Raw genomic sequence first — 57,671 nt, forward strand, 5'->3', positions numbered from 1 at the left:
GACAGACACTACTCAGACAAAGAATCTGAAAAATCATCGACTAAGATAAATGTCGAGAACCCTAAAAAAGTAATGATCATTGGCGGTATTGCCGTTGTATGCTCATTACTGGCACAAAATGTCAGTGGCTCAATGATCTTAGGTGGCCTTGTTGGCGTGATGATATTTAGTATTTTCGGCATTGTAAAGTGGGAGCAAAGCTCCGATGTCTTTAGCCAAGGTGTTGCTATGATGGCCATGATTGGCTTTATCATGATTTCAGCTCAAGGCTTCGCGTCAGTCATGAAAGCAACAGGTGATGTAACTAGTTTGGTTAACACTACAGCTGATATAGTCTCGGGTAATAAACCCTTAGCTGCAGCGATGATTTTACTAGTCGGTTTATTAATAACCATGGGTATAGGTAGTTCATTTTCTACAGTGCCAATTATCGCCACTTTATTTGTACCACTTTGCCTCACTATTGGTTTTTCTCCAATGGCAACTGCAGCATTGGTTGGCACCGCCGGAGCTCTAGGCGACGCGGGTTCCCCTGCTTCAGATTCAACTTTAGGCCCTACATCAGGGCTCAATGCTGACGGTCAACATGACCATATTAAAGACTCAGTGATCCCAACATTTATCCACTTTAATATTCCATTGCTCATCTTTGGTTGGATTGCAGCCATGGTGCTATAAAGCAAAGCATTGTAATGAAAAAAAGTAATAAGCCGCACTTGCTTCTGATGCGGCTTTTTTATAAATGGTATGAATTAAATCGGCTAGATTAAGCAAGGGAAGATTAAAATAAAACGAGTACTGCTTTATAAGTAATATTTTCAAGAGGGATAAAAAAAGGCCGCTAAACGCGGCCTAAAAACACATCATGGGTAAACATGAGGGATAAGTGTGAAAACAAGATCATTGTAATCATCCCTATGTAAAATAAAACCACATTATAGCGTCTAATAGATTCGAGAAAACCTGATTAAATTGCTGGCGCTATTTCTACTCTATTACGACCATGGGCTTTTGCTAGATATAAAGCCTTGTCGGCAGAAGCAATAAAGTCCTCTAAACTTTGTTTTTGTTTATAAAAAGCAATACCAAAGCTCGCTGTAATATTGCGTATTGCTTTACCGGTCTTCTTTCCTTTAACTGAGAGTTTTTCAATATCTTGACGAATAGCCTGACAGAAATTCAATGCCTCGCTAACACTCTTAAAATCTGCCAAAATACAAAACTCTTCACCACCATATCTATAAGCATTAGCTTTATTTAAACAATGCCTCGAAAGCTTATTAGCAACAACTTTGAGTACATCATCCCCTTTTTGATGACCAAAATCGTCATTAAATTGTTTAAAGTGGTCAATATCTAAAAAGATAAGTGTTTTAGAAATTGGGTTGCTGCTAATAAACTGATTGATATGTACTACAATATCATCGTCGAACTTACCTCGGTTAAGTAAACCAGTAAGCTGATCTGTTACTGCTGCTTCCTGTGTACTTACAAGGGCTTGTTTTAACTCTGTAATTTCACTGTATGCAGCTTGCAATTTTTTTTGAAAAGAAAAAGCCGTTTGTTGCATAACAACAGACTCTTCAGTCAGTTTATCAACATAGCTCAATACATTATCAAAACTAGATATATCATTCTTATCAAGCGCGCTGAGATCTGATCTACACTGCAACAAAACAGAATTAAAGCTTTGGGAACTCGCAAGTGTTGAGTCTATGTCAGTTTGTACAGACTCAAGTGTACCTTGAAAATTATCGGAGATTTGATGAAAAAGAGCTAAATCTTTGTCAGACAAGTATTTATCAAATAAATATCTGGCTGATGAAGCTGGGCAAGTACCATGTTCTGCGAGAATATTATCAAGCTCAATATTCAAAGCTAAATTGCTACCTAGAACATAACAATACCAAATAGCATAATTTATTGGTGTTACCGGTATTTTATATTTGACCAGGAGCGGTATTGCTTGCTTAAGACACTGGGCAGAATGAGATAACGAGGTATTAAAATCCATAGTTGAGAGAACTCATATTGGCATTCACAATCAGTGATGCGCTTTATTTTTATACAATGGTAAGAAAAAACTAACCCTTAAGTGCTAAATTAATGGAAATCCAAAACGATATCAATTTAAATTTAGGGGATTATAAGAGAAAGGGATAAAGATATTAGGGGATGAATAAAAAACTAATACTTTTAACTAGTTAAAAGGAATTTCGTTATACATCCCTATAAAAGGTAAAACCCAAATCGTTGAATAATAATAATTTTATATCAACTCTTGATTTAAGATTATTTTATTTTTTACAAAATTCACCTGCGCTTTCGCGCCATTCACGAGTGTGAAATTAGGAGAAACGTGGCCAATATCTAGGTTTCCGAAAACAGGAATGTTTAGATCAGCAAACACTTCATTCAAAGTCATTTCTTCATTTCCAAGGCATTTATTCGAATACTCGAATTTATTTCTGCCAATTAAAATACAACGACACTTAGAAAAGAAACCTTTAATTTTTAGACTCAAAAGTGCACGCTTATATTGTGTTGTACTTAACTCTGCATTTTCCAGATAAAGTATGATGTCTTTTGAACTCCCCTTGCTTTCTAGAGACAAAAACTCTGATCCCATAGTAAGCTGGAGTGTGTCAATACATCCACCAATTAATGAACCTTTTATGGACTTTTCTTCATGATTATTAATGCTGATTAATACACTCATTGTATCTAAAGAATAAGATGACAACGGCTTACTTTTATAGTCAGGATAATTAAACTCATGATAAGAAGAAGACTTCTGTTCAAACGAATAACCCTCTGCTGCATTAAAGAGTAAATCAAACAGTGATTTAACATAATTACAATTTTCATTTCCTGCAATTTGCATCAAGTTAGCACTATGAACGGTATACCAACCTACTCTACTTGTAATAGTAGTTGTCAAAGTACTAATATCAGAAAAACCAAAAATCCATTTTGGCTTTGATTTTGCAATCCTATCCCAATCAAGCAAAGGCAAAACTTCGATAGCAAAATCTCCGCCCCATGGTGGAATAACCGCATCATACTTATCGTCACATAGATATTTATTTAGTGAATTTGCAATGCACTGTTTTGAAATAGCTTCATCAGATATGACATTTTCATCAACATAAACGTCAAGACCAAATGACTTTAAAGTTTTGATACATTCTTGAAAACGCTTTTCTAAACTAAGAGGTACAGGTGATGAAAAGGTGCAAACTGCTACATTACACCCTTCTTTTAATTTATTCGGGATCTTCATTGTTTTCCTTGTTTAATTACAATATTTATAACATTGTTCTATTAAACACTCAATTAGTATGATGTGTTCTATACATATATCATATAAAGGTAACCTGGAACAACAAAACTAGAGATTAATAATAAACAAGGTTAAGATACTTTAAAATTAATTAAGCCGTAACCCAATGAGCAGCAACTTAAAAGAAGAATTTAGTGCCTATTTTCAAGTAGAAGAAGCAAATCAAGTCAATCTGTTTGCAGTAGAAGAAAGTGAAGTACCACAAACTAAACAAGCACTAGAACTTTCAATCCCTCCACTTTTTAGATTGGCAAATGAAGTCAATGAATTAGACGTAAATGCATTAAGACCACTGAGAAATTTAGGAGATGTTGCCTCTGAGCTTGCTGAATACTTAAAAGCACAGTCTCGAAAAATAGACCTTATAATGAGTCATATTCTCGCAACAGAACAACCCGACGACACCAATCAATATTGTGATAGTTATGGTGGTGGTGGTCTTAAAGTAACGTGTGCTTCCCCCTTTTCTGTTAGTCAAAACTTAAGAACCAAAATATTTTTAAATCATGAAGCCTGTGCCATTTATTGTTATACACGAGTCATTGACGTTGAATATTTGGGTGAAAATCAATACCAGCATACTTTGGCTTTTGTACAAATAAGAGACGATGATCAAGAGTTAATGGTCAGAGCTAGTCTACATGCACAAACACGACAACTAAAAAAGAAGCAAAACAAGTAACGAGCAGACAAAAATACTGACAGTTTGAGTGTAAATGATAAAATAGAGAATTATATTTCTTTTATCTCAATCGCTAATGCAATTTACACTTTTACCAGAGTGGGCCGAGCAAGATGCAGTTATGCTCACTTGGCCTCATTCAGACACTGATTGGTCTGATATTTTAGACAAAGTTGAGCCTGTATACGTCGCTTTATGCCAGCAAATATCACAAGTAGAAGATGTGGTGATTGTTGCCCACAATGAATCACTTAAAGCTCACATTTCAAACTTACTAAATAACCATGAAGTTGACCTTACAAAAGTTCATTTTGTAGTTACCCCATGCAATGATACCTGGGCACGAGATCACGGCCCTATTACAACCCAAAATGCTGAGGGTAAGTTATCCATAAAAGACTTCTCTTTTACAGGCTGGGGCAATAAATTTGCCGCAGAACTAGATAATAAAATCAATAGTGTACTGGTCAATGAACTTGTAGCACCTGAGAATGAATATGATGTCGTCGACATGGTGCTTGAAGGTGGCGGCATTGAAATTAATGAAGCAGGCACATTATTAACAACAAGCGAGTGCTTGTTAAATGATAACCGCAACTCGGAATTATCAAAAGATGACGTTGAGCGAATCTTAAAAGACAAGTTAGGAGCTAAAGATTTCTTATGGGTCGATCACGGTTATTTAGCAGGTGATGACACCGACAGCCACATCGATACCCTAGTGAGATTTGCACCGGGAAATACCTTAGTTTATGTTGGCTGCGATGATGAAAATGATGAACATTATCCTGCTTTAGCTAAAATGGCTGAGCAGTTGCGCTCATTTCGAACGCCTTCAGGTGAGGCTTATAAACTAATTGAGCTACCTTGGCCAAAAGCCATCTTTGATGATGAAGGCTGCCGCCTACCTGCAACTTACGCGAACTATTTAATCATGAATAAAACGGTACTCGTGCCTGTTTATAATGATGAAAAAGATGCACTTGCTCTTAAACAAATTCAGCTAGCTTACCCAGAGCATACCGTGATCAGGGTTGATTGTGTTCCAATCATTCATCAATTTGGTAGCTTACACTGTATTACCATGCAATTGCCGAAAGGCTTTTTAAAGAGGATTTAACATGTCTAACAAATTAAAAGTGGGCATTGTTCAACACAGTAACTCAAGTGACGTTACAGAAAACACCAATAAAACAGTCGCTGAAATTAGAAATGCCGCAGCGCTAGGTGCAAAGCTTATTGTGCTTCAAGAACTTCACAGAAGTCTCTATTTTTGCCAAACAGAAGATACAGAACTGTTCGATTTAGCAGAAACGATCCCTGGACCTTCAACTGAACTTTACGGTGAACTCGCGAAAGAGCTGAATATTGTTATTGTAACCTCTCTATTTGAAAAGCGTGCTACGGGTTTATATCACAATACTGCTGTTGTGCTAGACACCGATGGCAGCATCGCTGGAAAATACAGAAAAATGCACATCCCTGATGATCCAGGTTTTTACGAAAAGTTCTACTTTACGCCTGGTGATTTGGGCTTTGAGCCTATTCAAACATCGGTAGGTAAATTAGGTGTATTAATATGTTGGGATCAATGGTTCCCTGAAGCTGCACGTTTAATGGCAATGGCTGGTGCTGAGTATTTAATTTACCCTACAGCGATTGGTTGGGACCCTCGCGATGATAAAGATGAGCAAATCCGACAACGCGACGCATGGATCATCTCACAACGTGCACATGCAGTTGCAAATGGAGTGCCTGTTATTTCAGTAAACCGTGTAGGTCATGAAGCAGATCCATCAGGTCAAAGTGAAGGCATTCAATTTTGGGGTAACTCCTTTGTAGCAGGTCCGCAAGGTGAAATCTTGCTTCATGCTGATGAGCAACAAGAACAAACCTTAACGGTAGACATCGATCAAGCCCGTAGTGAATCTGTTCGACGAATTTGGCCGTATTTACGTGACCGCCGTATCGACCATTACGGTGACTTACAAAAAATTTATAGAGACTAAACAGGGGGGGGTTAACCACCTCTATACAAATCCTCATAATTAAGCGATCTATTTTGAGGCACGGAAAACTTGTCGATAACGAGGCGGAAATTTTGCAGTTTAGTTGTTCTAAATAAGAAATTTTCAACAAAGTTAGCGTCAGTTTTAGTCCCTCAAAATAATTGAGTATTATTGAGGATTAGTATTAACTCTCAGCATTATTATAAGAAATAGGAGCTTTCATGGCGTCTGCGCATTGGCAATCCATGCCTTGGGTAAAAAATAACAAAGATAAAATTAGTTGGGGACAGTTAACAGGTAGTGGCTTAGCACTCACGATCAGTGCAAACATAGCTGATAAAAAAACCATGACGGTTATTGTCACCCCCGACACCCCTTCTGCTTTGCGCCTTGAAACAGAGTTAGACTATTTATTACAAGAACATAAGGTGATGACTTTCCCTGATTGGGAAACGCTACCTTATGACCACTTCTCGCCGCACCAAGATATTATTTCACAGCGCCTTGAAACGCTGAATGCATTAAAGCAGCAAAGCAAAACTGTTTTAATTATTCCAGTTTCAACACTCATGCTTAGAACAGCTCCGCCAAGTTTTATATATGGTCAGGCACTTAAATTTAAGTGTGGCGATACGGTTGATGCACAGCAGTTAAAAGACTCATTAACAGAGTCGGGGTATCGACATGTTCAACAAGTCATGGAACATGGTGAATTTGCAGTAAGAGGATCTATTGTAGATTTATACCCAATGGGCAGTAAAACGCCCTACCGTATCGATTTTTTTGACGACGAAATAGATTCAATCCGTTTATTTGATATTGAAACCCAGCGCTCGAGTGATACAGTCGAAGAAATAGACCTATTACCAGCCCATGAATTTCCAACTAATCCAGAAGATATAGAAAGGTTCAGAACGGCTTATCGGGCAGAGTTTGGCGCAAGCTCTGAACAAGACTCTATCTATATGCAGGTTAGCAAGGCAAATTGGCCTGCTGGTATAGAGTATTATTTACCCCTATTCTTTGAGTCACTTTCAACCATTTTTGATTATCTCCCGGAAGATGCCGTAGTTATGCATCTTGCAGACATAGAGCATGCTGCAAAAAGTTTTTGGGAAGATGTTGAAAAGCGTTACGAAAACCGACGCGTTGATCCTTTAAGGCCACTATTGTCACCAGAAAAACTCTACTTGCCCGTAGAGTCACTATATCAGCAGTTTAAACAATTCGCTCGAGTCAATTTAAGTCAAGCTAACTTGCCTACTAAAGCGGGCAACACAAATTTAGATGCCGCCTTGATCGATGGCATTCGAATAGACCATAAAAAAGCCGAAACTTACGATACAATTTTAAAGTTTGTTTCTGAGCAAAAGAAACAAAAAGCACGCATTTTATTTAGTGTAGAATCAGACGGTCGTCGGGAATCATTACTTACATTATTAAAAACTACAAATTTAAAGCTTAAGCAATTCGAGCATCTCAATGATTTTATCGCAACCTCTAATGACGTCGGTATTATTGTCAGTCCACTCGAGCAAAGTATTTCACTTTCAGGTAAGCCCAAACTAAATATTATTACTGAGCAAGAATTACTTGGTATTAAGGTTTCGCAACGACGCCGAAGAAAGCATAAATATGAGCAAGGCCAAGATGCTCTAATTCGTAATTTAGCTGAGCTCAAAGAAGGTCAACCGATTGTTCATTTAGATCACGGTGTTGGTAGATACCTAGGCTTACAAACTATCGATGCTGCTGGTGTTGCAACCGAGTTTGTCACCATCACCTATGCGAACGAAGCAAAACTGTACGTACCGGTATCAGCCTTACACATGTTGAGTCGTTATTCTGGTGGTGAAGAAGCTTCTGCGCCACTTCATAAACTAGGTTCAGATGTATGGGAAAAAGCGAAAAGACGCGCTGCTGAAAAAGTCAGAGATGTTGCCGCTGAATTACTTGATATCTATGCGAAACGTCAAAGCAAACCTGGATACAAATTTAAACTTGATGGTCAAGGCTATCGTGATTTTTCAGATAGCTTTCCATTTGAAGAAACCGACGATCAGCGTAACGCCATTGAAGCTGTACTTGCTGATATGCAGTCTAATCAAGCGATGGATAGATTAGTGTGTGGTGACGTAGGCTTTGGTAAAACAGAAGTGGCGATGCGTGGCGCATTTGCCGCTGTTAACGATGGCAAACAAGTTGCTGTGCTTGTACCAACCACACTACTTGCTCAACAACACTTTGAAAACTTCAAAGACCGTTTTGCAGATTTACCCGTTGAAGTCGGTGTGTTATCGCGATTTAACAGCACAAAAGAACAAAAAGAAACCCTAGCTAAGTTAGAAAATGGCACCATAGATATCGTCATCGGCACACATAAACTTATCCAAGACAATATTAAGTTCAGTGATTTAGGCTTACTCATTGTCGACGAAGAGCACCGCTTTGGTGTACGTCAAAAAGAGAAAATTAAACAACTTCGTGCTGATGTTGATATTTTAACGCTTACAGCTACACCAATTCCAAGAACGCTTAATATGGCCATGAGTGGTATGCGCGATCTATCTATTATCGCTACACCTCCGGCAAAACGCCTAGCTGTGAAAACATTTGTTCAAGAACGTAATGATGAACTAATAAGAGAAGCCATTTTGCGTGAAATCAAACGTGGTGGCCAAGTTTATTTCTTACACAACAATGTTGAAACTATTGAGAAAACCGCATTTGACATTTCAGAGCTTGTGCCTGAAGCCAGTGTCGCCATTGCCCATGGTCAAATGCGCGAGCGTGAATTAGAAAACCTGATGAGTGATTTTTATCACCAAAAACATAATGTACTAGTGTGTACAACCATCATCGAAACGGGTATTGATATTCCTTCTGCAAATACCATTATCATGGATAGATCTGACAAACTTGGTCTTGCACAACTTCATCAATTAAGAGGTCGTGTTGGTCGAAGCCACCACCAAGCTTATGCTTATCTGTTAACGAGAAATAGCCAATCTCTCAGTAAAGATGCTGTCAAACGTTTACAAGCCATAGAGTCGCTTGAAGACTTAGGCGCTGGTTTTGCGCTGGCAACACACGACTTAGAAATTCGTGGTGCCGGTGAGCTGTTAGGTGATGATCAAAGTGGTCAAATCCAGTCAGTAGGTTTTACTTTATATATGGAGATGCTTGAACATGCTGTTCAAGCGCTACGTGATGGTAAAGAGCCTACACTTGAGAACTTGTTACAACAGCAAACTGAAGTAGATCTTAAAATTCCTGCGCTACTACCTGATGATTATATTCCAGATGTGAATATTCGACTCAGCATGTATAAACGTATAGCTTCTATTGCAAATGCCGATGAAATAGACGAAATGAAAGTTGAGCTTATTGACCGTTTTGGACTGCTACCAGATGCGACTAAAAACTTGTTTGCCATACAGCAAATCAAACTTCAAGCAAATAAAATTGGGGTGAGTAAAATAGAAGCCAACATCAAAGGTGGTTATTTCGAGTTCAGTTCAGATACAAAAGTTAACCCAACGTTCATCATTGCTTTGATACAAAGTAATCCGTCAGTCTATAGAATGGAAGGGGCAAATAAGTTACGCTTCAATATAGAAGAAAAAAATGGCCAAGAAAGACTAAAATTAATCAGTGCCATGATAAATGATTTTGATAAAAAGGCATCTGCATGAAGCATAAGCTTTTAAAGCTCACAACATTGACGTTTTTAACTGCGTTTGCAGCCAATGCAAACGCAACACGTTGGTTTGAAATTGAACTCATTGCTTTTGAACAAAAACCAACACCTGAATTACGTGAAGATTTCAAACTTGAGCGTAAACCAATTCAGGCTCGAAAAACATTGGATATGATTGAAATAGGGTTAAACAATCAAGGTCAGATCCAATGTTTGGCAGGTGAACAACAATTTGATCCTAGAGAATTGAGTCAGCAAATTGTGGCAACATCTAGCTCTTGGCAATGTGATGATGATAGAAATTATCTCGAGCAAATGCAGGCTTTGCCATTAACACCCTTTGCAGAGCCACAAGAGCATATGGATTCGATGTATTTGCTTGCTGAAGAACAGTTTAAATTTGAATCTGTTTTAAATAATTTAAAGCGTAAAGGCTTGGATCCAATATTACATACTGGCTGGCGCTTTCCTGAAATGAGTAGCCGACGTGCGCCAAGTATTGAAATGATAGCCGGCCAAAAAATTGCTAAACCGACCAGCTATAAAGCAATTAATAACATCAGTAATGATGGTTACATTAGCCTCCTAGATAAGCCTATACAACATCAAGCGATTAACGATGAGTTTAAGTGGCAAGTTGAAGGGCTAATGAAAATTCATGTCAGACATTATTTGTTTGTTACTACAGATCTAGATATCAATTTCATTGATGACGAAGGTGAATTACAACAAGCAAGAATGTCTCAATATACTCGTGTTTATAGTGGTGATATACATTACTTAGATCACCCTAGACTCGGGATAATATTTCAAATAAGAAAATATAAACATTAAGCACGAGGGTTAATATGAAAAAATTACTACTAGTTGCAGCATTACTAACATTAGCTGGTTGTTCGAAAGTAAATAAAGAAAACTACGATAAAATTAAAGTCGGTATGGACAAAACGGAAGTTGAAGCAATTATAGGCTCAGCAGATTCGTGTGAAGAAAAAACACTACACACAAATTGCGTTTGGGGCGGTGAAGAGAAAAACATCACTATCACACTTGTTTCAGATAAAGTGACGCTATTCTCGAGCAAAGGCTTAAAATAATTTAAATCCCTTAACAACTCAAACAAAAATCCCCATAAACGTGGGGATTTTTCATTTACACTCGGTATTCATAAAATCAAATGGCTAAGCAGCATCTGATATAACCCGGTCTCTCCCCTGCTCTTTTGCATCGTATAAGAGTTCATCTACGCGTTTAAAAATATTCTCAGTTGTTTCACCAGAGCGATATTCAGTTACACCGATACTTGATGTTACACACAATGATTGCGCTTCACTCACTGCAATGGGTGTTTCTCTTAATCGTGTAGCAATTTCGTGTGCAAGGTTTAAAGCCTGAGCATTTGAATTGTGTGGAAGAACTATTAAAAACTCTTCTCCTCCATAACGCGAAACAATATCAGTACTTCTTACCGAATTTAATAAAACAGATGCAGCTTCTTTCAATACCTTATCACCAGCAATATGACCAAATGTATCGTTTATTCGCTTAAATCTATCTAGATCGAACATAATGACAGAGAACTTGATAGCTTCAGATTTTAAATGTTCGATAGAGCGTAATAAAACACGTCTGTTAATTAGTTTCGTTAAAGGATCAACTGTCGATTCTCTATAGAGGTGCATCAACATTGAAAGTTGCGCTATTTGCAGCCATAAGCTAATTCCAGCGAATAGAACAAATAGCCACATATTATTAAACAGTGACCAGACATCACCTTGATAAAAAAGACTTTGTACAATTGCAAACGGACAAAAAATAAAAGCTATTACAATAAGGCTTCCTCTAATCGTTAGAGGAAATAGCCCGACCATAGCTAAAATCAAATATGGTAGCATTGAGAAAATAAATGGCACGTCATTAAAACTATCAAAGGTCATCATTGAAGCTAAATAAAACAATGAAGGTAAGAAGAAAGATAGTGCGACCACTTTTTTAATGAGTAAGGCTGAACAACATTTTTTAATAAAATAAGCCATTGCGAGAAGACTGGCTGACAAAACAAGGCGACTAATTAATATGGCAGTAGCTTGCGCATATTCGAAGGCATAAAAGTCATAAATGGAAAAAAAAGGCACCGAAATGGTGAAGAAAACACACATCACCCAAAGTCGTTTTCTTATATAAATAGAGCGCTTTTGAGTAAAGTCGTTTGAATGATTATTTGAACTCAATAAGTCTAATAATGTGTTCTGTTCAAGCCCTAGTAGTTTCAAAAACGTATTTAACTGCCACTTCCTTTTGTTTCCATTATTAATGTTTATAGAATCTGTTGAATTCACCATGCCTAAAACTCATCCCATTATGTAATGAACATTATTGTGATGAGATTTTAGGCTGGGCAAAAAAAGTACTGTTAATTTAGATCAAGTTTATTGCAGAATTCAGTTTAAACCTTGAGAGTAATAATCAGAGACTATTGCTCCCAAGTTTTCATTTTTCGATAAATAGTTGAAGGGCTAAGCTCTAACATGGCAGCTGCTTTGGGGATATTATTACCACAAATTTCAATTGCCTGTTCAATATACTCTTTTTCAACAATCCACATCGGTCTGATGTCAAAATGGCTTTGCATTATAACAACTGGTTCATTTGGTGTTGTCACAGGTGACCCTGTTTGCACTTCATCAAATGCAGGGTTAGGTGTTGATTGTGCATTAACTTGATTAGAGGGAGCAATTTGTTGGACGTTGCTACTAGTAACAGGGAAAGCAGGAAACATATGCGCGTCAATGACTTCACTATCATTCATGACTAAGGTATTGCGGATCATGTTTTCTAACTGACGTACGTTACCTGGCCAATCATAGTTAAGCAGTTTTTGTTTAGCATTTTCAGTCAACTTTTCAAAGAATTTGCCTTCCTCTTTTGCAATACGTTCAAACATGGCTTGTGCTATTTGCACAACATCTTCTCCACGCTCTCTTAATGGTGGAAGCTGAATTGGAATAACATAAAGGCGGTAATATAAATCTTCTCTAAAACGTCCCTCTTGCACTTCTAACCAAGGGTCTCGGTTTGTTGCACATACAAATCTAACATTTACTGACTGTAAGGTTTCACTGCCTACTTTTTGGAAAGTGCCGGTTTGTATAAAACGGAGTAACTTACTTTGCAGTCCAAGGTCCATTTCGCATAATTCATCTAGAAATAATGTACCGCCGTCCGCTTGACCAGCTGCACCTTCTCGGTTTGATGTCGCGCCCGTAAAAGCCCCCTTTACGTGACCAAAAATTTCACTTTCTATTAAATCTTTAGGGATCGCTGCACAGTTTAATGCAACAAAAGGGGCTTGTTTTCGATCACTACACTCATGCACCGCTTTGGCGCATAACTCTTTACCCGTGCCACTTTCACCTGTAATAAAAACCGTAGCTTTGGAGTTCGCCGCATTAGAAATGATTTGATAAACACTTTGCATTGTAGAAGATTTGCCTATCAACTGGCAAAAACGACCGTTTTCAAACGTTGATTGATACTCTTCGACTTTTTTGCTGAGTGTTTTTAATTTTAAACCATTATTTACCGTGATCCTAAAACGCTCTGCATCAATCGGCTTTTCAAGAAAATCGATGGCTCCATGACGAATTGCTTCTACAGCCAGTTCTTTACTCGCATGGGCAGTGAGTACAATAACATCAGGGCGATTTTGCTCAGGCAATTGCGCTAAAATGTCCATACCGCTCATATCTGGAAGCATGATATCTAAAATAATTAAATCAGGTTGATTAGCATTTAAATAATCTAGTGCAGCTTGCCCTGTGCCCGCTACAAAGCTTTTTAATCCTGTAGGAATAAGATAAGACTGATACAGTAATGCAAGGGACTCTGTATCTTCTACAATTAAAATACTCGCTGGCATAGCAACCTCCTGATTGCAAAATCATTTCCTATACTTTATTAAGAACCAGTAACGTCGAATCGTCAATCTCTTTTGTTAAATCAGGTAGGCATTTTTGCCAAAGTTGTGTTTGAAATTCAGTGCTTTGAAAACTCATCTCACTCAGTTTATTCTTAATAAACTGATCTGATGCACTAAACTTGTCGCTATTCTCGTGAAGACCATCAGTAAAAGCGACTATGTAAGCAGACGAGGGTAAAATCAAAGATTTTGAGGTGTATTGATATGAAGGATTTAACCCTATGATAGGCTCGCTTGACTCTAATGACATTACAGAGTCGTTTTGTTTATCAATGAGTAAAAAACTAGGTTGACCGATATTGATGTATTCAAGCGTATCGTGGACAAATTTAAACCCCAGCAAAGTGAAAATTTTGTCTTTATTAATACAAATTCCGTTAATTACTGCGTCGTTCAAATCATTCACCATGCTCGATAAATCATTTGAGTTCTTTACTAGCCCATAAATAAAGCCTTTTAATTCACTCGCAGTGTTTGCAGCAACTTCACCATGCCCCATGACATCGACCAAGAATACAAAGTGTGCACCTGCTTCTTTGTTGCTGTAATTTAGCACAAAATCACCACTTCTTTCGTGTGTTGCACTGCCAAACACAGACAAATATTTATGGCTATCTAACTCTATTAAATTATTATTGTATGCGTTTTTAACTTTTGATCTAAGTGTATCTTTTTTTCGTCTTAGAACACGTTCACAAATAAGTTGAATGTCTTCTTTGTTGAGAGGTTTAACTACATAATCGTCTATACCAACCAATACTGTTTGTTTAATTGTATCAATCGCATCGTCAACAGACATAACGATAATCCCAAGGTTGGCTAAATGCTGGAAACGGTTTATCTGTTCAATGAACTTCGTTGCCAACATCTGATTTAAATTCAAATCTATTAGCAATAAATCAACTTCATGCTTTGAAATAAAAGAGTGTGCTTTATATTCACAATCGAATGCATACACGTCATAATCATCTTTTAGATAGCATTCGATTAATTTTAAGGTTGATAGTTCGTCCTCGATAATGACAACTTTGGTTTTATCTGAAGTGCTGGATAGTGTAATTCTGAAATGGTTTTGCTCTGACTCTTCATAGTATTGATATTGTGGGAAATAGTGATTGATCAGTGCCAAGCCCATACCGCCTTCTCTTAACTGCCCATCGTTAATCACTGCACTTCTATCGTTTTGTTCTTCTTGAGCAAATTCAGCAAAAAATTTAGTATTATCAATGATTTTTAGAGCAACACCCCCTTTAATATTGTCTATTACTAGGGTCATTACACCATCTTCACCTTCTGAATGACGTATTAAATTCGATAGATACTCTGTTAATACAAGACCGGTATTATCGATATCTTCGTTAGATACCTTCATCTGCTTAAGATAATGATGCAATATTTCTCTAACAGACTGAATTGCAGGCCAGACTAAATTAAACCTTCTATAAAACAATGTCGACATAGTCACCTCATACCGCTTCAAATAACCACTTTTGTTTCTTGATCGCGGTGATTAATTTTACTTTGAGCCAAGGAAAACGACTTAATCTATGCTCAACACTTTCAATTAAGCGCGGGCCTAACGGAGGTAGAGCAAACTGGCTCACGACGACTTCAATATGTTTGAAATTGGCTTTTTTAATTTTATCTACACTGACTTGAACTTGTTCTTCATTGTTAATGCCAAGTGCCACATTCAAAATCGCCATATCTGTTGCACTTGAAATAACATGAATAGGAATATTTTGACGATTATTTTGCATCAAAGGCGGCATATCAAAAATGATATAGGTAAATTCTTGCTCAAGCATTAAAATAGCTTGTTGTAAAATACCAAACTCCCTTACTTGCGCGTCCTCTTTTAATTCTTTCACAGTTAGAAAATCAAATTGTTTTAACGGCTTAGTATAAAGTTGGCAAGTTATATCATCAAAACTCCAGCCTTGGTTCTCCATCTGCTCTTCTAACCAATCAAATGACATAGGGTTATAGGAATTTAAATCAACTAATAACACTTTTTTATCGATGGTTTGCAGTCTTCTAGCTAGACAAACAGAAATTGAACTTGTGCCCTCTTCTCCCACTGGAGAAAAAACACATAAGCACTTAGCTTTTTTGTCTACAATACTTCTATAGACAGCTTCAACTTCTTGATATTCTGTAGGAATTAACTTCATAGCCCCACCGCCAATGCAAGTATTGTTAAGAAATCTACAATTGAACTTTTCGCTCTTTGTCCAAAATCTTGTCCTTGATCAGGTATATATACGGTATCACCTGCACGTAAAACCGGAATGCGCATTGAGTTAGGTTCACGTATAAATTCTTCAAGGTCGAAACGTCTTGCTTGCTCTTTACAGCAAGAATGATTTATCACAACAATATTTTCTATTAAAGCACTTCCTGTCGGTCCACCAGCTTCGGCTAATAAATCAAGTAAAGTCATAGAATCATCAAACGAGTAACGTCCGGGTGTTTTTATTGCCCCCATCACGCGAACGACATTTTCTTTTTTTCGACTTAACCAATCTCTGGATTTTTCAGGAATATAAATTGTGTCACCTGGGAGTACTTTCGGAAAAAGTGTCTCATCGCCAGTTTCAAAATAAAGTGCTAGATCAAGTTTACTCACTCTGGCTTCATAGCCATTACGATGCGTGATGCGAATATTTCTAATATCAGCATTACTGTTAGGCCCATCAGCTGCAGATAAAATATCAATGAAATGCAGTGACTCATCAAATGCATATCGGCCAGGGGCACCGACTTGTCCCATTACATAAATTGAAGTATCTGGATCTTGTCTTACCCATTGAGATTTATTGTCTTTAGGGTCGTGCGGTAATTCTTCAACGATAATTGTATCGCCTGCTTGAATGCTAGGTAGCGGGTAACTACCGTCAGGACTATTTACATAATCATCCATACTAAAACGCTGTAAAACTTCACCTGCTCTAAAAATCTTAATATCGTTTACATTAGCTCCTTTAGTTGGGCCACCAGCGTGTGCAAATAAATCAGTAAAATCCATTTCATCACTCCATTCATAACGCCCAGGACTATTCACCGCGCCCATTACTTTTACTGCACGTTGAGGCGGTACTTTCAGCCAGCTTTTCTCATTGATATCTGTTTTTTCTGGTACAAATACCACATCACCTGGGTTAATTGGCGGGATTGGAGAAGTCGCTACGCCATCGCTATATGATTGCAAGTCAAAATAAATGCTTTCACCGGATGGCTTCAAAATTCGAATTTGTCGTGTTTCAGCAAAACGAGTAGGTCCACCAGCATTTGCTAGGATATCTAAAAAGCCAATTTTATCTGTTGATTCATAGGCGCCTGGTTTTTGAACTTCACCCATAATATAAACGGTTCTTGCCGTGGTATTTACATCTTCAACCATAATCGGCACATAGATAGTAGTTCCGCCTTCAATCCTGGGTAGTAAAGATTCTTCACCCGAGTCTAAATACTGTTTTAGATCGAAGATTTCAGGCTCGCCGTTACGTATAACACGTATCTTTGTTACATCTGCATAGCGCGTTACCCCTTCTGCACGCATTAATGCATCAATAATATTCATATCTTCTTTGTAAGAAAAACTGCCGGGGCTGTGTAACTCGCCAAATAACGTTACGGCTTTTTCATTACCCTCAGCATCACCTGATGCAGATAGAGTTTGGGCGTCGAAATCGATTTGCACATTACCAAGCAGCGGTGAAACTGGAACAAAGACAATATCCCCCGATTTAAGCGCTGGAAGCTTATCTGGGTCGCCACTGTCTAAATAAGCCTTATAATCAAAGCTAATGCTTTCATCATCGCGACGGATCTGAAGTTTATTTAGCTGAGCACCCGGTTTTAGCCCCCCAGCTTGTGAGATAACCATTTGTATATTGCCATCTTCAGGAATACTGACTTGAGAGGGCTCATTGACATAGCCTAGAACGGTAACCAGTAAGTCTCTTGCTCTGATTTCTACATAAAACTGCTCAAGACCTTTGTATACTCCGCTCAACTGCAATTTAATTTCATTTTCAACACGTTGAATGGTTTTACCAGCCACTGTTACCTTGCCAATTTCGGGCACATTGATTTGGCCTTTTTTATCTACCTCAAATACATCTGCGAAATCTGCTTCATTGGGCATATTCAAAAATAGTTTATTACCGACTTCTATAATCGTCGTCTTACCTTCCGTTGAGGCTGTTTCTTCTGCAAAAGAAGGCAACGAAATGCTTGAAGTAATAATTAAAAGCAAAAAAGGTATCAGGCTATTTAGATTAATTCTTACCATCACTACGCTCCTTAGTCAGCTCATCCGTCCACGATGTAAGTGGTTTTAGCTGAGTTTCTGCATCGATTTGTGATTCAGCGTTTAGAATAAAAGCATTTACACGCCTATCTGAATGGCGGCTTACCGCGTTATTGTCGCTTTCGCTGTAAGGGGAAAGACTCCCTTGCGTGACAGTGGTAATAGTTGCAGGATTAACACCATATACACTTAACCAATGCTTTACCTTTTCTGCCCGCTTAAAGGCGAGCTCATAATTATCAGAGTCAATGCCCTTCTTATCTGTATGACCGACAAGAAGTAACTCAATTTCAGGAACTAGTTTCAATAAATCAGCGGCTTGGGTGAGCCTTTTCATGTATTTAGGTGTCACTTCGAAACTATCAAATGCAAATTGATTGTCACTGTTCAGCAATGATTTGATCTGTTTAATTATTTTGAGTGAATCGTCTTTGCTCGTGTCGTTATTTGCCATAGCACACCCCGTGAGCTTCAGTACACGTTCAAAGTGGTTTTGTAATAAATTCAGTTGATGGTAAAAAATTCTTAAATCAGCCTGTGCATCTGAATACATTTCAGCTGCAAGCATTCGCTTAATTCGATTAGATAACATTTCAGCTTGATATACTTGTGCGGGCATACATTTGTTAATTCCACGCACTTTCAACCAATCTAATTTCATTTGGATATGTTCATACTCGTTTGCAATGTGCATCGGTGCTGATGCATACCAGGTTTCGCTATTTGTCTCATTGTCAGGGTGATACTCTTCAGCCCAACCACCTTTGCCTTGCTCGGGCCATGTACTACAGCCCGAAACCACTATCAGCATTAGTAAAATATACATCCATCTCATAGCAACTCTCCTGGTTTTTTAATTTTATCTACTCATCAATAAAATCAATGGTTAAGTCTACTCTTAGTAAGGTCATTAATTTTCTTGGCTGGCCGTTTACTTTTAGTAATTGCATATTCACGCCACGTTGCTCAATCCGCTTGAATAAGAACACCATTGCACCTATACCTGACGAATCAATAAACTCTGTCTTATTGAAATTTAGTACAATGTTGTCCTGATGTGTATTCGCAAGTGAATCAAATTGTTCTCTATATCTGTCTACAGACATACCTGAAAAGTCACTTGGTAGTTCTACAATGATTTTGTCGTCGATTACTTCTGTTGGTAGTTGCTGATACATGATAGTTATCCTCTCGTTAGGTTTAACTTTAACTATCAAGTTGAGTGCCAGACTTTAAATTATTGAAATTAAATGCCTTTATGGTTTGTGAATTTATATTTTCGCAAATTGCAATAGGTTATACTGCAAACAATTGCAAAATGCGAGTCACTTGGGAATTAAGAATTGGATATACGCGAAAGGCTTAATCGAAAGGAAAAAAGCCAAGTTAGAACTTGGCTTGGATTTATATCAAAGCGACAATTTATATAGATTACTTCCCTTTCCCCATAAGCACGACTTGAATGGTTTTAACTAAAATACTCATCTCTGTTCTGTACCAAGATGAAAAGCTAGACAGCGACAGTGCATAAGCATAATCCCAGGCTATTTTTCTTCTTACACCTTCAATATTTTCATCATAGCCATTCATTACTTGCGCTAAACCTGAAATACCCGGTTTTAATTGATAAGTACGATGCGTGAAGTAAGGTACATTTTCTTCTAAATTTTTATAAAATACAGGACGTTCAGGACGCGGACCGATTAAAGACATTTCACCTTTTAATACATTCCATAATTGAGGTAATTCATCTAAACGTGTCTTTCTTAAAAAACGACCCACACGTGTGATCCTAGGATCGTTATCAGAAGCCCATACAGCGCCACTGCGAGCTTCTGCATCAATATACATACTTCTTAATTTATAAACGTAAATTAGGCTTACAAAGTTGTCTGTAGACTCGCCAACTCTTAGTTGTTTGTAGATGATGCCCCCTTTTGAATCTAGCTTAATGGCAATGGCTACCAGTAATAAAATAGGCGCAGTCAATATCAGACCAACTGAAGCGCCAATGACATCGATAATACGCTTGGTAATTAAAATGCGTTTTTGCTCTGACTTAATTTTTTTAGGCACACGAGACCAACTTTGTTTATAGACACCTTTATGAAATTGTACGATTCCGTATAAACCCACTAGATAACTAAACAACATATAATTCACAGAGTCGATTACAGGTAGCTTAAAGCTGAACAGTCCACGGATTTTAGCTAAACCAATCAAGTTAGTTATTAGTAACCCTATTGCTGCAACCGAATATAAACCGCCTACTAATAAGGCCTGACTAAATAAAATAATATAAAGCACAGCGATACAAATCGGCATGACGCCTCTTAGCCCTTTGCTAGAAGTAAAAATAAGTTTTTGCCACAGGTTAAAAGACCCGAACTTCTTAACTAGCAAGCCAAGTTGTTGCCAGTTTCCTGCACAAATACGAACACGGCGTGTATAGTCTTTATCTAGCGCGTCTTCTTCCATCTCAACCATGTTTATGTCTTCTGAGATTGCAATCACGTGCTCTTTATCAACTGCTTGCACCGCTTGAATGAAGTCGTCATTAATGGTGCCTTCATCGAGAGGTTTAACTAAGTGACTTTTAATGGCAAGTAAAGAGCCCGAAACACCATTAACTGCGCCAAAGATACTTTCATCTAAGCGCGTTTTGTTTTGCAGTGCCCAGTAGCCGCTCTGTTCATTGTTAGCTTGGTCATATACTTGATATAAGCCTGATACAACGGCAACTTTCTTATCTGCCATCTTGTACGCGACTTCTTGAAAAGCGTTTATACTTAGCATGGCACTCACATCTGAAAACAGCACCACATCATAATCACTGCTGTATAAGTTAATGAGATGATTGATTGCGTTTAGCTTACCTTTATTCTCATCAAACACATCGATATGACAAAATATGTTTTGTTCAGCCAGTCTATCGAGTGCTGGGGTTGCGCACGCGAGCGTGTCGTCGGTACAGCCATCTAGCACAAGGTGAATGGCAATTTTTTCATTCGGGTAAATTTGACTGGCAATATTGATGAGCTTGTCATAAATATATGCTTGCTCATTATGAGCTGCCATGAACACCGCAATTTTTGGCTGATACGCTTTAATACAATCGCTTTGCAAATTGCGACGCTGTTTGTATTTTGCTACAACACTAAGTGCCAAAGGGTAAACCCCGTGGTGATAGATCACTAAACCAATACAGATGATGAGAATGATATCCATGGTATTCATAACTTACTCCTAGCTTTTTATGCTTTCATATAAGTAGTCATAACGTTTTGTCATTTTTTTCGAACAACCAAGCTCTAAAGCATGTGCTCTGACCTTTGTGCCGTTTTGTAACGACAAACCTCTCTGTATAGCATCTGGCAAACAATGGGCCATATTTACGTTTAATAAAATACCACTTTGTTTACTGACAATTTCTTTAACGCCACCGACATCAGAAGCAATGACAGGAATGTTACAGGCCATGGCTTCGAGCAAGGTAAGGGGAAGCCCTTCACGCTCTGAAAATAAACAAAACAAATCAATGGCAGAATAAAACAGCGGCATAGCATCGACTTTACCGAGCCAATGAATTCTATCTTGTAGTGACTTTTCTATACCGTATTTAGTGTAAAACTCACGTTGACTGCCATCTCCCGCAAAAACAAGGTGAACGTGATCTGGCAAAGATTTAAGGCTATCAATTAGGGCTATATGGCCTTTCCCCTTCTCGACTCTTGCAGCACAGCCAACCAGTTTAATACCACTTGGTAAACCTAAGCGACAACGAGCAAGATACTTGGAAAAAGGTCTGAAAAGCTGAGTGTCTATGCCGTTGTGAACCACATAATCCGCTTTAATAGAGGTTTGATGTGTCAGTTCAGATGCCACTGCATTCGCGTCTGTCACTATGGTGACTTTAGTCAGACTATGAACTAATTTTGTCAACAAACGTTGTTTAAAGTTATTTAAATACCAAGCATCATGCATTGTGTGAATGTGTTTAACATGTGGTCTGTGCATTTTGACCATGGCGCCATAAAATAGAGGGCCAACATGATGACTATGAATGGTATCAATGCCCCACTCGTCAATGAGTTTGATGAGCTTTTTAACTGTTTGGTAAGAAATACCAGGTTGTTTATCTAAACATTCAAAATGAGAAAGCTCTTTTAATGCAGGCCATGCTGATAAAGCTCGATTAGTTGAGCCCTCAAGGGCAACTAAAGCCATTTTATTTGAGAACTTACTTTGCTGACACAGGGTAAGAACCATCTTCTCTAAACCACCCACCAGTGGATGCTGAATTAGCTGTAGTACGTTATTCATAAGAACTCCTCGATGCTTCAATAATGATCTCTCGTTCAAACTCTTGATGAACTATCGGCATGACGGTCAGTACTGGTTGCTCTGTAAGATGGGCCACTGTCTTCATGTCTTTAATGCGTGTATCAAGTAGTGCATAGACAAATACAAGTGCTATGCCACAAAATAGCCCAAGGACAATACCAAGGACGACACTGATCCATAATGGGTTATTAATTGGTACGCTAGGGCTATAAGCACGTTCAATTGTCTTAACTTTATCAGGGCCTTCGTAGCGAACTAGCTGACCCGTGACCTTAGACATTTCATAACGCTCTAACATATCTTTATATAGATTTTGTTTTACTTCTAAATCACGTTGCAATTTGCGAAGCTTTTTATCTATGTCAGTGGTACTACTTAAACGCTCTGCAATTAGTCTAATTTGCTCGTCTAACATATCCAGCTCTTGTTGATGTTGAGCCAAGCTATTTTTAGCTTCTTCGAGCGTTAATAATTGGGAGACCAACAAGGCGTTATTTTGTTTTTCTCCATCTTGCGGCAAGGTATTGGCGATTTGCCAAAGCGAATCTAGGTCCGTTGAATCAATTGATTGATGTTTTTCGCTTATGGTTTGCTTATGCGCTTTTAGGTTTTCAAGCTCTTTTAATTTAGCCTGTAATTTGCTGTGCTTATCAGTATAACGTGTTCTTAAGAGTGCAATTTCAGCCTCAGTACGAAGAATCTTATCTTCAATATGACCTAGAATTGGGTTTGCTTTACTCATTTTCTTTGCAAGCGTATTAAATTTGGCCTGCGCCCCACTGAGTACCACGGTTTTCATTTGCTTTTGCTGTTCAAGGCGTGACATGGTTTCCTGGTTCACGCTCATCAGCTCTGGTAAAGCATCTCGGTTATCTGCTTTAAATTGTGCTAATTGATCTTCCGACTTTTCAAGCTCTGTTCTCATTAGCTCAAGTTGATCTAAAAAGAATTGCTCTGAGGTATCTAAAGACGATTTAGTTGGTGCTAGTAGTCGCTCGATAAACTTTTCAACCACAAGCTCGAGAATGGGTTTCATTTGGGCTTGGTTGTTCCATTTAAAGCTTATTTTTACAAGTTCATCACCAACGACTGAGATAGAAATTGCCTGGCCTAATTTCTGACGCATTTGCTCAACTTCTCTTATCGGCGCGCCCTCAGGGACTAATTGCATTTCTTCAACAATTTCAGCTAAATTGTTTCTACTCAACACCAAAGTACGGAGTGCATCTATACGCTCTGATAGTTCGAATGAAAAAGACAATTCATCTAGGTAAGGATTTAATAGCGCCGATTCTTCAATTAGGATACTGGCATGATTGGTATATTGCTTTTCAGCCGTTGCACTCAAGCCAATGACAATGATTGGGACTATGATAAATGGCAGCAAAACTAACTGATAGCGTTCATATACGGCGTATAACGCTAAATACAGTAGTCTTTTAATTTGAGCTTGTGCCAATATCATACAATTCATCCGTTTTGCATTTTGCAAAGCAAAATTAAACCCGCTTGCAAAATGTCAGTTAAAAACAAAGATTTCATATCTTCGTTATGAACAGTCGCAAGAATAGATCCAACTTTAAAAATAGAATGGAATTTCGGATTTGAAAGATGCTAGGAATTGCATACCAACCCACAAATAATTAATGCTTATTAATTCAGTGGGTTGGTATGAAAATTTTTACACTCGGATAAAACAAATTGGGCTTTATGATCCCAGCTATGGCGTTTAACTAAGTCACTTGAATGAGATTTCCAAGCGATTTGTGGAAAATGATTTATGGCAACCGCTATATCGAGGCGATTTAAAAAGCCTTCTGCAGAATTAGAAATTAAAACCGCGTCTTGAAATCGTCTTACTGCAGGAAAATCGGTTGCCACAATCGGCACTCCTGCAGCTAAATACTCTTTCAGCTTTAATGGATCGCATGACTGAATTTGACCATTATCTTTAAAAGGCAAAATTGAAGCTTGCCAGTGCTGTGAAAAACCAGCTAATTTTTTGTGGTCAATTGCTTGATGATGTGTGACATTATTCAAGCAAAGTAATTCTGAAATATCTACCTCAGCTTTTCCAACCAATACAAATTGGTATTCTGGCCTTTGTCTCGCACAGTACTCTAATAAATTTATATCTAACCAACTTGAAATAGATCCATAAAAGCCAATGACATTATTCTTACCTGATAACTCATCTGCTTTGGGTTTTGGCTGATTAAACAAGTTAAAATCGACACCATGTTCAAGTAGCTGTGTTTTATGTGCTGGCATCTTACGCATCAACTTATCACTGATCACAAAGATCCTATCAGCTTTTTCAATTAATGCTTTTTCAAACGCTTCAACCATTTGGTGATCAACGCCTGCAAGGGATGAAAAATCATCACCACAATAATAAATAAGCTTGTCTTGCGGTCTTAACTTTATTGCATTGATGGCGGTGGCGACACTTAACCAATAAATTATTGGCTCTGCGTTTGATGTATCGATTAATTGATTTATTTTGAATGAGTTAAATGCTGAACACAGTGTATTATCATGCCATGGCAATACCAATGGGTTCTGCACTTTGGGAGAATGTGATGTATCTACTTGATTTGCTTTGTCATGTGTTTTGCCTGCATGAATAAACTTATCTTTTATCATCAAAGAAAGCTTTGTAACAATGCGATTCATGTCTTTTAAATTTAAACTTGGCTTTCTCATACCAATTGAATTAAACCAAATGACATCATGCTCTTTTGCAATCCGCGTAAAAAGGTGCTGTGTGCTGCTTGGGTGGCTTCCCCAATCTTCAGCGAAAACGACAAATCGCATAACGTTCTCCTACAAAGCTCTGATGACTTTAGCGGGATTGCCACCCGCTAGAGTGAATGATGGTACATCCTTAGTGACAACAGAGTTAGCAGCAATAATGGCCCCCTCACCAATTGTCACACCAGCGATAATGGTCGTGCCTGTACCAACCCATGCACCTTTTTTTACTATGATGTCACCAACTTGATCGTCAGTGTCTGGTAAACCTTGTGCGCGTAGCTCACAATCAACGGGGTGACCAGGAAAGCCGGCTAGAAAAATCTTCCCCGCAAAACGAACATCGTCTTCAATAATGACTTTGTTGCCAACCGAAATCGCATTTTGCCACCCTATATCGACATTGTTACCTATACGCAGCTCTGGGGTTTGTTTAGATACCGCACGACCGCAAAATGTTGTAATACCTGACATACGAACATCATCACCAATAGAGATACTAAGTGGTCCAAAAATTTGCGGCATACCGCAATATAATGAGAGTCTTTTTTTGCTACCACTTACTCGAGATTTAAACATGGGTGTGAAGTAAAAGAATTGCGTTGCAGAATGCAAAAGGTTTTGCATAAAGCGATGAGTCGCATAAAGCCCTTTGTGAAATAGGGGTATCACTGGAAACTCGATATGTCTAATACCAAATACAAGTTTACGAACTAACTTACCGAGTTGAGAATTATCTGTTTTAACCCAATTTTTCAATGCAATATACATAACTTACCCCTTGTCATCTTCCGCCTTCGTTAATAAACGCTCTAGTGCGATTGTTAACGAAAGTACTATGTATAAAGGCCAAGTGAAGGCTTGAGTTAAAAATGTACCTGATACCATAAAACCAAATAGTCCAGCTTGAAGTATATGAACATTAACAAGCAGCGATTCTTTGTTCTTACTTTTGCAGTACAAATTACTCCGTCTTAAACTTTTAAATATGGATACTATGAGCATCGCAAAAAGTATAAGACCAACAAACCCCATTTCACCTAAAACCTGAAACCATGTACTGTGTACTGCATGATTCTTGCCATCCCAATGAGGGCTATAGAAAAAATAATTCACGTAGAAATTACTGATCCCAACACCGGTAAATGGGTTAGATAAAGCCATATTAATTGCAGCCTGCCACGCATAGATACGACCCATTGCTGACGCATCAACCCCTTCTTCGGCTGCACCACCACTTTGTCTATCACTTATGCCTGCAACCGCTAATAAGAACAGCCCTGCTACAGCGCCTATGCCACCAAGCACAATTGGATTTTTAATTCTTTTTGAAATAAAAAACCCCATGATGGTTAAAATACCCAGTAAGCCACCACGGCTTTGTGTCGCGATTATTCCCCAGCACATAAGCAGCATGCCGAGAAATGCGAGGAACCTAAAAAAAGGTTTGTTATTTGAGTTAAAAACTTCGCCAGCAAAAAATGCCACTGGAAAAAGTAACACTAAAGATAGGTCGTTTGGATCACCGATCTGTGAACGATACTCTCGAGATATTGTCACCCGAGTGCCTTCAATTAGACCAATACCATTTAGTTTGTTGTAAATAGCGACACCGGCTAATAGTGCACCAGAGATCATTATGCCTATACGGGTATAGGTCATAAGCTTTGCGGTATTAATGAGCCAACTAATAACGAACACCATCAAGAATACTTTTGATAGCGTACCCGTGTACATCGACATCGCCTCTGCTCGGTTAGTTGCCATAAAAACACACACGGTGATCCAAAAAAAGAAGATGGTAAACATTGCATGGCAAGTATGCCAAAAGGGTTTGAGTTTCAAGCTAATGAATAAATGCCAAACAATGCCAAGCATGGCAGCCAGAGCCAACATTTTTGGTATTTTGAAGTTATATAAAACAGGAAATGCTTCGTGGAGTCTGAAATAACTAAATAAGATAAACAGTATGACAAAGGCTGTACTTGCTTTTATTGTGCTATAAAGTGCAAAGGGTAACAGCAGCAAGGCAAAAACTGATATAACCCCAAACGTGGTGTACAACACATACGTCAACATACACAACATGGCGGCAGCAGACCAATATTGTAATTTTTGATTCTTACTTTGGTTTATGTCCATATTGCTAGCCTCTTAGAAGATGCATTACTTGTTTACGTTGAATAAAGCCAACACTTAAAACAATCAGACAGCCACTTGCAAAAAGTATCAATGCTAACAACTGATAGTGGGAAACTAGCAATGTCTGCGCCACTAAAAGGCTTATCATGCAAATCAAATATTTGTATTTATAAGGTAAGGTCACCAATATTTGACTTCTAATTAAGAACATTAAACTACGCATCGTATGAACTGCAATGAGTACATAGAGCATCATGTATAAATCATAATTTTTTAAACTCAAGTAGCAGCCTAAAATGGCAAGTACTGCACAAAGCCCATTTATGATTGGTGCTGCTTGTGCATTATTTTTGTAGTAACAACCTAGGTTAAGTAATTCCGATATAGTTTTGATAAAGAAAACAACGCATAGCCAAGGTAGTATTTTTTTAGATTCTGCATATTCATTAGGAAGCAGAAAATCAATCATAAATGGTCCCAGTGTCATCATGGTGATGACTATGAGCAGGGCATACGCTAAACCATAGAGTGGGATATCTGCTGCTTTTTGCTCATTACTTTGAAACGTATTGAATCGTTGTGGAAACCACCACAGTCTGAATGGTTCGAATGCGATAGAAGTTACAAGCGCGAATTGTGTTGCAACGAAATACATAGCGAGTGTTTCTTTGCCCTGAAACGACACTAAAAACCAGTTTTCCGCGCCATTTAAACCATAAGCAAATAGAGAAGATAAGGTAATAGAAAGGATATAAAAGCCATGTTCATTCGTTATGTTTGTTCCACTATTTTCGTTTGCAATTATAAAGGCTCTATAATGCCAAGCCAGAATAAAAAGAATAAACCATACTGCCATAGCGCCCGAAAGCATCACGCCAACAACACCATACCCAGCTTCTAGCAGTAACAAAGTTAATAAGGCTTGTAGTCCCCCTTGTGATACAGAGGTCAACATAAATGCTTTTGCTTTGCCATGGATCCTAAGTATAGCGAGCGGTAAAGACAAAACTACACTGCCCCCTAGGTTTATGAATAGCAGTCTTAATGCCTCTATCGACACTTGAGTTGGAAGTAGCGTTACTAAAGTATCTACAAAGAAAATTGCAAATATAAAGCACAAACAAGCGCTACAAAGTGCAACCTTTAAGCATGATTTGTAAAATCCAAAGCGCTGTAAATTGTTTTTAAATTGATTGAATCTATACAGCAATTCACTTAGACCAAGAGACAAAACAATACTCAACATACTGGCAATACTGACTAGGAAGTTCAGCATACCGTAATCAGATACACTGAGATAGCGCGTCATGATTGGCATCATAACCAGACTAATGCCTTTTAAACTTAAAATCGCTAATGCGTAGTAGACTATGTTTGTCGCCTTACTCATGATTAAGCCTGCTGTATCCAATTAGAAAGTTGCTTGGCTTGTTTAAAAGCATCAAATTTTTCAAGTACACGCGCTCTAGCTGCAAGACGCATTTTAGTTCTTTGTTCTTTACTTAAATGTACATATTGATTAATTGCGCGTGTTAAAGCTTGTGTGTTACGACTTTCTACAAGATAACCAACTGAGTCATCGACTATCTCAGCACACCCCATCACATCACAGGTGATCACAGGCAAAGACATTGCCATCGCTTCTTTTAGAACGACTGGCCCCGTATCTTTGTCGCCGTTTTCAGCAATACAAAATGGCGCTAGAAATCCATCATAGTGTTTCGCCATATTTCTTATATCTTGTGGTTTTTTTGCACCTAAGAAGTCAATATAGTCGTTGAGTCCCATTTCATCGACTTGATACTCTAAAGCACTCCTAAGCGGCCCATCTCCAATAATATCTAGCTTCGGTCTAATCTCAACGGGTAGATTAGCTAGTGCACTAATCGCATAACTAAGCCCTTTTTTTTCAACTAAACGCCCAACAAAAAGTAGTTTAATGTCTTTATTAGCTTGTAGAGTCTCGGGTTGGAATATTTCAGTATCTACACCACAGTGCAACAACTTTGCTTTGGTAGGAGAAAACCGATGTAACAATTTAAGCATGTCTTCGCATACTGCGACGCAAAAGTCGCATTCATGTACTTTTGCTTGTAAATCCGCGCTGTTTACATAGATATCATGACCATGACCAATTGATGACACACTAATATTGGCAAGTTTTGCTGCAACAACCCCATATGCCAGGCTGTTATGCATAAAATGACAATGCATATGCTCAATTTTATTTACTTTTATTATTTGAGCTGCTTTCGTCGCAAAGAATAAAAGAGAGGTAGTACTAATTGCACTTTGCCTTACTGATGCCTTAATGCCTTTAACTATTAAAGCAAAAGGCAGTTCAGTTAGGCTAAACACTGTGTCTATTAGCTGCGTTTTCTTTAAAACATGGACATCACAAGGCAACTCAATGTCGTTTTCACATTGTTCAAAAGTAATAACAGATACTTTATGACCTGCTTTTTGTAATGCTTTGATCTCTGTAACAACAAATGTCTCAGAAGGTACTGGAAAGCTTGGGACCATAATTGCGATATGTTTCATTTTTAAACTCCACCATAAGATATGGTTTGGCATCGCAATCTCTGTGCCGCTTAAAAAGTATCTCTAATTGCAAATAACCATCTTAATTTTGCAAATTATTTGCATTTTGCAACGCAATCTCACAAATCTTGCTGTAAATCGGCACTTTAAAGGCTGGAACAAAGCTTGCCATATCTAAGCAAACATGAATTGGAGATACGATTATGCAACCTGATATCAGTGTGATAATTCCTAATTACAATTGCTTAGAGTTTTTACCTAAAGCCATTGATTCTGTAATGATGCAAAAAGGTGTTAATTGCGAAATCATTATTGTCGATGATGGTTCAACAGATGGTTCTGTAGACTGGTTATTGAAACAACAGGTTAGAAACCCTCAGATCCGTTTAATCACACAAGCAAATCAAGGCGTAATCGCTGCAAGAAATCGAGCTATTAAAGCAGCAAGTGCACCATATATCGCTTTTTTAGACGCTGATGACTTTTGGTATAAAGATAAATTAGAGAGACAAATTAATTATTTTAAAGCCAACCCGAATTGTGGATTATCTTTTACAAACTATGACCATCTCACTATGGATTATGAATACATCATAGATTGTTACGGTTATTGGCCGGAGTTTTCGAAACATAAAAATAAAAGCCAAGGTAACTATGTTAATTTAGATGATGCAGTCAATTTTCTACTCACAACCAATGTCATCGGTACGTCGTGCGTTGTAGTTAGAAAATCCACTATTTTAGAAGCTGGTGGTTTTGATCCAAGCCTTAGAAGTGCCAGCGATTGGGATTGCTGGTTAAGAATTGCACTCATCAGCGACATTGCATATACCGCTGACAACACCATGGGCTATTTAATGAGACCGAATTCAATAACATCAAATAGACAAAAACGTTTAGATGCCATTGAAGACATCATCAACCGAATAGGTCAACACGAAAAAGTCTCTGAAAAAGCAAAAGAGCACGCACATGCTTGGTTATTAGAGTCATATGGGGAAATGTATCGTGAAAATCAAAACTACTTAAATTCAATGAAGTTTTCGCTTAAAGCATGGCGTCTATACCCTCACATGAGACATATAAAACAATGTGCCCATGATTTAAAAGCGTTGTTTAAGCATAGTCTAAGTTTGTCTGTTTAGGTTTTTTATTCTAGCATTTATGAAGATACTCAGGTATCTGAACACTAAGGAGTTATTATGGCGCACATATTACTAGTAGATGATGAGCCTGAAGTACTAAACGCCATTAGTCGAGTACTAAGAAAAGATTATAAAATCAGTAAGGCCAATGGTTCACATGAAGCACTCAAGCTCATAGCTGACAATGAATTCGATATTATTTTGTCAGATATCAGAATGCCTAATATGGACGGCATTGAGTTACTGACTCAAATAAAGCGAACAAACCCAGAAATTGCCAGAGTCTTACTATCTGGTTATTCTGATATGGATGCATGTCAAAAAGCCATAGAAGATGAAGTGGCAAGTATCATTTTGACTAAACCTTGGGATAACTTTGAGTTAAAAAACATCCTAAAGATAACGCTTAAAGCTCAACAACTTGAAATTGAAAATAATCAGTTAAAAGCCCAGCTCAGAGCCCAAATCGCGTAATATCAATAAGCCCCTATAAAAAGGGGCTTATTACTTTCGATTTATATTTTATCTAGATTTAAATAGTAGCCGTTTGTTTGCTATTGTTGCCCATAACTCTTTCAACAAGCATATAATTCACTGGTACTAACACCAAAGTGATCAAAGTAGCAAATACAATCCCGAAGCCGAGTGATACTGCCATAGGGATCAAAAACTGTGCTTGAGTTTGTTGCTCAAATAACAAGGGCATCAAACCAAAAAATGTTGTGATACTGGTTAACATAACTGGCCTAAAACGCGCAACGCCTGCATGCAAAACTGCGGTATCGACGTGTTTCCCCTGCAGCTTTTGCTTGTTGATATAATCCACAAGCACCAATGAGTCATTTACTACCACACCGATAAGCGCCAACATACCCAATAAACTCATAATGGTTAAATCCATGCCCATGATCCAATGACCTATCACCGCGCCTATCATGCCAAATGGGATAACGCTCATTACAATGAGTGGCTGTATGTAAGATTTAAAAGGAATAGCTAATAGCGCGTAGATAATGAAGAATACAAATATTAACGCCCAACCAAGTGAACCAAAAGATTCTCTTTGCTCTTTCGCTTCACCTTCTAATGAGTGATTAATACCTGGGTATTGCGCTACCAGATTATCTAAATAGACCTTTAATTCTTGCTGTAACACCGTCATATTGGTGTTATTCTTTTCGACGTCTGCCACAACATTCACTGTACGGTATCTATCAATACGGTAAATCGTTGAAGGGCTTTGACCTGGTATAAGCTCTGCGACATGATTTAGTGGTACAACACCACCATTAGGCACTTTTATCAGTAACTCATTTAACGTTGTCAGCTTGCTTCTTTCTTCAAGCGGCAAGCGCACCATGACTCTAACATCATCCCTACCACGCTGAATGCGCTGCACTTGCGCACCAAAAAAAGCACTTCTAATTTGCCTTGAGATTTCGGTGCGTGTTAAGCCTAAAGCTTCACCTTGCTCCGTTAATTCAACTCTTAATTCATCTTTACCATCACTGAGACTATCTGAAATATCAAATATAGTTGGATAAGTTGCTAGATGTGTTTTGATCTTTTCAGCAGCTTCTTTTAACTGAGTTAAAGAGGTACCTGTTAATTGCACATCAATCGGATCACTAGAACGGCCGATTTCGGCTCTGAAGGTGAAAGATTCAGCTCCCGGTATCACACCAATCAGTTGACGCCACTCTCTAACAAGTTGACGTGAATCTATATCTAGATTTCTAGACTCAGGTGGCGTAATTTCAAAACGCACACCACCAACATTACTTGCGCCGCCTCTACCACCTGTTGTCGCTAGTATATGGATGACGATACTTTCACCTGTTTCTGGATCTATATATTTGTCTTTTAAAACTTGCGCTTTATCAGCCATTAAATCGATGTATTTTGCCGTCACATCGAATGGGGTACCAGCAGGCATGGTTAAATTTGCTCTGACTGTCTCGCTCGGAATACGAGGAAAGAATATGAATTTAGTCCAACCAGTCATAATGAGCGTAAGTATCACGAAAAACACGCCAATAAAGCCTGCCAGTGTCGCTAACTTATATTTCAATGCTTTTTTGAGCACAGGCTGGTAGTACTTTAAAATAAACAGCTCAAAACCATCGGCAAACCTTTGCTGAAATAAGCTGAACTTACTGACGCTTTGTTTCTCATTTCTTAGTTTTAAATATTTAAGGTGCGCAGGTAAGACGAACTTAGACTCAACAAGCGACATTAATAAAACAGGAATAACAACCACTGGGATTTGTGCAAATAACGCTCCTCGATTTCCCTCTATGAAGGCCAAAGGTAGAAAAGCTGCTACGGTAGTCAGCACACCAAATGTAACCGGAGTAGCCACTTCTTGTGTACCACGAATAGCAGCCATTTCTCCACTTTCTGAGGTTTTCAGATGGGTATAGACGTTCTCTCCTGTCACAATGGCATCATCAACGACAATCCCGAGCACAAGAATAAAACCAAATAAGCTCATTATATTAAGGCTAATGCCAAATATCGGCATAGCGATAAACGCTCCCATAAATGAAATCGGAATGCCTACAAATACCCAAAACGCAATTGAAGGACGCAAAAACAAAGTAAGAAGCCCGAGGACTAAGATCCCTCCTTGGATAGCATTAGACGTTAAGGTTGCAATTCGATTTTTGACTATCACAGAATCATCATCCCAATAACTCATTTCGAAGCCTACCGGAAGATTTGCCTGAGCATCGCTTATGTAGTTTTTAACTTTATCAGCGACATCAATGGCACTTTGATCGCCAATACGGTAAACCTCGATAAATGCGGCTTGTTTACCATCGAAACGAGTTCTAACCGGTGTCTCTTCAAAGCCATCAAGAATGGTTGCAATGTCTTTTAAACGAATTATGGAACCATCACTGTTGGTTTTGATTGCGATGTTTTCAAATTCGTTCTTTCTATAAGCCTGTCCTTTAGAGCGAAGTAATATGTCACCACCTGATGATTTAAGATTACCTGCCGAAATATCCGTACTTGAACTAGCAATTAAATTAGAGATTTGAGCGATAGTTAAGTTGTACTGTCTAAGCTTATCTTGGCTGATTTCAATGGCAATTTCGTAATTACGTACCCCATCTAGCTCAACTTGAGTGACCCCAGGGATACGCAAAATGTCATCTCTGACTTGCTCAGCAAATTCTCTGGTTTCAAGCTCGCTGTAGTCCGAAGAGATTGTTACATTAATCACATCTCTTCTTCGCTGGGCAAGCGATACAATCGGTTTTTCTGCATCAGCAGGAAAGGTATTAATTGCATCTACACGGCTTTTTATGTCTGCCAACATTTCTCGTGGGTCATAGCCAGAATCGACTTCAACGGTCACACTCGCTGAATTCTCAGAGGAGCGAGACGTGATACGTTTGATACCTTCTAAATCTTGAACCGACTCTTCAATGCGAATGGCAATGCCCTGCTCGACATCTTCGGGGGTTGCACCACGTAAGCTCATTGAAATGCTGATGCGATCTGTTTCAAATGATGGAAAGATCTCTAATGGAATTTTATTTGATAGTGAAAACAAACCTGCAAATAAAATTGCAATCATTAATAGGTTTGCCGCCACATGATTTCGCGTAAACCAAGCTATCATGTGTTTTCTCCATTATCAGCATCACTCTCCTTCTTTCTTCTATCTCGTTTTCTTCCCCCCTTACTCTGCCCCTTATTTTCTCCAATTAGAGTAACAGGTGTGCCTGAGCTAACCTGACCAAGCGGGGTTGTGATCAAGGTATCCCCAAGTTTAAAACCGTTTTGCACTAAAGTGACAGATTCATTTTGCCAGTCGTAGTCAATATTAACGCGCTTTAATAAATTGCCTTTTTGCAGCACATAAACATAAGTACCTTGATAAATGGCTTCGTTAGGTATTAAAAGCGCATTGTTAATCGTTTTACCTTTAATCGTCGCATTGACGTACTGGCCGATTTTGATGGCATTTTTGGTTGAATCGAATGGCGATAAGATTTGAGCTACAACATAGAGCTGCTGAGAATTATTATCTATGGCGCTTTCTGTTCTTACTAACTTACCTCGCCACTTTTGCTGACCAATTAAGTTAGAAGTAAATAGCACTTCTGTGTCTACAGCATTACTTTGCCCAAATCGGTTTTGCTCAGGTAAATCTATATAAGCGAGATCACGGTTATTGATTGGTAGGCGCACTTCAACGTAATCTGTCGCATAGATATCAGCAAGTTGAGTATTACCATTGACGACCTGACCAACGTCGACTTTCTTAGCCAAAATTCGACCTGCATAAGGTGCAATGATTTTTGTACGTTCGAGTGAGAGTTTTGCTTTATCTAATTTTGCTTTGGCCGATAAAACATTAGCTTGCTGAGCGGCTAGTTGAGGTTTTCTTAAAACAAGATCATTTGCTTCTGATCCATCACCGAGTCTTTTCCAATCAGCTAGGGCTTGTTTACTTCTGGCCTGCTCTTCTAGTAAAGATTGTTCTGCATTGAGTAATGCAGCTTTGGCGATATCGACTTCAGCTTGATAATCCCTTTCATCAATTTTTACCAGCAACTCACCTTTTTCGAAAAACCCGCCATCACGGAAACTGTCACTGATATAGCTGACTTGCCCAGAGACTTGCGAAACAAGCACACTTTGAGTACGTGGTTTCACAACACCAAAACTGGCAATAGATACTTGAAAGTCTTGGCTTACAATTTTTTTTCCTTCAACAAGAATTTTTGCACTTGCTTGAGGACGGCCTCTTTCATTACTTGGTTTATTATTAACAATAAGCAGTATGATCATGGCACTAATAACAACCACCAATATCGGTAGTACAGCCTTTTTTAAATTGGTTTTGCGATCATTCATTATTGTACTTCCTGAGAATCGATTAGGTATTTACCACCAATTGCTTGGTAAAGAGAAAAACGATTTTGTAATAATTGGTTATTAAGAGAAATGAAATTACTTTGCGCATCAAAACTACGTTTCTGCGCATCTAATACTGTTGTATAACTGACGAGCCCTTTTTGGTATTGCTCAAAAGATAATATTGCGGCAAGTTTTGCGTTTTCAGATGAGTGTTTTACTTTCTCAAGTCTGGCAATAAGCGCTTGCTCGTTAGCCAAACTGTTTTCAATGTCTTTAAAGGTCGAATTAACATCCTCTAAATAACTCAGCTCAAGGCTCTTTAAGGTTAGCCTTTGTTTTTCTTCATTGGCCTCAAGTTTACCTGCATTAAAAATTGGCGCTGTAATACCAGCTAAGAAATTCCAACCGATTTGATCGAACCGGATCGCATCAGGCAATTTTTCATCCGTAGAATCTATACTCAAAGACAAATTGAAACTTGGGAAGCGCTGTTTGTGCGCATAAGCCAATGCTGCATCTTGGGCTAATAATTTGAACCAAGCAGATTGAATGGCCGGCTTTTGTTTTATCACCTCACTTGGCAGACCAAGCGAATTAAGCGAGCTCAATTCTGGAAAAACAGTGTCAGTAATTACATTTGCATCCGGATACTCAGCCAATAAAGTTTTGAGGTCACGTTGCAAACCCTTATTACTGTTTAGCAATTCAATTAATTTAGCTTGTTCGTTATTTAATTCCGTTCTTGCCAAATACACGTCAAGTGCACTGTTTAAGCCTTGTCTGTAACCCTTCTCTATAATATCAACGCTTTGTTTTGTGAGTTCTGCTCTTTCTTTTTGTAATTTTATTTGTTGTTCTGACTCAACCAAAGAGAACCAAGATTTAGATACGTTTGTGACTAAATTGATTAGCTGTTGTTCATAGCTAGCAAGTGCTGATAGATAATTAAGATTCGCCTGACGACTATTGGCACTGAGCTTTCCCCAAACATCAAGTTCATACTTCAAATCAAAGCCAATGCCATAACTTGATGATGCACTATCTTGGCTTGCTTGTTTCCTTTTGTTGTAATCGAAACTAGATGAAAGACTTGGTAAAAAGTCAGCATCTGCAATAATGAGTTGTTGCTTTGCAATGTCTAATTCTAATCGGGCTTTACGAATTGAACGATTATTGGAAGTTGATTGCACTATCAATGTGTGTAAGTGCATATCTTTATTTATTTCTTGCCAGCTGTCAGAGACTTTCCCACCAGACTCATATACCAACCAATTATTCGGCACGTTGTCTTGAGGTAATTTATTTGATTCGAATGTCGAATTACATCCAGCTAAAGCTGCACATACTATCAACACAAGGCATTTCTTTTGCATCGTTGAACCTATTAATTCATGTCCATTATCAGTTTATAGATGAGAAAAATTGTCAACAATCATCTTTACAAAGACTTACATTGAACTCATTAACGCTGAATACGTAATAAACGACAAGATAGTTTTGATGCTTTGATTATAGAAATAGTAGAGAAAATTTTGAGAAAAGAGTAAGAAAAGCGCGACGCGCTTTTCTGTTAAAAAATTGAAAGGTAAATAATTGAAACTATCGAGATCAGCATAGTTGAGAATGTGAGTAACATACCGGATACACGAAACTTTAAATTTTCTTTGGTTTGAGAAACACCGTAAGCATGGAGTACTCGTCCAATTAACAATGCTGCACCGAGACCATGGACAAGAGTAAAATGCCCTTTTAGTAATTCAACTGACAAAATCAATATCAAAGTGATTGGCACGTATTCAGAGAAATTAGCATGCACACGCATGGCTCTTAGCAATTCTGGGTTATCACCTGTACCAACACCGATTTGTAATCTTTTTCTAACTTTGATCGTTTTAAAACTTAAGAGTAAAAATAATATCGCCAATAAGGCAACGTAAATTGGGGTGATCATCTTGATTCCTTTTTTTGTTGTTTTCTTTCAATGCAAGTATTCATAATTACTTGTTTTTCGTTTTCTGACAATGAGTTCCACTTTAAAATTTCATCTAAAGTTCTAAAGCAACCAACACAGACATCATTCTCATCCAAGCAGCATTGCCGGATACAAGGTGACTCTATATTTGAAGGTGTCTCACTATTCATGTTTAAAAGCCTATAAAAAAGGCCCCACATGGAGCCTTAATAATTAAGCTAAATTGTTTTCTGTTTGTTTAACTTCATCTTTCATTAAAAAGCTCAACAAAACAGGAACCAGGATCAGTGTAAAAATTGTAGAAACAACAAGTCCACCCACAACAACCGCACCAAGCCCGCGATATAATTCACTCCCTGCCCCTGGCATTAATACCAGTGGTAACATCCCCCCGACAGAGGTGAGCGTTGACATCATAATTGGCCTGACTCGACTTTCAACTGAAGATCGGATAGCAAGCTGCCCGTTCATTCCTCGCTCTTTTTGGTTATTTAATGCTTGGTGTACAATTAGAATCGCATTGTTTACAACCACCCCGGCCAAAATTACAAAGCCAAGTAATGTGAGTACATCAAGGTTTTGAATTGGTGTATATCGGTCAAATACACTAGCCCAATGCACAGCACTCAGCCCCATGAAACCACCTAAAGTTGCAAGCGGTACCGTAACCAAAATAACCAGTGGATACCTCCAGTTTTGAAACAAGATGACCATCACCAAATAAACTACGAACATAGCTAAAAACATACTAGAACTTAAAGTACCAAATAAGCTGCCGTCACCTAACAACGCATTTTTTAGATCCGCTAATTTACCCGCACTGCCCTCCATATTTACATCAACATACTGAGACATCGCACCTTGGTTTTTTAATTCACTCACCATAGCATTAACCGAGTTAATGGCTTGTTCAAGTGGCATACCTGCTGGTGGTGTAAATTGCAAAGTAATCGCCCTTTGTCTAGCAACGTGTTTTATTTGGTCTGCTGTCTGAGTTCGCTCTACAAGTGCAATAGATTGAAGATCGATAACTGCCGATTCAGGTGTGGCAATAGGTAATTGCATTAAAGATTCAATTGGATAATCCGATTGTTGAGCTTGCGTTACCACTTTGAGATCTTTTAGCTCTCCACCGATGGCAAAACTGTTCATTAGTATCACACCATCACCATTTGTTTGCACTGCTAAACCCAGATCTCTTCGGGTCATATTAAGTTCAGCTAAACGCTCATCTAATGGCTTAATACTTAACTCAGGCGTCGGTAGAATAAAATTAGCAGGCTCAGGAATGGTTGCATAAGGACCATAAGTACCAATCAATTGAAATAGCAACGCAGTTGCGCTTTGTGTTATTTGCTCTAAGTCATTTCCTACCAAATCAATTTGGATGGCTGAACCCGTTGTGCCACCAGTGCTGAACAGAGGAAACTGAAAAGCAAAGCCGATAACATCAGGTGCGTTTACTCCCATTAAAGTTTGATTAAGGAAATCAACTGAATCTACAGTTTTAATAGGGTCTTGTGGAATAAGGCCATGCAATACTTGCCCACCCATTGCAACTAAGAAGTAATGATCAACTTTTGGGGCATCTATCATCGAGCCATCCATTAATTGAATAGAAGGCCTATCAGCTTCAGTTGCGCGTTCACCTTGTCTAAAATATTGCTCAGCTTGATATTTATCTTCTGTTAGCTCCCAAGCAGGGCGTAGCTTTTGCTCAATCCGATCGCCAATTTCTGATATTTGATCTAAGTTGTAGCCCGGTGGTGGCACCATAAAGCCAAATGCAAAGTTACGGTTACCTTTAGGCAAGTAATCTAATGGCGGAATTAAAATTGTGATACCAGCAAGAGTAATAAAAGCAAAGCTTGAAATTACAATTAACTTACGTTTTGTTGTTTCTGTCAGAAAAGTAAATATTGCCCCAATTGTTTCAGGGAGCTTTGACGCTTTTGTCTCAACCGCTTTAAACCATTTAAAGCTGATTTCTACTTGCTTAGACTCAGTACGCATTCTCAAAAAATAGCTTCCTGCGACAGGAATAACTAAGATTGAAACAATAAAACTGATAAAAACCGCAGCCATAATAGCAAGAGATATATCTCTGAATAACTGACCTGCACTGTCACTGATAGTTAAGATAGGAATAAACACAACGAGCGTTGTCATTGTTGAGGCGAATACCGCCCCTGCTACTTCCTGGGTACCATCAACACTGGCCTTGAGTGGCCTTTTACCCATTTCTAGATGTCTGAATATGTTTTCTATAACAACGATGGCGTTATCTACCACCATGCCTACCGCGAAAGCCATGCCAGCCAAAGAGACAATATTGATAGATCGGCCAAGTGCAACTAAAACCACAACAGATGCAATAACAGAAATAGGAATCGCAATGGCGATTACACCTATGGTTCTGAGTGAGCGTAAAAATAACAATAAAGTGAATACCGCTAACATGCCTCCAACGACAATATTGCTTTGTACAAGATCGATGGCATTTTCTACGTAGGTTGATGAATCCCAAGTTAGAACCAGTTCAAATGTACCGTTAATGCCAAGTTTTCTAGCATGTTGCTCAAGCATACCTCCCGGTTTATTAAGTTCGACCATTTCTGCTTTTAAGGCGTTCATGGCTTCCAGTAAGTTAGCACCGCGAGTTAACTGAAAATTAAAAAATGGCATTTTTACGCCACGGGCTCTCACCCAATCAGTCATGTCTTTATAATCAATGACTACCTCAGCCACATCACTGATATACACAGGGCCATTGTTATCTCTGCGCAATACGATATTTTTAACTTCTGACACATCACTGAAACGACCATGGGCTTTGACACGAATATCATTTTTACCATCAGGAAGTCTGCCTCCTGAATAGCTTGTGTTGCTAAGCTGTATGGCATCAACAAGTTGGCTGTAAGTCACACCGAAGTTTGCCAGTTTAACTGGATCTACTCTGATCTGAAGTTCCTGCTCACGCGCGCCCATCATGCCGACTTTCGATATACCTTTGATGTTCTCAAGACGTGGCCTTAATCGCCTTTCCATAAAGTCATACAAAGTCGTATTATCAAAGTTAGGATCTGTCGCGGCCAAGCCTACCCATGCGATGTAATCGACTGACATGGGATCGACACCTTCAACAGTTGGTTGAGAGACACCCATCGGGTAAGCAGGTACTTCATTGAGTTTTTGTACCACTTCAGCCTGCGCTTTATTAATGTCAGTGCCAGTTTCAAATTCTAATCTAAGTTGAGCCGCTGAGTTTTGACTAATACTGGTTAACGAAACTAAACCCGTGACATCAGAAAGCACTTTCTCTTGTTCAATAACAACATCAGATTCAATTTCTTCTGGACTGGCGTTTTCCCAAAATGTACGCACACTGACAACAACCGAGTCGACAGTTGGCGTCATCTGAACGGGGACTTTTGTGAATGCCAATATGCCTGCTAGCACTGACAAAATAACGGCAACAACCACAGATATTGGTTGTTTTACCGCAGCTTTAACTACATTCATAAATATCCTTTTTAGTTCACATTTTCTGAAACAGACTGCGAACTGACTTGCGTATCTGGAACAGCCACAACAGGCCCAGGCATTAACCGCTCATTTCCCTCAGTCACCACTTTATCGCCATTTGCTAAGGCAGTACTATCAATAGCAACCAAACCGGATCTATGAAACTTTACTTTTACAGGTACGGATTGCGCAGACTGTTTGTCTCCGTCGGTATTCACCTTATAAACAAAATAACTACCACCACGTTGGATTAAGGCATCTTTTGGCACCATCAATGTTGATGATTTGGCGTTTGTAGCAAGCCAAGCACTGACTGACATTCCAGGCATAAATCCAGGGTGGCTAATTTCAGCAATAACTTTGAAAGTGCGCGCTCTAGGATCTATCTGATTAATGACTTTCACTTTATTAGACGTCGCCAACACACTGGCGCTTTGCATTGGAATAGATAACTGCTCACTATGCTTCAGGTGAGAAAGTCGTTCAGGAATATCAAGCCAAGCTTCTAGTTTATCGAAAGAAGTAACTTTAAAAGCAGTATCACCTGCTGATAACCACTGCCCCAGTTCAGCGTGACGCTCTACGACTTGCCCACTAAATGGTGCAACTAACTGCGTATCAGACAGCTTTACTTCGGCAAGTGTTAGACTCGCCTTTACTGCATCCACGTTCTGTTTCGCAGCGAACATATTCGCTTTTGCAGAGTTAGCCTCAGCACGACTTCTTTCAAGCTGCTGTTTAGACACCGCATTATTTTTTTGCGAAGTTAAATATGCTTGATAGTCACTTTGTGCTCGTTCAAATTCGGCTTCAGTGGCTTTTAAACTTTCTTTAGCTGAAGCATGTTCTGCTCGCAATTGTTCGACTTGCGCTTTAAGGCGTCTATCATCAATTTTTAAAAGTCGATCACCTTTTTTAACGTAATCGCCATCATTGACAAACACCTCAGTCACCAGACCTGATTCACTGATGGCAATATTAGCTGTTTGGTAGGCTTTTAGCGTTCCGACTACTCGGATCTGCTCTTGCTCTTCTTTTTCTACTACTTCGCTATATCGTACCACTTGTGCATGAGCGTTTGAGATGAACATTAATGATAAAAATAATAGCGACTTAGTCAGTCGTTTTTTTCTAATTAATAAGTTTGCCATTAGGGTTCCTTGTAAATACACCAGTTTTGGCAACTGAACTCAGTACTGCTATGCAGCATTACATAGCTATAAATAAAAGTAGCAAAAATCTGATCTGTACATTTGTACTAAGTATAGAATGAAATAAATTATTGATTTATTTGGTGGGTTAATTTGATAACTGATTATCAAGCTTTTTTATTATTCTAATGAATGGTTAAAAAATCAACCTATTTTTAACTTGTAATCTTATAAAGTAGTGGTGTTAGAATATTAAAAACAAAAAAGTTAAGTATCTGATATGGACTATTTAAATATCAACAAAGCAACATGGGATAAAAGAACGGATATTCATCTGGAGTCTTCATTCTATGATGTGCAATCTTTTATTGATGGTAAATGTAGCCTGAACCCGCTTGAGAAAGATTTACTTGGTTCAGTCGAATCTCTAGATTTACTTCACTTACAATGTCACTTTGGCCAAGACACGCTTTCACTTACTCGACTTGGAGCAAAAACAACCGGTGTTGATTTATCAACTAAAGCAATTGATGCTGCAAAGCGGCTTTCCTCTGAGCTTTGCCTCGATGCCAACTTTATTTGTGATGACATAGTTCAATTTGGCGAAAAAAACGACAAGCAATTTGACGTAGTTTATACATCTTACGGCGTCTTGTGTTGGTTACCTGACTTGAGTCAATGGGCAAAGACCATTTCAAATGCATTAAAAACTGGTGGTAAATTTGTATTGGTTGAGTTTCACCCATTGAATGACCTGCTTGCAGGCTATGATTATTTTGAAAAATCGTCTGCTGATGTTGAAAAAGAAGGTACTTATACTGAGAATTGCGATGGTAAAGAATCTACCATTGTAACTTGGTCACACTCTGTTAGTGATGTGATCCAAGCTCTGATTAACGCTGGACTTGAAATCAAGCAATATATTGAATCACCTTACTCCCCTTATGATTGTGAGCAAAATTTGCAGCATATCGATGGAAAAGGGTTTATCAAACACCATAAAGGGAAGTTGATCCCGCAAATTTATGCCATACAGGCTATCAAAAAATAAGAATAAAAATGAAATCTGATTTAAAAAACACAATCCAGAATTTTGGCCCTGGCATTTTAATGGCAACGGCTGCCGTTGGTGGTTCACACTTAGTTGCTTCAACCCAAGCAGGCGCATTATTTGGCTGGCAGCTTTTCGCGTTCATTATCATAGTGAACTTATTGAAATATCCATTTTTCAAGTTTGCTGTTGCATATACGGCCAAGACTAATAAAAGTTTAGTTGAAGGCTATAAAGAACATAACACAACATTATTTTACTTGTTCACTTTGCTTAATATCATCTCGGCGGTCGTTAACACTGCTGGGGTTCTATTGCTTACAGCACTTCTGTTGCAATACGTCATACCATTCCAAGTCAGTTTGACAACTTTATCCATAGGTATTTTATTTTCGTGCTTATTGATTTTACTATTTGGGCACTACAAGGCACTTGATAAAGCAAGTAAGGTCATTATGGGGTTTCTGACCTTATCAACATTTGTCGCCTTTATTGTTGCTTTATCAAATGGCCAAGTACATCCTGAGCCTGCTACGCAGATTTCTCCTTTTTCAATGGCAATGCTTGGTTTTATGGTGGCACTAATGGGTTGGATGCCTGCGCCAATTGAAATTTCTGCTATAAATTCTCTTTGGATAAAAGCGAAAAACCGACACAAACACATAGATTTCAAACAAACACTTTTTGATTTCAAATTAGGTTATGGGCTTACTTTGCTACTTGCCTTACTGTTTTTCTCTCTTGGAGTGCTGCTTCAATATGGTCAGGATAAACCGATTGAACTAGCTGGCGTTGCTTTTTCTAAACAACTCATTGATATGTATGCGTTCACGATTGGTGAATGGTCTCGTTGGTTAATTGCAACAGTGGCATTCTTATGTATGTTTGGTACCACCATAACTGTTTTAGATGGTTATAGTAGAACTCTAAACGAATCATACACCCTAGTAACCAAGTCACCTAAGAACCTAATGTGGATGATTTTGATTGCTCAAGCTGTTTTGGGTTTAATTGTTATTTTATTTTTCAAAGCGAATATCAAAGATATGCTGATGCTTGCGATGACTCTGTCTTTTTTAACGACACCTTTTTTTGCATGGTTAAATTATCAGTTGGTAAAGGGTGAAGTATTTCAGTCAGAATCAAAGCTTATAAAGATATTGACTGGTTTAGGCTTTGTGTTTTTAGTTGGTATTTCAGCTCTTTTTATGTTTTGGAAGGTGTTTTAAATATGTGAGGGTGTAATACCCTCACATATTTAAACAAAAAAATTAGCTTCAAATAAATGAACTTCTATAAGCTTGAGAAAAATTTTTCTGGTTGATGACGCACTGGTTTAGTACACATCACAGTAGGTGTACCCAAATATAAATAACCCACTATTTCATCTTTACTATCGAGTCCTAGTAACTTTTTTACCTTCTCACTTTGAGCAAAATAACCGGTTCTCCAAACGCCTGAAAGACCTTGTGCAAAAGCGGCTTGTTGCATTGCAAACACACTACAAGCAGCACTTTCAATTTGCTCTATTCTTGGCACTTTAGGGTGCTCCATAAAAAGGCTAACAGCAATGATAAGCATCGGTGCTCTTTGCGGCAGTTCTTTTGCCCTACTGATTGTTCTTTCGTCTTGTTGTTCAGCAACAGCAGCTTGATAATAAATATCACCCAATTTATCGCGACCATCTTCTTCGACTACAATAAATTTCCATGGCGCTAAACCACCATGGTCTGGCACTTTTAAAGCGGCTTTTTTTATTATTTCAAGTTGCTCTAAGTTTGGTCCAGGAAAAGACAAATTACTGTCTGATTGCCTTGTTGTAAGAAGCTCTAATGCATCCATGATAATTCTCTTTAGTAAACATACTAATAGAATAACAAGAAATCAGACGTATTCGCATCCCCAGATTAATTAAATCGTTTAAATATCCAATAATCTAAACTGACAAACCGGCCTGCACCTGTGAATAACAGGCTTAATAACATAGCTAAATATATGGCTGCGAATTCAATACCGTTATTCAATATCGCAACAGAGCCTTTTTCGAGCAGGTAACCAGGAAAACCATGAGTCTCAATTATTTCATTTATTTTAGAGAGCCTTTGCGATACTTCATTTGAGTTTTCTAGACTTTGCTGTGCAGCTTCGATATTGAACCAACTTAATACTGTTGCTGGGCTAGAGTCAACAGAACTTGGAGCAATTGCAAACCAACCGTTATGCCAATGAACACTGGTTATGGCAACCAGCATAGTGAAAATCAATGGTATTGAAACTAAACGCGTAAGCAAACCAAGCAATAATAACCAGCCACCTAAAAACTCGGTCCAACCAGCTAAAAAAGCAAGTAGATCAGGAAAAGGGAGTCCTAAGCCCCACTCTGTATTACCAAACCAAGATACTACATTTTCATCAGCTAGCAACCTAGAAAACAAAGATACATCTGGATTACCCAGATTTAATTTATTGAAGCCCGCAATGATCATTGTGGGCGCAAGTATCAGCCTAAACAGTAAGGGTGATATGAAGTCAAATGAAACAAGCTTTGACTTGATGGTTTTTACATAATTAGGAGCTTTAAATTGCATGTTAGTTCTCTCTGCTTTTTACTATAAGACCCAAGTAACAAACATTTAATTTCTCATTCTTAAAATAAAAACTGCTTAATTTTGTCGTCTAGTAGTTTACTGTCTAGTGGCTTCGTCAGAACATCGTTCATACCCGCTTCTAAACATTTTTCTTTATCTTGTAATCCAGCATTGGCGGTCAATGCAATAATTGGAAGTTCATTTAAATACAACTCTTGCCTAATTGCTTTTGCAGCTGTAACACCATCCATAACTGGCATCATCATATCCATCAAGACTAAATCAAATTTATCATTTGTAAGTACATTAAGGGCTTCCTGACCATCATTGACTATGGTGACTTGGTAATCTCTCTTTTCGAGAATTGCTTTGATCACAAACTGGTTTGCAATATTATCTTCCGCAACAAGCACTTTTAGCGACATTTTAGGTATGTTTGGATACTCATCATATTCATTTTTATCATCGACTAACTCAATTGAGGTGTATGGCACTCTGATAATAAACTCTGAACCTTCTCCCACCGTAGAATAACAAGTTATACTTCCACCCATTAGGTTCAATAATCTGCGCGTTATACTTAAACCAAGTCCAACGCCCTGCTGCCGCCCTTTTTGTCTAGAGTGAAATTGCGTAAATGGTTCGAACAGTTTCGAAATATCTTCTTCGCTTATTCCTATACCTGTATCAATAACTCGGAAGATTATTTGATTGTCACTCTTGTTAAGATAGAGTTTAACGCTACCTTCATGAGTAAACTTAAATGCATTGCTCAGAAGATTAAGCAGTATCTGCGATAATCTCACACCATCACAATTTATTCGCTCGGGTACACTCTGATCGATTGTGCACTCAAACTCGATACCATGTTTGATAGCCTGAGTTTCAAATTGCTTAACCAGATTCTTGGTTAAATTAATCAGATTAGTATCTGCTAGCTCTAATTTTAGGGTACCTGATTCTATTTTGGCAAAATCTAACGTGTCTGAGATCACACCCTGCAATAATCGTGTACTACTACGCATGTAATCAATTAATTCATGTTGTTTTACACTCGGGTTGGTGTCTTCAAGAAGCTCAAGCATGCCTAAAATAGCATTCATAGGTGTCCTAATTTCATGAGACATAACAGCCAAAAAATCTGACTTTGCGGCATTGGCTTTTTCAGCCCGCTCTTTTTCTATTTGTAAGTCTATTTCCCGCTGTTTGGCATAACTAATGTCTCTTCCTATACCCATATAACCAAGATACTTACCTTCTTTATCAAATTGCGCTTTACCACTAATACTAATCCAAAAAGTTTTGCCATTTGGTGCTTTGGCTTCATATTCAAAGTTGTGTATTTCTTGATGATTGTTGATGAAATTAAGAAACATGCCCCATTTCTTTTGCTGTTGCTGTTCATCGTATGAGCGAATTTCAATGGGTGTTTTTCCTATAAAGTGTTGATATGTATGAGCTTGAAATTCATCTTCAGCACTTGATATATATTCGTACCTAAGTTGGTTATCAGTTTCCCAAAACCAATCAGACGCGAGCTCTGCAAATGCTTGGAATCGTGCCTGACTGACAGTTAATGCTGCTGTTTTTTCGTTGAGTAATCGTGTTGTGTGCTCTATATAATCCAATTTTAAAAATGTATGACGAAATATAGGTAAAAGTGAATGGATTAGTGTCATTTCTTTCGGTGCTAATAACGTCCGATTTTTGTAATAACAAATAATAAAACCATTTGCGTCATTAACTTTTGTGTATACAAGAAATGCTTTTAAATCGAGTTGATTTGGTTTTGAGAAAGTGACATTCGAGAGTGAAACAGGAAGAGCATCAACCTTTTTATCAATTAAAGACTGAGTTTGTAAGTCATGCCATAACTCATCAAGATCATTAAAAAGATCTGCTCTTAATTCACTAGTTGAGGCTAACTCACAAAACCCCTTAGCTTCATTTATAAATACTGAAATATGATAAACATTAAGATAATCGCTCAAACCAATTTTTAGTCTTAACAAAGCTTCATGATGGTTTTTAGAGTTGTTAATGCTATCAATAAACTCAAGTGCTTTTGACGATAAGACACTCTCCATGTACTTTCCTTCATACCTTAATTTGATACTTCTAATTTAGACCAATTACTACAATAACTCAGCTTTTTCATCTCTGAAAACTTCAATGGTTACTAGCACTAAACTAGTAATCTTCATAATTAATAACTTATTTGCAATGCAAAATGCGAAAGTTACAGAAATTCAACTATAGTTTAACCTGATTCACACAATTATGTTGGCCTAGTTATTGATTGGTATAACTGGTGTTAGAAGGAGGCAGTTATGAGAATCGTATGTATTGGTGGTGGCCATGGTTTATCAACCGTGTTAGAAGCCTTGAATTCTGGGAATCATCATTTAAGTGCAATTATTGCGACCACTGATAATGGTGGCAGTACAGGACGGCTAAGAGCTGATAAAAGACTGGTTGCGCTAGGTGACATAAGGCGTTGCATTGACTCTCTTGCCAATAAGAACCACCTCATGTCTGTTCTATCTCAACATCGTTTTGGCTTCGAACATGATGTTAAGGGACATAGCGTTGGTAATTTAATACTAAGTGCCTTGTGTGAACTTACTCAAAGCCCGAGCAAAGCAATACAAGAATACGCAAGATTATTAAACGTAGACCATGCTATTTATCCAATGAGCGAGTCTCCAGTCGATTTAATCGCAACCGCAAAAAATGGCACTGTTATCGAAGGTGAATGTGAAGTTGATGCATTAAGTGATTTGCCTCAAGCACTTTACCTAAGTGATAAAACTATTTCTGCAGTCCCCGAGGCTGTCCGTGATATCTACAATGCTGACATGATTTTAATTGGCCCAGGCAGTGCCTTAACAAGTGTTACCCCCCCACTGCTGGTCAATGATATTAAAAACGCATTGTTGAACACCTCTGCATGCCGTGTTTTTATCGAAAATGTTTGTAAAGAAAACAGTGTAATGTCGAGTATTTCCCCGTGCGAACATGCCGCTTGGCTCGCTGACTTAATTGGTTATAAGTTTTTTGATTTATGCTTAAGTGTCGATGCTCTCGGCGCGATGGACACCAGAGTTGATTTTAATAACTTAAATAAAGAATCAATAAGTACTCATAATAAACAGCAACTTAAGTTTGTGATCGAGAGCATGATTGCGCATCCTAAAAAAGAGAAGTTGCCCTCTTTAATACATTAGTCATTGCTACGCATAGTATGTTTGGTTAAATAAGTTTAGTTAAATGAATTAATCCAGCTTAGGTATCGAATTAAGTGTTTTTTTATGAACTTCACTAAGTAGTGAAATTTTAGGCTCTATATTTGCAAATTCTGGACTACTTTTTGCTGCAGTCTCTATATCAGCAGCAATGTCCGCTAATTGGTCAGCTCCGTAAGACCTAGCACAACTTTTTAAACTATGTGCAAGTCGCTCAATTTCGTTTTGTTGGACTGAATTTGCAGTTAGCTGCTCAACCAATTTCGTACTTTCTGTAAGGAAAACTTGCATCAACTGAGCTAAAACTTCTACACCTACATCATCTTTTAATTGTTGTATGGTATTTGGGTTAAACATATATTCGCTCCAAATGAGGTGACTATGAAATCAGTAAAGACCATTCTTTTCTTAGATTCAAGCCTTTATGGAGGTATTGAAACACATATAGTGCAATTAGTAAGGCTTTTAAAAAACCACAACCTTGTTGTTGAAGTCTTGTTTTATCAAGACCATGGCAATACACAACTCTATCGTAATTTAGACAATGCCCAATGCGCTTACACATTTCTTGATGGTAAAGTCACCTCACTATATAAACTTTTAAAAAAACAAAAAGCGCCTGTCAACCTTCATACCCACGGTTATAAAGCCGGTATTATCGGGCGTTTAACCTGCAAGTTGTTAAATGCTCGTTGTATCTCAACATACCATGCAGGTGAAGCAGGTACTGGCTTAGTCTATTTTTATAATTATATAGATAAACTCACCAGTTTCTTGTCTAAAAACTTTGTTGTGTCTGATAGATTATTGTCACAAGTGCATAATGCTGAAGTGCTAGACAATTTTGTTGATATAACAATCTCAATGTCGTTCGAAGATAGTGAAAAATTAAGAGTCGGTTTTGTTGGTAGGCTGTCTCACGAAAAAGGTCCTGACAATTTTGTGGAGCTTGCTAGAAGACTAGATAAAAACCCAAGCATAAGTTTTAATGTGTTTGGTGATGGCCCTATGGCACCTGATTTACAATCATCTAAGCCCGCCAATATTCAATTTCATGGCCACCAAGCTAGCTCTGATTTTTGGGAGAAAATCGATGTACTTGTTATCAGTTCCCGAGCAGAAGGTTTACCTATGGTACTATTAGAAGCGATGGCTAGATCTAAATGTGTGATTAGTTTCGATGTCGGCGCTGTAGCCAAAGTCATTTCTCACAATACCAATGGGTTTATATGCACTAGCAATTGTATAGATGAATTAAGCGATACCCTTGTTAGTTGGTCTAATTCAGACAAAGATATGAAGAAAAAAATAACTCAAAATGCATTTCAAACTATCCAGCAAAATTTCAGCGGGTCAAAACAGTTTGAACAATTAACGCGCGTATACTTTGGTTAGTTTATATTTGCTTATTCGATTTAAAACCTAGTTTAGTAGATAAGCTTCAATTTTCTTTGCTTTTTCTGAAAAGTAATTGGCTTTCTCGCTTGCACCAACTGAGCCGTAATAATTCGCTGCAATTTTATAACACTGCGCTGTTTTAGGCCCGTTTTCTTGTTCTGAAAAGAAACGTAACATTTGCCTTAACACTGTTTGTAGTTTAGGATTTTTATTATCAGAAAGTAATTTCAGATATCGTAACCCTACGTAAGTTAATATTTCTATATTTACGAGTTTATTCTCTTCGTATTGCGTGTAAAGAAAAGTGAAATCGTCATCTAAATGGTTTGGTGAATCACTATTTGAAGTTTGTTTATCTAGCTCAAGTTCTTGTTGCAACCAATTTGCATATATCTTTTGTTCTTCTGTTTTAAAATATCCCTTATTTGATTTTAATAATTCTAGAGCTTGTTCATATTGTCCAAGGTGTTTTAGTACTGTTATTTGCAAAATATTAAATTCTTCAGTGAACTCTGGAATTTCGTTTGCTAGAAGTTTTTTTGCTGAACTTAACTTTACTAGAGAATGCGATTTCTTACCTTGTTGACTGAATACTAACGCTTGCCTTGTCAGAATAAACAATTGCAACCTTAAATTGTTTCTTTTTAATGCAAATTCATACGACAACTTATAGTGTTTTAATGCTTTTGATAACTCATGATTAACTCGGTTTTTTTCTGCAAGTTGATACCAAGTTAATGCTAGTTTATTCACTTCATTATTTACTTTTTTTTCGTTAGTCACTTGAGAACATGCAACTAGGTAATTAAGTAATATAGTAATTACTATTGTATGTCTCATTGCACTTCTACCGTAAGCGCATTATCAACCTCTTTAATCCCACCTTTTAAAATTGGATTGTTATTTAATGCTTGTAATGTTTTTTCAAGCTCAGACAGCACTTGTTGGCTTTGATAAATTGTGATCATCAATTGTGCTCTTTCTGTATGTACCTCAGATAACATACCTTTGACCAAGTCTAAGTTTTGATTAATGTTACCCAAAACCAATGGCAGCTGATTATTTGTAACTCTGCTGACCAGTTCATCTGGCGATTTATAGTTGCTAATAACTGACTCAGAAGTGATCAATAATTTATCGACTCTAACTAGAGATTCATTTATTTTCTCAGCAATAATAGGAAGTGTTTTTAACCACGTTTCTGTTTGCTCAATGGTTTGATCTGCTTTAGTTACGATGCCGCTTTTTTCAATCGAGTCTGTTATCCGTAACAACTGCTCACTTATTTTTGCTACTCGGTCAAGTGCTCTAAATAAAGACCCTGCGTTTGGGTTATCTTCTTTTTGAAGATTGGTAAGCAGCGAATTTATATTTTCAAGAATAGAATCAAGGTCGTCTTTGGGTAATATCGCCCCATGTGAAGCTTCAAGGGCTTTTGCGGCATCACTGCTTGCATGAAGTATTAGCGACCCTTCTCTTATTTCTGGCACATATTCCTTATTGTAAGAGAACTCAGGCGTGTAAAGTGAGAACGAGTAAACCTCGTCAAATATCGGGTGCTGCTCGCTTTTTAAAATAGAATGCTTTGTTAATAGTGGAATGTATTTTGATAAGATCCAAAACTCAGCTCTGATCTTTTTTGTTTCGAAATTAAAGTCGTATGATTCAACCCGGCCTATTTCTATACCCTTAAAATAAATTAGAGGCATAGATTTTAAACCGAGCGCATCATCAAGCTCAGTATAAAATTGTTTTTTATCTGCAAAAGTATAATTTGAACTCAATACAGAAATAATCGTAATAGCTAGAAACAAAACACCTATTGATACAAAAACAATCACTGATTTATGCTCTTTCGCTAAGTTATGCTGCATAACAAGAACCCGATTTAAGCTGATAAACCGAGTCAGCAAGGGTTGCAATAACCCGTCTATTAGAAAATAGGATCTGAGTTACTCCTGAACTATTTAAGTTTTTTATCAGATTTATTTCATAGTCCGCCCAATGACTGTCGACTTCACAGATTGGCGAGTCCCAAACAATAACTTTAGGTTGAAGTATAGTTGCCCTAATTACACCTACCAGTGATGCCATTCCAATCGATAAATGATCGGTTCTCAGCTCTAATTGATTTTGTAGCCCTATTTCTTCACATTTAGATTCAATGATTTTAAGTTTGTCTTGATAACTTAAATCGTTGCAAAATTGATTAAGTGGTAAAAGTAAATTCTCTTTTAATGTCAGGTTTGAGATCAGTGCTGGCAGTTGAAAAATAGCACCTGTTTGTTTTTTATAGCTGTAATACTGCGATTTATCCATATCTGGTAAACACACATTGTTATATACAACACAGCCATTCTGGGGTCTAACAATGTCACAGAGCATACTAAATAGTAGCGACTTACCAGAACCCGATACACCTTTAATTACACAACATTCACCAGAATGAACTTCTAAATTTAAGTCATTAAAAATATCTCGTCCTTGCAGTTTATGTTGTATTTTTCGTAATGAAAGGTTCATAACACACCTAAATCAAGTAATAGGGTCGAACTCAAAACTAAATGGACTATACAAATTATAGTTAAACTTTGACCAACTGCTTTTATATTCCTTTGCGGCACTTCTGTTATTGCCTTATTGACTTTTAAACCGTGAAAACATGAAATGAGTGCAACTAACAGCCCACATAAAACAACCTTAGCAATCATTATGATCAAATCTACAAGCGTTAGTTGATTTAAGAGTTCACTTATAAAACGTACCAAAGGCATATGATTAAACAGTGACACAGTGAGAAAACTACTTAAAGTGCCAGCTAACACAAAATAGCTCATCAATAAAATAACTGAAAAAAACATACCCAAGACTCTGGGGACAACAAGATATGAAATGAGTGAAATCCCCATTGCATTGAGTGCATCCATTTCTTTTGCCACAACCATATTGCCAAGCTCCGTTGTGATTGCGGTGCCTGAGCGTGCCAAAACAATAAAGCAAACAATAAATGGCCCGCCATCACGGACAATACTGACTATCAGTATGTCGTATATCAATGCTTGTTGGCCTATAGAGGTAAGGATTGGGTACCCCTGCGCTATGATTAAAACGCTCAATACAAAAGAGATCGTAAAAATGAGAGATAAGGCTTCAAGGCCTGTAAATCTGATCTGTTTAAATAATACTTCTGCGCTGATTGATTTATGACTGTGAAAATCAAAGCAATCAGCGATGACATAATAGGAAAATGGAATAAACCCTAATCTGAGCATCCCCCCTCCTCTTTGTGTCTTAAGTGAACTAGTTTGTTGTTAATAGACTTAAATCAACATGGTCGATTTGTTCAGGTTTTAAAAACTGCTTCGCATAATTGAGATAAACACCTGACTTTAAAAAGATCTCAAATAAGTCTGGGTCTAAATGATCATGCTGCGTCATTTTCGACATAATCATTAAACACTCGCTGAGAGGCTTTGCCTCTTTATAAGGCCTGTCAGCAGCGGTTAACGCTTCAAAGATATCAGCAATCGCCATCATTCTTGCTGGTACGGACATCTGTTCTCTCGTTAAACCCTTTGGATAACCGCTACCATCCATCTTTTCATGATGGCCACCAGCAAACTCTGGAACTCGTTTTAAATGTTTAGGAAATGGCAAAGCTTCAAGCATAGATATGGTAATATCCATGTGCTTATTGATTATGTCTCTTTCTTCATTGGTTAACGTACCTTTAGTAATATTTAAATTATAGACTTCATTGTCTGACAATATTGGCTGTACTTCACCGTCGATTGTCACAGTAAAGCGCTCAGCAAGATTTAATACTCGTTGTTTGGAAGCATCAGACATAAACTCGCCTCCTAAGTTTATTTGCTTTAAAAATGACAGTTCAGATTCTAAATAATCAATTTCTTGCAGATAACCAGCTTCTAACTGTGCGATCTCTTCAATGCTTCGAGCTTTCTCATTAAGCTTATTTTTTAAATAAGTAATTTCAGCATCTCTTTTAGCTATCTCGATTTTACTTTTTAACAGATTAATTCTATCGAAAATACACTCAAGTTTAGTTGATTTGTCCATTACAGACTCTGGTATAGCAATTTTGCCACAATCGTGTAACCAACCAGCTACTGATAACTCATGTTTATCTGCGTCGGACATTGTAAAGTCTTTAAGAGGGCCGGTTTTATATTGATGAACGGCTTCTGCAATCATCATGGTCAAAATAGGTACTCTTCGACAGTGACCACCAGTGTAAGGGGACTTTTCATCAATGGCTTTTGCAATTAAGCGTGTAAAAGACTGAAACAGCTCTTCCATATTATCAATAAGCTGTCTGTTGGTTAGCGCCACAGCAGCCAAAGCTCCAATTGAACATATTAAATTTACTTGCGTTTTTGTAAAAGGCACAACTTGTCCATTTACTCTAGGATTAATAAGCTGCAAAACCCCGTTAAGTTCATCTTCGTGGTTTTCAAGTGGGATAGTTAAAACGGATTGCGTGTGATAACCCGTTTTTTCATCCATTTGCCTAGCCGCGGTTAAATCATATTCAACACAAGCATACACATCTTCAATACAAATGGGCTTTCTTGTCGCTGCCGATATTGCCACGAGAGCTTTTTCATTCGGTTTATTATTAATAAATATAGGAATGGGAGAATACAGAATGTCTTTGCCTGAAGTACCACCTAAATGAAGCTCTAGCGGCTTATTAATCAATGTCGCAAATCCTAAGTACTCATGCTCTATTACTGAATATATGGTCCCTCCATCACACCCTGTCAGGGCCATGGCACTTAATAATATATTTTCTAGTAAACGTTCAGTACAACGCTCAGAAGCGAGATCTGTTGCTAATTTTAACAAGTGCTCTAATGCAAGTTGACTGTCATTTGCATCAATCGTATTTGGACTTTCAGAAATCGCTTGAATCATTTTTAAACCTTATTTAGTAACATGTTTATAGCTACCATCCCAATCCTCATCCAGATCCGTCATTCTAAGATTTTTGATTCGTTCACAAAAAATCTCATAAAGTTTTTCTTCTGGATGATTATTCATAAGTGTAGTAAATCCTTGTAATGATTCATCCCAATTTTGTTTTAAATATGAAGACCATGCTTTTTTATGTAAATTAACTTTTTTAATTCTTTCAGAATCTAATTCCGCAGTTAATCCCAAAGGCTCATAGATAGAAACCGCCGTTTCTTTTCCTTTTACTTTAACTCTGTCTATAGGTCTAAAAGTGATGTCTTTACAGGTTGAGTAGGTTAATTCGCTAACGAGTATTTTTGCGCCATAATATTTAGTTATACCCTCTAATCTTGATCCTAAATTCACTGCATCGCCTATTACTGTGTATGATCTACGATAAACTGAACCCATATCCCCGACATTCATATCACCAGAATTTATGCCAATGCCAATTTCTAGTTTTGGCATATTCTGTTTTGCAAGTTCGCTTTCTAATTCTTGAACTTGACGCTGCATTTTAAGTGCGCATAACACGGCGTGTTGTTCATGCTTATTCACTTTTAGAGGTGCATTCCAAAAAGCCATGACCATATCACCGACATATTTATCAATCGTGCCCTCATGCTTAAATATGATTTGCGTTATAGGAGTAAAATAAAGATTAAGTAACGCTTTCAGTTCTGATGCATTTAACTGCTCTGAAATAGCAGTAAAATTCCGAATATCTGCAAATAAAACCGTCATATATCTTTTTTCTCCAGACATAGACAGCGATTTGGGATTATCTAACATCGATTGAATATGGGCAGGTGGAACATATTGATCAAAAATACTCTTGATTTGGACCTTTTGATTATGTTCGTTTAGAAAGCTCAAACTACCTAGTACGACTACTTGAAGGATCAACATTGCTAAAATTGAGACTTGAGGGAAATCTAAATAATGCTGACTCCAACCATAAATATTTAATGATAAAAACGAACTGATAGAAACAAACGAATATACAACAATGCCTGTCAGTTCGAGTGTGGGTAAAACAAAAACACCGACTAGCCCAACAACGAGAAGTACTAAAACTACTGCGCCGTCTATCCAATCAGGTCTACTAGGTAATAACTCTGGAAAGATTAATCCTTCTAATAGATTTGCATGAACCTCAACACCTGGATATTGAACCCCGACAGGGGTTGTTCTTAAATCAGCATGACCGACTGCGGATGTACCAACAAACACAATAGATTGATCAAATAAAGTTGCATCAAACTTACTATCTAATACGTCACTTGCAGAAACATAAGGAAAACTAAATGCAGGACCTCTAAATGGAATAGCCACTCTACCATAGTCATCGGTTGGAATTGTTTCCATACCAAGTTTTAGCCCAGTTATCGTATAGTCATCACCAAACTCTGTCGACTCAACTTTTATATTATCCGATAAGGTATAAAGTCTTGCGACTTCGAGTGATAAAGAAGGGTAAAGCTTCCCATTGTACTTTGCTAACAACATAGCGTATCTTACGAATCCATCTTCATCAGGCGCACTATTTATAAAACCATTTCCAAGTGCACTTTGTTGTAAAAGTTCAAGACCGGCTACATAACCAGAGAATTCTGGGGCTGGTAATGCTTCAATTGAAACATCGCTTTGAAAAACAGATTCTGGCAGCGTGCCAACTTGCAAAGTTTGATTGTGCTCTAGCAATAAACCTATTACAGAATCACTTTCTATTAAAGCAGTAGAAAATGTTTTATCTGCGTCATAGTTATCTCTAATCTCGCTAAGCGCGTTATTAAGTATCTCATTTTTACTTTTATTGATTACCCTATCAATCGGGTTTATTTCAGGCTCAGAAAACAAAACATCATAAGCAATGACGGATACATCTGCATCTACCAGTTTTTTATGTAACTGCGCAACGACAGA

Annotated in this window: 47 protein-coding genes (2 of these 47 only partly in view); 13 read left to right on the forward strand and 34 right to left on the reverse strand. The window is 37.9% G+C overall.

Annotation, left to right across the window (positions count from 1 at the left end):
* Window positions 1-678: the 3' portion of a Na+/H+ antiporter family protein gene (locus tag ACXAC4_RS08250; RefSeq protein ID WP_475160525.1), read on the forward strand. Its footprint begins 645 nt before the window's first position; only the last 678 of its 1,323 coding nucleotides appear in the window; its start codon lies beyond the left edge, outside the window; it ends in the stop codon at window positions 676-678.
* A gap of 289 nt (window positions 679-967) precedes the next feature.
* Here ACXAC4_RS08250 and ACXAC4_RS08255 read toward each other — a convergent pair whose 3' ends face one another.
* Together ACXAC4_RS08255 and ACXAC4_RS08260 are read right to left on the reverse strand one after the other, a co-directional pair.
* Entirely contained in the window at window positions 968-2,014 is a 1,047-nt protein-coding gene (locus ACXAC4_RS08255) for a GGDEF domain-containing protein (RefSeq protein ID WP_475160527.1), read from the reverse strand.
* A gap of 255 nt (window positions 2,015-2,269) precedes the next feature.
* Complete coding sequence (locus ACXAC4_RS08260; protein ID WP_475160530.1) at window positions 2,270-3,283, reverse strand: LD-carboxypeptidase; 1,014 nt, start codon at window positions 3,281-3,283, stop codon at window positions 2,270-2,272.
* 166 nt (window positions 3,284-3,449) lie between these two features.
* On the opposite strand from ACXAC4_RS08260, the gene ACXAC4_RS08265 reads away from it, so the two are divergent.
* The 6 genes from ACXAC4_RS08265 (at window position 3,450) to ACXAC4_RS08290 (ending at window position 10,831) form a co-directional block, all read left to right on the forward strand.
* Complete coding sequence (locus ACXAC4_RS08265; protein ID WP_475160531.1) at window positions 3,450-4,025, forward strand: PilZ domain-containing protein; 576 nt, start codon at window positions 3,450-3,452, stop codon at window positions 4,023-4,025.
* Window positions 4,026-4,101: 76 nt separating this feature from the next.
* Window positions 4,102-5,145, forward strand: a complete 1,044-nt coding sequence (locus ACXAC4_RS08270; protein WP_475160533.1) for an agmatine deiminase family protein — start codon at window positions 4,102-4,104, stop codon at window positions 5,143-5,145.
* 1 nt (window position 5,146) lies between these two features.
* On the forward strand, window positions 5,147-6,034 hold the full coding sequence (locus tag ACXAC4_RS08275; RefSeq protein WP_475160534.1) for a carbon-nitrogen hydrolase: 888 nt from the start codon (window positions 5,147-5,149) through the stop codon (window positions 6,032-6,034).
* 221 nt (window positions 6,035-6,255) lie between these two features.
* Window positions 6,256-9,729 carry a transcription-repair coupling factor gene (gene mfd / locus ACXAC4_RS08280; protein ID WP_475160536.1) on the forward strand — a complete coding sequence of 1,158 codons (3,474 nt, stop codon included), beginning with the start codon at window positions 6,256-6,258 and terminating at the stop codon, window positions 9,727-9,729.
* Entirely contained in the window at window positions 9,726-10,568 is an 843-nt protein-coding gene (locus ACXAC4_RS08285; RefSeq protein ID WP_475160537.1) for a CsiV family protein, read from the forward strand. The genes mfd and ACXAC4_RS08285 overlap by 4 nt, the downstream gene beginning before the upstream one ends.
* 14 nt (window positions 10,569-10,582) lie before the next feature.
* The gene (locus ACXAC4_RS08290) at window positions 10,583-10,831 is read left to right on the forward strand and encodes a DUF3862 domain-containing protein (protein WP_475160538.1); all 249 of its coding nucleotides are present in this window, start codon (window positions 10,583-10,585) and stop codon (window positions 10,829-10,831) included.
* An 84-nt stretch (window positions 10,832-10,915) separates the two neighbouring features.
* On the opposite strand, the gene ACXAC4_RS08295 is transcribed toward ACXAC4_RS08290, so the two are convergent.
* The 15 genes from ACXAC4_RS08295 to ACXAC4_RS08365 form a co-directional block, all read right to left on the reverse strand.
* Window positions 10,916-12,076 carry a GGDEF domain-containing protein gene (locus ACXAC4_RS08295; RefSeq protein WP_475160540.1) on the reverse strand — a complete coding sequence of 387 codons (1,161 nt, stop codon included), beginning with the start codon at window positions 12,074-12,076 and terminating at the stop codon, window positions 10,916-10,918.
* Window positions 12,077-12,207: 131 nt separating this feature from the next.
* Window positions 12,208-13,653 (reverse strand): sigma-54-dependent transcriptional regulator, encoded by a 1,446-nt coding sequence (locus tag ACXAC4_RS08300; RefSeq protein ID WP_475160541.1) that lies wholly within the window; start codon window positions 13,651-13,653, stop codon window positions 12,208-12,210.
* 28 nt (window positions 13,654-13,681) lie between these two features.
* On the reverse strand, window positions 13,682-15,172 hold the full coding sequence (locus tag ACXAC4_RS08305) for a SpoIIE family protein phosphatase (protein WP_475160543.1): 1,491 nt from the start codon (window positions 15,170-15,172) through the stop codon (window positions 13,682-13,684).
* Between the two features lie 7 nt (window positions 15,173-15,179).
* Window positions 15,180-15,887 (reverse strand): tyrosine-protein kinase family protein, encoded by a 708-nt coding sequence (locus ACXAC4_RS08310; protein WP_475160544.1) that lies wholly within the window; start codon window positions 15,885-15,887, stop codon window positions 15,180-15,182.
* Window positions 15,884-18,010, reverse strand: a complete 2,127-nt coding sequence (locus ACXAC4_RS08315) for a polysaccharide biosynthesis/export family protein (protein WP_475160546.1) — start codon at window positions 18,008-18,010, stop codon at window positions 15,884-15,886. The genes ACXAC4_RS08310 and ACXAC4_RS08315 overlap by 4 nt, the downstream gene beginning before the upstream one ends.
* Window positions 17,997-18,863 (reverse strand): OmpA family protein, encoded by an 867-nt coding sequence (locus ACXAC4_RS08320; RefSeq protein WP_475160549.1) that lies wholly within the window; start codon window positions 18,861-18,863, stop codon window positions 17,997-17,999. The genes ACXAC4_RS08315 and ACXAC4_RS08320 overlap by 14 nt, the downstream gene beginning before the upstream one ends.
* A gap of 28 nt (window positions 18,864-18,891) precedes the next feature.
* Window positions 18,892-19,206 carry an STAS domain-containing protein gene (locus ACXAC4_RS08325; protein ID WP_138478822.1) on the reverse strand — a complete coding sequence of 105 codons (315 nt, stop codon included), beginning with the start codon at window positions 19,204-19,206 and terminating at the stop codon, window positions 18,892-18,894.
* Window positions 19,207-19,459: 253 nt separating this feature from the next.
* Entirely contained in the window at window positions 19,460-21,265 is a 1,806-nt protein-coding gene (locus tag ACXAC4_RS08330; RefSeq protein WP_475160550.1) for a sugar transferase, read from the reverse strand.
* A gap of 9 nt (window positions 21,266-21,274) precedes the next feature.
* Entirely contained in the window at window positions 21,275-22,351 is a 1,077-nt protein-coding gene (locus ACXAC4_RS08335) for a glycosyltransferase (RefSeq protein ID WP_475160552.1), read from the reverse strand.
* Window positions 22,344-23,837, reverse strand: coding sequence for a GumC family protein (locus tag ACXAC4_RS08340; protein ID WP_475160554.1), 1,494 nt, complete (start codon window positions 23,835-23,837; stop codon window positions 22,344-22,346). Before ACXAC4_RS08340 ends, ACXAC4_RS08335 begins: the two co-directional genes overlap by 8 nt.
* Window positions 23,838-24,025: 188 nt before the next feature.
* Entirely contained in the window at window positions 24,026-25,189 is a 1,164-nt protein-coding gene (locus ACXAC4_RS08345) for a glycosyltransferase family protein (RefSeq protein ID WP_475160555.1), read from the reverse strand.
* 9 nt (window positions 25,190-25,198) lie between these two features.
* Entirely contained in the window at window positions 25,199-25,897 is a 699-nt protein-coding gene (locus ACXAC4_RS08350) for an acyltransferase (protein WP_475160557.1), read from the reverse strand.
* A 3-nt stretch (window positions 25,898-25,900) separates the two neighbouring features.
* Complete coding sequence (locus ACXAC4_RS08355) at window positions 25,901-27,268, reverse strand: O-antigen ligase family protein (RefSeq protein ID WP_475160559.1); 1,368 nt, start codon at window positions 27,266-27,268, stop codon at window positions 25,901-25,903.
* Between the two features lie 4 nt (window positions 27,269-27,272).
* On the reverse strand, window positions 27,273-28,658 hold the full coding sequence (locus tag ACXAC4_RS08360) for a lipopolysaccharide biosynthesis protein (RefSeq protein WP_475160561.1): 1,386 nt from the start codon (window positions 28,656-28,658) through the stop codon (window positions 27,273-27,275).
* 2 nt (window positions 28,659-28,660) lie between these two features.
* On the reverse strand, window positions 28,661-29,812 hold the full coding sequence (locus ACXAC4_RS08365; protein WP_475160563.1) for a glycosyltransferase: 1,152 nt from the start codon (window positions 29,810-29,812) through the stop codon (window positions 28,661-28,663).
* Between the two features lie 203 nt (window positions 29,813-30,015).
* Between ACXAC4_RS08365 and ACXAC4_RS08370 the strand changes: the two genes are divergently transcribed.
* Together ACXAC4_RS08370 and ACXAC4_RS08375 are read left to right on the forward strand one after the other, a co-directional pair.
* Complete coding sequence (locus ACXAC4_RS08370) at window positions 30,016-30,957, forward strand: glycosyltransferase family 2 protein (RefSeq protein WP_475160564.1); 942 nt, start codon at window positions 30,016-30,018, stop codon at window positions 30,955-30,957.
* 57 nt (window positions 30,958-31,014) lie between these two features.
* Window positions 31,015-31,431, forward strand: coding sequence for a response regulator (locus ACXAC4_RS08375; RefSeq protein ID WP_475160566.1), 417 nt, complete (start codon window positions 31,015-31,017; stop codon window positions 31,429-31,431).
* A 58-nt stretch (window positions 31,432-31,489) separates the two neighbouring features.
* On the opposite strand, the gene ACXAC4_RS08380 is transcribed toward ACXAC4_RS08375, so the two are convergent.
* From ACXAC4_RS08380 to ACXAC4_RS08410, 7 genes are all read right to left on the reverse strand, one after another.
* The gene (locus ACXAC4_RS08380; protein ID WP_475160568.1) at window positions 31,490-34,591 is read right to left on the reverse strand and encodes an efflux RND transporter permease subunit; all 3,102 of its coding nucleotides are present in this window, start codon (window positions 34,589-34,591) and stop codon (window positions 31,490-31,492) included.
* Window positions 34,588-35,832, reverse strand: a complete 1,245-nt coding sequence (locus ACXAC4_RS08385) for an efflux RND transporter periplasmic adaptor subunit (RefSeq protein ID WP_475160570.1) — start codon at window positions 35,830-35,832, stop codon at window positions 34,588-34,590. The genes ACXAC4_RS08380 and ACXAC4_RS08385 overlap by 4 nt, the downstream gene beginning before the upstream one ends.
* Window positions 35,832-37,208 (reverse strand): TolC family protein, encoded by a 1,377-nt coding sequence (locus ACXAC4_RS08390; protein WP_475160572.1) that lies wholly within the window; start codon window positions 37,206-37,208, stop codon window positions 35,832-35,834. Before ACXAC4_RS08390 ends, ACXAC4_RS08385 begins: the two co-directional genes overlap by 1 nt.
* Window positions 37,209-37,405: 197 nt before the next feature.
* Window positions 37,406-37,786: an MAPEG family protein gene (locus ACXAC4_RS08395; protein ID WP_475160574.1), complete on the reverse strand. Its 381-nt coding sequence runs from the start codon at window positions 37,784-37,786 to the stop codon at window positions 37,406-37,408.
* The gene (locus tag ACXAC4_RS08400; protein ID WP_475160575.1) at window positions 37,783-38,007 is read right to left on the reverse strand and encodes a DUF1289 domain-containing protein; all 225 of its coding nucleotides are present in this window, start codon (window positions 38,005-38,007) and stop codon (window positions 37,783-37,785) included. The genes ACXAC4_RS08395 and ACXAC4_RS08400 overlap by 4 nt, the downstream gene beginning before the upstream one ends.
* Before the next feature lie 13 nt (window positions 38,008-38,020).
* Complete coding sequence (locus ACXAC4_RS08405) at window positions 38,021-41,332, reverse strand: efflux RND transporter permease subunit (RefSeq protein WP_475160577.1); 3,312 nt, start codon at window positions 41,330-41,332, stop codon at window positions 38,021-38,023.
* 11 nt (window positions 41,333-41,343) lie between these two features.
* Window positions 41,344-42,486 carry an efflux RND transporter periplasmic adaptor subunit gene (locus ACXAC4_RS08410; protein ID WP_475160579.1) on the reverse strand — a complete coding sequence of 381 codons (1,143 nt, stop codon included), beginning with the start codon at window positions 42,484-42,486 and terminating at the stop codon, window positions 41,344-41,346.
* A 280-nt stretch (window positions 42,487-42,766) separates the two neighbouring features.
* Here ACXAC4_RS08410 and ACXAC4_RS08415 point away from each other — a divergent pair, with 280 nt between their 5' ends.
* Together ACXAC4_RS08415 and ACXAC4_RS08420 are read left to right on the forward strand one after the other, a co-directional pair.
* Window positions 42,767-43,537, forward strand: coding sequence for a class I SAM-dependent methyltransferase (locus ACXAC4_RS08415; RefSeq protein WP_475160582.1), 771 nt, complete (start codon window positions 42,767-42,769; stop codon window positions 43,535-43,537).
* 8 nt (window positions 43,538-43,545) lie between these two features.
* The gene (locus ACXAC4_RS08420; RefSeq protein ID WP_475160584.1) at window positions 43,546-44,766 is read left to right on the forward strand and encodes an NRAMP family divalent metal transporter; all 1,221 of its coding nucleotides are present in this window, start codon (window positions 43,546-43,548) and stop codon (window positions 44,764-44,766) included.
* A gap of 64 nt (window positions 44,767-44,830) precedes the next feature.
* Here ACXAC4_RS08420 and ACXAC4_RS08425 read toward each other — a convergent pair whose 3' ends face one another.
* The 3 genes from ACXAC4_RS08425 to ACXAC4_RS08435 form a co-directional block, all read right to left on the reverse strand.
* Window positions 44,831-45,379: an NAD(P)H nitroreductase gene (locus ACXAC4_RS08425; protein ID WP_475160585.1), complete on the reverse strand. Its 549-nt coding sequence runs from the start codon at window positions 45,377-45,379 to the stop codon at window positions 44,831-44,833.
* 65 nt (window positions 45,380-45,444) lie between these two features.
* Entirely contained in the window at window positions 45,445-46,125 is a 681-nt protein-coding gene (locus ACXAC4_RS08430) for an HvfX family Cu-binding RiPP maturation protein (RefSeq protein ID WP_475160587.1), read from the reverse strand.
* 59 nt (window positions 46,126-46,184) lie between these two features.
* Window positions 46,185-48,212: an ATP-binding protein gene (locus tag ACXAC4_RS08435; RefSeq protein ID WP_475160589.1), complete on the reverse strand. Its 2,028-nt coding sequence runs from the start codon at window positions 48,210-48,212 to the stop codon at window positions 46,185-46,187.
* Window positions 48,213-48,455: 243 nt separating this feature from the next.
* Here ACXAC4_RS08435 and ACXAC4_RS08440 point away from each other — a divergent pair, with 243 nt between their 5' ends.
* Window positions 48,456-49,352 (forward strand): gluconeogenesis factor YvcK family protein, encoded by an 897-nt coding sequence (locus ACXAC4_RS08440; RefSeq protein WP_475160591.1) that lies wholly within the window; start codon window positions 48,456-48,458, stop codon window positions 49,350-49,352.
* 48 nt (window positions 49,353-49,400) lie between these two features.
* On the opposite strand, the gene ACXAC4_RS08445 is transcribed toward ACXAC4_RS08440, so the two are convergent.
* A complete protein-coding gene (locus tag ACXAC4_RS08445) occupies window positions 49,401-49,727 on the reverse strand; it encodes an Hpt domain-containing protein (RefSeq protein WP_475160592.1) in 327 nt (108 codons plus the stop codon).
* A gap of 24 nt (window positions 49,728-49,751) precedes the next feature.
* Here ACXAC4_RS08445 and ACXAC4_RS08450 point away from each other — a divergent pair, with 24 nt between their 5' ends.
* Complete coding sequence (locus ACXAC4_RS08450; protein WP_475160594.1) at window positions 49,752-50,765, forward strand: glycosyltransferase family 4 protein; 1,014 nt, start codon at window positions 49,752-49,754, stop codon at window positions 50,763-50,765.
* 27 nt (window positions 50,766-50,792) lie between these two features.
* Here the strand turns inward: ACXAC4_RS08450 and ACXAC4_RS08455 are convergent, their stop codons facing one another.
* The 6 genes in view from ACXAC4_RS08455 to ACXAC4_RS08480 are tightly spaced (at most 28 nt apart) and all read right to left on the reverse strand, a layout consistent with a single transcriptional unit that may run on beyond the window.
* Window positions 50,793-51,608, reverse strand: coding sequence for a hypothetical protein (locus ACXAC4_RS08455; RefSeq protein WP_475160596.1), 816 nt, complete (start codon window positions 51,606-51,608; stop codon window positions 50,793-50,795).
* A complete protein-coding gene (locus tag ACXAC4_RS08460; protein ID WP_475160598.1) occupies window positions 51,605-52,642 on the reverse strand; it encodes an MlaD family protein in 1,038 nt (345 codons plus the stop codon). The genes ACXAC4_RS08455 and ACXAC4_RS08460 overlap by 4 nt, the downstream gene beginning before the upstream one ends.
* A complete protein-coding gene (locus tag ACXAC4_RS08465; protein ID WP_475160600.1) occupies window positions 52,632-53,291 on the reverse strand; it encodes an ATP-binding cassette domain-containing protein in 660 nt (219 codons plus the stop codon). Before ACXAC4_RS08465 ends, ACXAC4_RS08460 begins: the two co-directional genes overlap by 11 nt.
* The gene (locus ACXAC4_RS08470; protein WP_475160601.1) at window positions 53,288-54,040 is read right to left on the reverse strand and encodes an ABC transporter permease; all 753 of its coding nucleotides are present in this window, start codon (window positions 54,038-54,040) and stop codon (window positions 53,288-53,290) included. Before ACXAC4_RS08470 ends, ACXAC4_RS08465 begins: the two co-directional genes overlap by 4 nt.
* Before the next feature lie 28 nt (window positions 54,041-54,068).
* On the reverse strand, window positions 54,069-55,706 hold the full coding sequence (locus tag ACXAC4_RS08475) for an HD domain-containing phosphohydrolase (RefSeq protein WP_475160603.1): 1,638 nt from the start codon (window positions 55,704-55,706) through the stop codon (window positions 54,069-54,071).
* A gap of 9 nt (window positions 55,707-55,715) precedes the next feature.
* Window positions 55,716-57,671 carry the 3' portion of a CHASE2 domain-containing protein gene (locus tag ACXAC4_RS08480; RefSeq protein WP_475160604.1) on the reverse strand. The gene runs 267 nt beyond the window's last position, so the window shows 1,956 of its 2,223 coding nt (coding positions 268-2,223); its start codon lies beyond the right edge, outside the window; the stop codon is at window positions 55,716-55,718.

Source organism: Pseudoalteromonas sp. AWM4_233 (assembly GCF_056158285.1).

What these genes read in the sequence shown, in the direction of transcription:
- ACXAC4_RS08255 (WP_475160527.1), bottom strand. Translation starts at nt 2,014, where the DNA reads ATGGATTTTAATACCTCGTTATCTCATTCTGCCCAGTGTCTTAAGCAA.
- ACXAC4_RS08260 (WP_475160530.1), bottom strand. Translation starts at nt 3,283, where the DNA reads ATGAAGATCCCGAATAAATTAAAAGAAGGGTGTAATGTAGCAGTTTGC.
- ACXAC4_RS08265 (WP_475160531.1), top strand. Translation starts at nt 3,450, where the DNA reads ATGAGCAGCAACTTAAAAGAAGAATTTAGTGCCTATTTTCAAGTAGAA.
- ACXAC4_RS08270 (WP_475160533.1), top strand. Translation starts at nt 4,102, where the DNA reads ATGCAATTTACACTTTTACCAGAGTGGGCCGAGCAAGATGCAGTTATG.
- ACXAC4_RS08275 (WP_475160534.1), top strand. Translation starts at nt 5,147, where the DNA reads ATGTCTAACAAATTAAAAGTGGGCATTGTTCAACACAGTAACTCAAGT.
- mfd (WP_475160536.1), top strand. Translation starts at nt 6,256, where the DNA reads ATGGCGTCTGCGCATTGGCAATCCATGCCTTGGGTAAAAAATAACAAA.
- ACXAC4_RS08285 (WP_475160537.1), top strand. Translation starts at nt 9,726, where the DNA reads ATGAAGCATAAGCTTTTAAAGCTCACAACATTGACGTTTTTAACTGCG.
- ACXAC4_RS08290 (WP_475160538.1), top strand. Translation starts at nt 10,583, where the DNA reads ATGAAAAAATTACTACTAGTTGCAGCATTACTAACATTAGCTGGTTGT.
- ACXAC4_RS08295 (WP_475160540.1), bottom strand. Translation starts at nt 12,076, where the DNA reads ATGGTGAATTCAACAGATTCTATAAACATTAATAATGGAAACAAAAGG.
- ACXAC4_RS08300 (WP_475160541.1), bottom strand. Translation starts at nt 13,653, where the DNA reads ATGCCAGCGAGTATTTTAATTGTAGAAGATACAGAGTCCCTTGCATTA.
- ACXAC4_RS08305 (WP_475160543.1), bottom strand. Translation starts at nt 15,172, where the DNA reads ATGTCGACATTGTTTTATAGAAGGTTTAATTTAGTCTGGCCTGCAATT.
- ACXAC4_RS08310 (WP_475160544.1), bottom strand. Translation starts at nt 15,887, where the DNA reads ATGAAGTTAATTCCTACAGAATATCAAGAAGTTGAAGCTGTCTATAGA.
- ACXAC4_RS08315 (WP_475160546.1), bottom strand. Translation starts at nt 18,010, where the DNA reads ATGGTAAGAATTAATCTAAATAGCCTGATACCTTTTTTGCTTTTAATT.
- ACXAC4_RS08320 (WP_475160549.1), bottom strand. Translation starts at nt 18,863, where the DNA reads ATGAGATGGATGTATATTTTACTAATGCTGATAGTGGTTTCGGGCTGT.
- ACXAC4_RS08325 (WP_138478822.1), bottom strand. Translation starts at nt 19,206, where the DNA reads ATGTATCAGCAACTACCAACAGAAGTAATCGACGACAAAATCATTGTA.
- ACXAC4_RS08330 (WP_475160550.1), bottom strand. Translation starts at nt 21,265, where the DNA reads ATGAATACCATGGATATCATTCTCATCATCTGTATTGGTTTAGTGATC.
- ACXAC4_RS08335 (WP_475160552.1), bottom strand. Translation starts at nt 22,351, where the DNA reads ATGAATAACGTACTACAGCTAATTCAGCATCCACTGGTGGGTGGTTTA.
- ACXAC4_RS08340 (WP_475160554.1), bottom strand. Translation starts at nt 23,837, where the DNA reads ATGATATTGGCACAAGCTCAAATTAAAAGACTACTGTATTTAGCGTTA.
- ACXAC4_RS08345 (WP_475160555.1), bottom strand. Translation starts at nt 25,189, where the DNA reads ATGCGATTTGTCGTTTTCGCTGAAGATTGGGGAAGCCACCCAAGCAGC.
- ACXAC4_RS08350 (WP_475160557.1), bottom strand. Translation starts at nt 25,897, where the DNA reads ATGTATATTGCATTGAAAAATTGGGTTAAAACAGATAATTCTCAACTC.
- ACXAC4_RS08355 (WP_475160559.1), bottom strand. Translation starts at nt 27,268, where the DNA reads ATGGACATAAACCAAAGTAAGAATCAAAAATTACAATATTGGTCTGCT.
- ACXAC4_RS08360 (WP_475160561.1), bottom strand. Translation starts at nt 28,658, where the DNA reads ATGAGTAAGGCGACAAACATAGTCTACTACGCATTAGCGATTTTAAGT.
- ACXAC4_RS08365 (WP_475160563.1), bottom strand. Translation starts at nt 29,812, where the DNA reads ATGAAACATATCGCAATTATGGTCCCAAGCTTTCCAGTACCTTCTGAG.
- ACXAC4_RS08370 (WP_475160564.1), top strand. Translation starts at nt 30,016, where the DNA reads ATGCAACCTGATATCAGTGTGATAATTCCTAATTACAATTGCTTAGAG.
- ACXAC4_RS08375 (WP_475160566.1), top strand. Translation starts at nt 31,015, where the DNA reads ATGGCGCACATATTACTAGTAGATGATGAGCCTGAAGTACTAAACGCC.
- ACXAC4_RS08380 (WP_475160568.1), bottom strand. Translation starts at nt 34,591, where the DNA reads ATGATAGCTTGGTTTACGCGAAATCATGTGGCGGCAAACCTATTAATG.
- ACXAC4_RS08385 (WP_475160570.1), bottom strand. Translation starts at nt 35,832, where the DNA reads ATGAATGATCGCAAAACCAATTTAAAAAAGGCTGTACTACCGATATTG.
- ACXAC4_RS08390 (WP_475160572.1), bottom strand. Translation starts at nt 37,208, where the DNA reads ATGCAAAAGAAATGCCTTGTGTTGATAGTATGTGCAGCTTTAGCTGGA.
- ACXAC4_RS08395 (WP_475160574.1), bottom strand. Translation starts at nt 37,786, where the DNA reads ATGATCACCCCAATTTACGTTGCCTTATTGGCGATATTATTTTTACTC.
- ACXAC4_RS08400 (WP_475160575.1), bottom strand. Translation starts at nt 38,007, where the DNA reads ATGTGGGGCCTTTTTTATAGGCTTTTAAACATGAATAGTGAGACACCT.
- ACXAC4_RS08405 (WP_475160577.1), bottom strand. Translation starts at nt 41,332, where the DNA reads ATGAATGTAGTTAAAGCTGCGGTAAAACAACCAATATCTGTGGTTGTT.
- ACXAC4_RS08410 (WP_475160579.1), bottom strand. Translation starts at nt 42,486, where the DNA reads ATGGCAAACTTATTAATTAGAAAAAAACGACTGACTAAGTCGCTATTA.
- ACXAC4_RS08415 (WP_475160582.1), top strand. Translation starts at nt 42,767, where the DNA reads ATGGACTATTTAAATATCAACAAAGCAACATGGGATAAAAGAACGGAT.
- ACXAC4_RS08420 (WP_475160584.1), top strand. Translation starts at nt 43,546, where the DNA reads ATGAAATCTGATTTAAAAAACACAATCCAGAATTTTGGCCCTGGCATT.
- ACXAC4_RS08425 (WP_475160585.1), bottom strand. Translation starts at nt 45,379, where the DNA reads ATGGATGCATTAGAGCTTCTTACAACAAGGCAATCAGACAGTAATTTG.
- ACXAC4_RS08430 (WP_475160587.1), bottom strand. Translation starts at nt 46,125, where the DNA reads ATGCAATTTAAAGCTCCTAATTATGTAAAAACCATCAAGTCAAAGCTT.
- ACXAC4_RS08435 (WP_475160589.1), bottom strand. Translation starts at nt 48,212, where the DNA reads ATGGAGAGTGTCTTATCGTCAAAAGCACTTGAGTTTATTGATAGCATT.
- ACXAC4_RS08440 (WP_475160591.1), top strand. Translation starts at nt 48,456, where the DNA reads ATGAGAATCGTATGTATTGGTGGTGGCCATGGTTTATCAACCGTGTTA.
- ACXAC4_RS08445 (WP_475160592.1), bottom strand. Translation starts at nt 49,727, where the DNA reads ATGTTTAACCCAAATACCATACAACAATTAAAAGATGATGTAGGTGTA.
- ACXAC4_RS08450 (WP_475160594.1), top strand. Translation starts at nt 49,752, where the DNA reads ATGAAATCAGTAAAGACCATTCTTTTCTTAGATTCAAGCCTTTATGGA.
- ACXAC4_RS08455 (WP_475160596.1), bottom strand. Translation starts at nt 51,608, where the DNA reads ATGAGACATACAATAGTAATTACTATATTACTTAATTACCTAGTTGCA.
- ACXAC4_RS08460 (WP_475160598.1), bottom strand. Translation starts at nt 52,642, where the DNA reads ATGCAGCATAACTTAGCGAAAGAGCATAAATCAGTGATTGTTTTTGTA.
- ACXAC4_RS08465 (WP_475160600.1), bottom strand. Translation starts at nt 53,291, where the DNA reads ATGAACCTTTCATTACGAAAAATACAACATAAACTGCAAGGACGAGAT.
- ACXAC4_RS08470 (WP_475160601.1), bottom strand. Translation starts at nt 54,040, where the DNA reads ATGCTCAGATTAGGGTTTATTCCATTTTCCTATTATGTCATCGCTGAT.
- ACXAC4_RS08475 (WP_475160603.1), bottom strand. Translation starts at nt 55,706, where the DNA reads ATGATTCAAGCGATTTCTGAAAGTCCAAATACGATTGATGCAAATGAC.